Consider the following 55,336-nt stretch of genomic DNA (forward strand, 5'->3'; position numbering starts at 1 on the left):
AATGGCGTGGTGCGCCGCCTCCAGCGGGTACTTCCAGTGCCGGCCGGTCCATTTTTTGGCCGGCACGTCGAATTCGAGCACGCGCAGGTAGGGCTTGCCGTCGAGGTTTTCGTATGCCTGGGCCTGCTCGTCCCACAGCGCGCCTTCGAGCAGCGCGTACAGCTTGCTGCCGTCCTGGCTTGCGGCCATGCCTTCAAAACCCTTGGAGCGCTTGGCCTGGAAGGAGGCCATCTTGGCGTCGGGCGCGCCGGGCGTGGTCAGGGCCGGGTGGTCGGGCGAGCGCACGGGCTTGCCGTCCACCAGGGTGTCGAACACGGCCAGCACCTTGCCGTTCAGGTCGGCCTGGATGAGGAAGGGGCCGAACTCGTCACCGACCCACAGCGAGCCGCCGGCGAACTGAAAGCTCTCGGGGTCGAAGTCGGCGCCCGTCAGGTAGCGCTGCGCGGTGCCTTCGTGGACGATGTGAAACGGTACTTTCTTGTCCGGGTCGTGCAGGAACACGGTCTGCAGGCGCTCGAATTTCCCGCTCTTGAAGTCCACTTGGTAGTGGTTCAGGTAGAGCATGAAATCGGGCGAGTTGGCCTTGGTGCCGGCGCCGTTGTCGGTCAGCACCCAGTAGCTGCCATCGGCCATGTGCTTGATGCCCGAATGGCCCTGCAGCGGCTGGCCGGCCAGCGGCAGGCCGATGCCGGTGGGGCGCCCGCCGGAGAGGCCGGGCACGCTGCCCAGGCGCTCGGCGCGTGCGCCGGTGGTGAACTTGCCGGCGTGGCGCAGATCGGCTGGGGCATCGGCGGGTGCGGCGATGAGGCTGAGCGCTGGCAGCACGGCGTGGCCGGCGAGGGTGGCGCGGTACTCGGTTTGGGCCGCAGCGGGCAGCGCCCAGACGGTGGCGGTGATGGCGAGAAGGGCGAGCACGCGTGGGCCGGCGTGCGAGAGGGAGAGCGGGTGCATGGAAGGTCAGGCAGATGCAGGAAACAAACCACGCAGCTTGCGACCTGGGTGTGACTGCGCCATGACAGCCCAGCCACGTTCTCAGGCCGCCGGCAGTACCAGCACCAGCCGCGCCCCGCCCAGGGGTGCATCCTGCACTTCGATGCTGCCGCCGTAGGCTTGCACCAGGTTGCGCACGATGTCCAGGCCCAGGCCGCTGCCGGGGCGTTCTTCGTCGAGCTGCACGCCGCGCGCGAACATGTGCTGGCGCTGCGCCGGGGCGATGCCGGGGCCGTCGTCGTCGATGGTGAAATGCAGCTGCGCGCCCGTGGGCTGCACGTCGATTTGTACGTCGATCTGCACCTGGCGGCGCGCCCATTTGCCGGCGTTGTCCAGCAGATTGCCCAGCAGCTCGTACAGGTCCTGGCCCTCGCCGCGAAAGCGCCAGTCGCGGGCGCGCTCGGGCAGGCCCTCGGCCAGGGCAAAGTCGATGTGGCTGTGCAGCCGCGCCATGGTGCGCAGCAGCGCCTCGATGGGTTCGAGCACCGGCGTTGCCAGGCCGCTGGCGTGCACGGCGGCGGCGCGCGCGTGCGCCAGGTGCCAATCGACCTGGCGCTGCGCCAGCGCCACTTGTTCGTGCACCAGGGTGGGCAGGGGGCCGCTGTGCTGCGCGGCAGCGTTGGCCAAGATGGTCAGCGGCGTGTGCAGGGCGTGCGCCAGGTTGCCGGCCTGGGTGCGCGCGCGCTGCACCATGGCGGCGTTTTCTTGCAGCACGTGGTTGAGTTCGGCCACCAGCGGTTGCAGCTCTTGCGGGTACTGGCCTTTGAGCTGCTGCGCCTGGCCGCCGCGCAGTGCGGCCAGGCCCTGGCGCAACGGGCGCAGTGGGCGCAGCAAGAGCTGCAGTTGCAGCGCTGCCGCCAGCGCCAGGCTGACGGCGAGCAGCCCCAGGGTAATGAGCAGTTGGTGTGTAAAGCGCTGCAGCGGCTCGGTCAGCAACGCCTCGTCGCCGGCCACCACCAGGCGCAGCGGCGGGGCGCCATCGTCGGGCAATTGCAGGGTGCGCGCCACGGCCAGCAGTGCGTGGCCCTGGGCGTCTTGCAGCTGCAGGCGGCGGTAGCCCTGCGCCGGGTAGGGGCCGGGCAGGGGCGGCAGCGCCAGCGCCTCGTCCCACAGCGAGCGCGAGTGGGCCAGGGCCGTGGCGGGCGCGGTGGCGGTTTGGATTTGCCAGTACAGGCCCGACAGCGGCTCTTCAAAGCGCCCGTCGGTGCTGGTGTGCGCCACCTGCAGTCGGCCATCGGCCCAGTCGAGCGCGCCGCTGAGGTGGTCGAGCTGCACCCGCAGCTGCTCCTCGAGCTGCTGCGAGATATGGTCTCGAAACAGGGTGCGCAGACCCCAGCCGGTCAGTGCCAGCGACAACAGCAGCCACACCAGGGTGCCGCTGAGCAGGCGCAGGCGCAGGGAGGCGGGCGGCTTCATGGGCATTGCGGCTCCATCAGCCGGTAGCCCAGGCCGCGCACGGTGTCGATGCAGCCCTCGGGCAGCTTCTTGCGCAGGCGGGCGATGAAGACTTCGATGGTGTTGGAGTCGCGCTCGCTGTCGTCGGGGTACAGGTGCTCGGCCAGCGCCGTGCGCGAGAGCACCTCGCCCTTGCGCTGCATGAGGTGCGACAGCAGCTTGAATTCGTGGCTGGTGAGCGCCAGCGGCTGGCCGTCGAGCAGCGCCCGCGCCTGGCGCGTGTCGAGCACGATGGGGCCGCAGTGCCACTCGGCGCTGGCGTGCTCGGACAGGCGGCGCAGCAGTGCGCGTAGGCGCGCCAGCAGCTCTTCCATGTGAAACGGTTTGGCCAGGTAGTCGTCGGCGCCGGCGTCCATGCCGGCGACTTTTTCCTGCCAGCTGCTGCGCGCCGTCAGCACCAGCACCGGCATGGTGCGCCCGCCAGCGCGCCAGCGGCGCAGCACGCTCAGGCCGTCGAGCAGGGGCAGGCCCAGGTCGAGCACTACGGCGTCAAAGTCCTGCACTTCGCCCAGGTAGTGGCCCTCGCGGCCCTCACTGGCCTGCTCCACCGTGTGTCCGGCGTCGGCAATCGCCTGCACCAGCTGGGCGCGCAGGGTGGGCTCATCTTCCACCACCAGGATACGCATCGTCCTTCCTTTCTGCCCGGTTGGGCTTGCGCCGGATGTGCAGCACTTTGCCATCGACGGCATCGACCCGGAGTTTGACCAGCTGGCCGTCGTTTTGCAGCAGGCGGATGTCGTAAACAAAACGGTCGTCGTCGCTTTCGAACTCGATCTTGAGCACCTGGCCGCCGTAGTCGCGCTCCACGCCATCGAGCACCTGGCGCAGCGGCAGTACGCGGCCTTGCTGCAGCGCCTGGCGCGCGCGCTCGTGGTCGTGGCGCGCTCCATGGTCGGCCCACGCGGGCAGGGTGAAAACGCTGGCAAGCAGGGCCAGGGCGGTGCGGCGGGGGGGGTGGGGGGCTGTCATGGCAACGATTGCACACCGGGGCAGCTGAACCGGGGCTGAACGGCGCCTTCAGCATACGTTCAGCAAGGCGTGCCGACAATCGTGGCCACGACTTGAGAAGGAAGAGTTCCATGCGGATCAAACTTGCCCTGGCCCTGTGGCTGCTCGCCCTGAGCGCCGCCTGGTGGGCCACCCTGCCCCCGGACATGGCGCTGCTGCCGCTGATCGACGCCCAAGGCGCGGCCAGCGGCCTGTGGCGCCTGCGCGAGCAGGCCATCGTGCTCAGCGGCCTGTACAGCGTCGGGTTGATGAGCCTCATCATGCTGCTGGCGCTGCGCCTGCCCCTCATCGAGCGCCCGCTCGGCGGCATGGACCAGGTCTACCGCCTGCACAAATGGGCCGGCATCGGCGCCGGCCTCACGGCCGTGCTGCACTGGGGGCTCAAGGAAGGTGGCGGCCTCATCAAAACCCTGTGGGGCCGCGCCGGCAAGCCGCCGCATGAGGCCGTATTGCCCTGGCTGAGCGACGCGCGCGGCCTGGCCAAGGACCTGGGCGAATGGGGCTTTTACCTGCTGCTGGTGCTGCTGGCCGTGACCCTCATCCACCGCCTGCTGGCCTACCGCCCCTGGCGCGTGTCGCACCGCGCCATGGCCGTGCTGTACCTGGTGTTCGTGTTCCACACCCTGGCGCTGCTGCCGCTGCACTTCTGGGCCCCGCCCCTGGGCTGGCTCATGGGCGGCCTGCTGGCCCTGGGCAGCCTGGCGGCGCTGGCCTCCCTCGTGGGCGTGATCGGCCTGCGCCGGCGCCATGCGGCGCGCATCCACAGCGTGCAGCGCCTGGGTGCGGATGCGGATGCGGATGCGCCGCTGGAAGTGGTCTGCGCCCTGCCGCCCTCCTGGCCGGGGCACCGCGCCGGACAGTTTGCCTTCGTGCGCTTTGAGCGGGCCGAGGGCGCGCACCCCTTCACCATCGCCAGCGCCCCGGGCGCCCTGGGCTGCGACGCCGACGACGCGCCGCTGCTGCGCCTGGTCATCAAGCCGCTGGGCGACTACACCCAGGTGCTGCACCAGCGCCTGCGCGCTGGCCAGGCGCTGGACATCGAAGGCCCCTACGGCCACTTCGACGGCCAGGGCCAGGCCCAGCGCCAGCAGGTGTGGGTGGCTGCCGGCGTTGGCGTGACGCCCTTCATTGCCCTGCTCGAAGCGCGCCAACCCGGCGCCCCTGCCCCCATCGAGCCCGCGCAACCCGTGCACATGCACTACTGCACGCGCAACGCCGCCCGCGATCCACTGTTGGATCGCCTGCGCACCCTGTGCGCCCAGGCCGAGCCGCCGGTGGCGCTGACGGTGCACGACGACGCCCAGGGCCAGCGCCTGCGGCCCCAGGACCTGGAGCAGCAAGGGCAGGCCATCGACCTGTGGTTCTGCGGCCCGCAGGGCCTGGGCGATGCGCTCGCCGCCCACACCCGCCGCGCGCCCTGGCGCCTGCACCGGGAGTTGTTTGCGATGCGGTGAGGGGGCCAATCGGGGTATGGGACGGTTTTGCGTTATCGCAAAAAATACGTAGAAACGCGCACATACAATCGCAAACGCATTTTTTTACAACCAAGGAATTTTCATGCGTTTGGTTCTGACTCTGGTGGCCTCGGCTGCAGTTTTGGCTGCCTGTGGTGGCGGTGGTGATAGCGGCAACAGCAACAATGCGGGGGTAATTCCTCTAACTCGATCGCGCCAGCCGTGGTTTTGACCAAGGACAACTATGTGGAAGTGGCGCAAGAGGGCCTGACGTCGCAAGCCTTTTTGCTGAAAAATTCTTCCCTGCCTATGGGTGGCGCAAACAATCAAACCGAACGCTTGGCGCAAATTGGGCAAGACTTCCTGCCCTCGGCGCAGACCCGGTTTGGCAAGGCATCGTCGATGGCTGTTAAGTCGGTGCAATCCGAGTCTATGCCTTGTGATGGCGGTGGCTCCATGACGATTACTGCCAATGACCGCAACGGCAACCAGCTGCTCGATAGTGGCGATGCTCTGACTTTTACTGCCAACCAGTGCCGTGAAAACGGCGTACTCCTGAGTGGCAGTTTGGTCATTACTGTCCAGCGCTTGCAAGGGAACCTGGATAGTTACCCGTATGCCTTGGACGCCACTGTGAGCTACCAGCAGCTCACCGCCTCCTCGGGCCAGGAGCAGATCGTTGGCAACGGTGATGTGACGTTGAGCGTGGATGCGCGCAACTACAACATCCAGAACCTGTCCCTGAAGACTTCGCAGTTTTCTGCCGCTTACCGCCGTGGCACGCAGAGCTTTACGCAAACGCTGCAAAACTACGAAGCTTCTTTGAAGGAAACCAGCAGCACGGATACCACGGCGGTTAATGGCACCGTCACCAGCACCGGGTTTGGCACGCAATCGGTGAAGGTGCAGACGCTGACGCCGTTTGTCAGAAGCTCCGGCGCTTATCCCTCTTCTGGTCAGGCGCTGTTTACTGGCGCCAACAAAGCCACTGTGCGTGCTACAGCACTGGATTCGACCCGTGTGAAGATCGAACTCGACGCCGATGGTGACGGCGTGTACGAACTCAACACGACCAAGCTCTGGCGCGAGCTTTGATCCGTTAATCCGCCGCCGCCCCCCACACCTGTGCCTGCAGCGCCTGCGGCAGCTCCTGCGCCAGCGCCTGTTCCTCGCGCGCGTGGTGGTGTTCGAGCACGTGGCGCAGGGCGTGGGCGGCGTCGAGCAGCGTCAGCACCATCTCGCGGCGCGCTGGCTCATCGTGGGGCGGGGACTGTACGGCGGCCTGCAGGCGTGCCTGGTATTCCTCGGCCAGCAGCGTGATGCGCTCGTGTTCGAGCAAATAGACGCGCGCCGCCCAGCGCGCCTGCGCCGGCACGTGGGGCAGCAGGCGGGTGTTCTCGATCTCGATATGGGCGGCAATGCCGGCTTGCCAGGCGGCAAAGTGCTGCTGCGCGGCGGCAAAGTCGCCGCCCACCAGGTCGAGCAGGTGGGTGTGCAGCAGCGCGTCCAGGCGTGCGTGTTGCTGTTCAAAGTAGGGGGTGCAAGAAGACATGGGTGCAGCTTATACCGCCGCCGCCCAGGCGCCGGCGCTGTGGCCGCGTGTGAAGGCTTCCTCGAACACCGAGTAGCCCGACCAGTCGGCGTGCGCAAACGCCAGACGGGCCGTGCGCGGCGTGGCAGCGGGCCGCACGCGCTCTCCATTTAATAGCGCGTAGCGCTTGCTGGATAAGCCCTGCAGCCCGATTTGGCTTAAAACCACCTGCGCCCCCGGCAGCGGGATGGCCATGGCGTGGCCGTAGCGTGTGAGCGCCATGCGCGTGGCGCGGGTGTGGATGTCGGGGTGCGGCCCGGCCAGGCTGGCGAGGATGGTTTTTTGCCAATGCGTCCAGGGCTGCTGCGCCAGCGCCTGGCGCCCCCCGGGCACATCGCCCAGCGCCTGGTAGTAGGTCAGCACCGTGGGGCCGGCCAGCTGCGCGCCCACGTTCAGGCGCTGGTGGCCGGCGTCCACATAGCCCAGGCCGCCGGGGTTGGCGTCCTGGTAGAGCACGTTGTCCCAGGCCGGGGCGGCGCCGGGGCGGTCTTGCAGCGGACGGTCGAGGTAGATGTTGGCCACCAGCCAGGGCGCCCAGTCCAGCTGCTGCGCCGCCTGGCGCACAAACGGGGGCAGCGGCTGCAGCAGCCGCGCCGCCACGAACAGCGGCAGGGCGACGATGGCGCGCGGCGCCTGCCAGCGCTCGACCTGCTGGCGCGCGTGCACGTAGCCGTCCACGACCACGCCGTGGCGTTCTTCGGCAATGCGCAGCACGCTCACGCCGGTGCACAGGCGCGCGCCCAGCGGCGCGGCCAGGCGCTGCGCCAGCCAGCCGTTGCCCTCGGGCCAGGTGAGCACGGCCTCGCGCACGGCGTCGGCGGCCGCTTCGTCCGGGGCGTGAAAGCCGTGGCGGCTGGCAAAGTAGTGGATGCCGGCCCAGGCCGAGACGCGCGCGCTGCCGGCGCCAAAGTCGTCGCGGCAGCAGTAGTCCAGGTACCAGCGCAGGTGGGCGTCGTCCAGCCCCTGCTGCTGTAGCCAATCATCAAAAATGAGAGCATCCAGCGCTTGATGGGCGGGCGCTAGCGGCTTGTTTGCCTGCCATCCGTGCAGCGTCGGCAGGGTGAACGGCGCGGCCTGCGCCAGGGTCTGCACCAGGCGCGCGAACTGGCGGTACTGGGCCCGGGTGCGTGCGCCCACGCCGTCAACGGGCAGCAGGCCCTCGTGCCAGGCGCCCTGCCAGTACAGGCGCTCTTGCGGGCTGTGGCACAGGTGGCGCTCGTCGTACTGCCAGCGCCCGGCCACGCGCTGGCGCAGGCCGAGTTCTTCGAGCAGGTCTTGCACCTCCAGCGCCGCCGCACCGGGCAGCGGCAGGTAATGCGCGCCGCGCGGGCAGGGCAGGCCGGCGAGCTGTGTGCCCCGGCTGTTGCCGCCGGCCTGGTCTTCGAGTTCGAGCAGGGCAAAGTCCTCCACCCCGGCCAGGCGCAGCGCGCGCGCCGCTGCCAGGCCGGCGACGCCGGCGCCGGCAATCAGCACGGCGCAGCGGTGCGTGCTGGCGGGCGCCGGCAGCAGCCCCCCCGCCAGCAGGTCGCGCGCTTGGTGGCCGCGTGCGATGTCGATGCCGGCAAAGCCGCCGGGCAGGGGCGGCGCGGGCGCCGGGCAGCCGCCCAGGGCCAGGGTGCTGGCGGCGGCGGCGCTGGTGTGCAGGAAGTGGCGGCGGTGCATGGCAGGGGCGTTTGTACCAGTGCCGCGCCTGGGGTGGGCGTTTATTCCGTGTAGTCCAGCGCGGGCCGCGCGGCGCTGGTGGTTTGGAGCTGTTCACGCCGCAGTTGCACGGCGTCGGTTTCGGCGTGGGTTTTGTCCTGGCTGGAGAGGCGGAACACCCGGATGTTGTCGCGCGCAGCTGCGGCCTGGGCATCCATGGACTGGGCCGATTGCGCCAGCTCCAGCACCAGGGCGGCGTTTTGCTGCGTGATGCTGTCCATGTGCTGCACGGCCTCGCTCACCTGGCGCACGCCCAGCGCCTGCTCGCGCGCGGCATGGTCGATCTGTTCGAGCACGCTGCCGACCTGCTGCACCGAGGCCATGGCCTCGTCCATGCGCTCGCGTGCTTCGCCGGCACGCGCGCCGCCGACGGCCACGCGCTGCTGCGACTCGGCGATCAGGTCGCGGATTTCCTTGGCCAGGGTGGTGGTGCGCTGCGCCAGGGCGCGCACCTCGGTGGCGACGACGGCAAAGCCGCGCCCCTGCTCGCCCGCGCGTGCCGCCTCCACGGCGGCGTTCAGCGCCAGGATGTTGGTCTGGAAGGCCACGCCCTCGATGTTTTGCGTGATGTCGCCGATGCGCCGCGACGACTCGGCTATCTCCTGCATGGTGCCGGCCATGCTGCGCACCGCCTCCTGGCTGCGCGCGGCGGTGTCTTGCGTGCTGCGCGCCAGCTGCACGCCGTTGGCGGCGAGCTCCGAGGTTTGTTGCACCGTGCCGTTGATCTGGTCCATGGCGGCGGCGGTCTGCTCCAGGCTGCTGGCCTGGGTCTCGGTCCGTGCCGCCATGTCCTGGCTGCTGTCGGCGATGCGGTGCGCCGTGGCCTGCAGGTACTGCAGGTCGTCGCGCACGTCGCCCATCACGGTGCGGATCGACAGGCCGAGCTGCGCGATCGGCAGCAGCAAGGTGCGCTCCATGCCGCGAGCGGGCACGTCGATGAATTGCGACAGGTCGCCGCTGGCCAGCTGGCGCGCCTCTTGGGCCACGGTGTGTACGAGTTGCTGGCGCCGCCGGGCCAGCCAGGCACCGCTGGCCAGGGCGGCGGCGAGTGCCAGTGGTGCCACCTGCCAGGCTGGCTGCCCAGTGACTGCCAGCGCCAGCGGCAGGGCGCTGGCAGCGGCAATGGACAGCCCGTTGCGCAGCCACAGTGGCAAGCGCAGGGCCTGCTGCACGCGCCCCATGAGGTCACGGCGCAGGACGGTGCCGCGCTGCAGGACGTGCACCCGCCGCCCGGCCTCGGCCTCGTTGCGCATACGCTGGTAGAGCTGTTCGGCCTGGCGCACCTCGGCTTCGCTGGGGCGGGTGCGCACCGAGAGGTAGCCGACGATGCGCTCGCCGTTGCGCATCGGTGTGGCGTTGGCGCGCACCCAGTAGTGGTCGCCGTTTTGGCGCCGGTTTTTGATGATGCCGCTCCAGAGCTTGCCGTTTTGCACCGTGTCCCAGAAGTCGCGGAACGCTTCCTCGGGCATGTCAGGGTGGCGCAGCAGGTTGTGCGGCTGGCCCAGAAGTTCGTCCTGGGTGTAGCCCGAGACGTCGATGAAATCGGTGTTGCAGTAGGTGATGCGGCCCTTGGTGTCGGTGATCGAGATCAGCGTCTGGTGGGCGGGAAAGTCGTAGTGACGCTGGGAAACAGGGAGATTGCGGCGCATGGTCAGGGCCTGGGATCCTCGGCCATCCTCCATGGGGAGGGCGGCGCTATGCAAGAAAGCGCCGGAGATTATGCGTTTTGCGATGGACGTGCATTCCCTGCGGGTTTGCGGTTTCAGTGCAACCGCCCCCATTCGCGCTCGTAGGTGTAAACCAGAGTCTGGTTGGACAGGCGGTTGACCTCGGTGGGCACGCGCGCCATGTCGGGCGGAAAGTGCAGCAGCTGCGCCAGCGTGTCCGGGTCGAGAAAGCGCAGCCCCGGCGGCAGCTGTGCCGGCGGTTGCCAGGGGCGGTGGCTGGCGAGCACGAAGCCCCATTCGCCAAAGCTCGGTACGTGGGTGTGGTAGGGCGTGGTGCGCAGGCCCACGGCTTCCAGGGTGCTGACCACGGTCCAGAAGCTGCTGCGCGCGATCAGCGGCGAAGTGCTCTGGATGACGGCGTAGCCGCTGGCGGCCAGGTGCTCGTCGAGCAGGGCGTAGAAGCTGGTGGAGTAGAGCTTGCCGATGGCGAAGTTGGTCGGGTCGGGAAAATCGACCACGATGACGTCGAACACCTCGCGCGTCTCCTGCAGCCACTGGAAGGCGTCGGCGTTGTGGATGTGCAGCTTGGGGCTGCGCAGGGCGTCGGCGTTCAGGCGCCGCAGCGCCGGATCATTGGCAAAGAGCGCGGTCATGGCCGGGTCGAGCTCGACCAGCGTCACCGATTCCACCGATGGGTATTTGAGGATTTCGCGCACCGCCATGCCGTCGCCGCCGCCGAGCACGGCGACTTTTTTCGGCGCTCCGTGCGCTGCCATGGCGGGGTGCACCAGGGCCTCGTGGTAGCGGTATTCGTCGCTTTCGGCAAACTGCAAATTGCCGTTGAGGTACAGCCGCAGCCCCTGGCGGCTCTGGGTGACGACGATGCGCTGGTAGGGCGTGCTGCGGGCGCTGACGATGGGGGTTTGGTAGAAGCGCTCCTCCGCCAGCTGCGTGATGTGGTCGGCCGCGCCCATGCCCGCGCCCAGCAGCAGCAGCACCAGGGCGCTGGCCAGCGCGTGCGCACGCCAGCGGCGCAGCTCATGGCGAAACAGCCACAGCGCCCAGACGGCGACGAGCGCGTTCAAGAGGCCAAACAGCAGCCCGGTGCGAATGAGCCCGAGCTGCGGCACCAGCAGCAGCGGAAACGCCAGCGAGACGGCGAGCGCGCCCAGGTAGTCGAAGGTCAGCACCTGGCTGACCAGGTCTTTGAGCTGGACGTTGCGCTTCAAGATGCGCATGACCAGCGGAATCTCCAGCCCGACGAGCGTGCCCACCAGCAGCACCAGGCCGTAGAGCAGCGGCCTGAAGACGCCCGGGGCGTAGGCGTTTGCTATAAAAAGCGTAGCTGGTAGCGCGCCCCCAATAAGGGCTACAAGCAGTTCTATGCGTAAAAAATGGGCCGCCAGCTGGCGCTCCAGGTAGCGCGAGAGCCACGAGCCTATGCCCATGGCGAACAGGTAGGTGCCGATGACGGTGGAGAACTGCAGGATCGAGTCGCCCAGCAGGTACGAGGCCAGCGCCCCCGCCGCCAGCTCGTACAGCAGGCCGCAGGCGGCGATGACGAAGACGCTCGCGAGCAGCGCCAGGGCGTTGGCGGGGGGGCGGGGCGGGGCGCTCATGGGTGCCGTAGCGCCCTCTTCAATGGATGGCTGCGGCAACGATGATGCTGATGCCCAGGCACATGGCGGCGACGACCAGGGCCAGGGCCTGGTTTTGTTTTTCGACAATTTCGCGCCACAGGTCGTAGGGCGTGATTTTGTCCACGATGATGAAGCACAGCCAGAACATCACTACGCCGATGAGGGCGTAGGCGATGGAGCCGAGGAAGGCGCTGGGTTCGAGCCATTCGAGTTTCATGGTGCTGCCCTTTCGAGTGCTGCAATTATTTGTGGCTGCCGCCGCTGGAGTAACCGCCGAACGAGCCGCCGGAGCTGCGCGTGTAGTTGCTGCCCCCGCCCGAGCAGTCGCTCAGGAGGATGAGCAAGATGAGCAGGACAACGGCGATCAGGATGACGCTGGCGCAGCCCGTGCCTTTGCTGGCGATGAAGGGGCCGACGTCACCCCGGGCGAGCAGTTCTTTTTTCTGCTCCAGGCCAAAGGCGCGCGCCACGGTCTCGGCGCTGAGTTTGTCGCCGCAGGACCAGGTCAGCTCCTGCGGGCTTTGTTCGAGTGAGAGCAGGCCCTTGGCGTTGGCAAAGTCGCGGTTGGCGGTTTGCTGCCCGCGCGCCACGGGCCAGTAGAACTCGCCGAGCACGTAGGTGGTTTCGGCCTGGTAGCTGTATTGGAGTTGGTATTTTTGCCCCAGGTAGGTGGCGCTTTGGCCGTTGCTGGCGAGCTGCGGCGCGCCCGTGGTGGGGCGCACCAGGCTCCAGCCGTCTTCGGCGTCCACCAAGAAGGCAAAGCCGCGCTTTTGGTTGTAGAGCAGGTATTCGGACCAGCCGAAATGCTCGTCGTCGCCAGCGGCCACGCCCATGCGGTGCTGAAAGCCCACCACCTGCCAGTGCACGCCCTGCAGCTGGCCCTTGCTGCCCAGCGCAATGAGTGGCTGCACCGGCTCGTCCTGCACGGCGGCGCGCAGCTCGCCGCCTATGCCCTGGCTGAGGTCGATCAGGCTGTTGCACGACGGGCAGGTGCAGCTTTTGGTGCTCGCCAGCTCCAGCGTGACCGGGGCGCCGCAGTGCGGGCAGTTGAACTGGCGCCCGGCTTCGTCTTTGGCCGATTCGCTTTTCAGGCCCTGCAGCTGCAGGTCTTCAAGGCGCACGGCGCGTCCGCGCTCGACCTGTGGCGGCTGCTGGCCGTAGTCGATGCTGAGCACCTCGCCGCTGCTGCTGCGCAGCTCCACCAGGTCAAAAGGCTGGCCCAGGGGCGGCAGCTTGGGCAGCTCGCCCTGCGCCGCCAGCAGCTGCACCGGGCCGCTGAAGCTGACGCTGTACGGCTGGCCGTTGATGGCGGTGCTGCTGCCGACGCGAAAGCGCGCCGCCTCGGGCAGGGCGCGCCCGGGGTCGGAGGGGCGGGTGAAGACGTAGCTGCCGTTGTCCTCGCCCAGCGTGGCGCGGCTGCCGTCTTCAAGGTAGGCGACCCACTCCGTCCAGCGCCCGGCAGCGCTTTGGAACTGCAGGCGCCCGATCAGCGTGAAGGCCAGCGCCTTGCCGTCGAGCGCCATGCGCCCGCTGGCCATGAGCTGCAGCGGGCTGTGGTCGTCAAACAGCTCGGCCATCTTGCCGATGCGCGCGAGCACCTCGCCCTGGCGCACCACGGTGCTCTGGCAATAGCTGCAAACGGCGTGCGTGGATTGCGCGCTGCAAAACTCCACCGGCGCGCCACAGCCTGGGCAGGGTGCGCGGTAGTGGCGCTGGGGGGCGCTGGGGGACATTTTTTAAGGGTGTTTTTGGCCTCTGGCGCTTATTCAGTAAGCGCTAGCAGCTATCAAAATAATAGCTTACACCAGCTTCTTGAGCAGCTCGGCTTTCTTGGCGTCGAACTCCTCGGCGGTGAGGATGCCCTTGGCCTTGAGCTCGGCGAGCTTCTCCAGCGTGGCCATCACCTCTTCGGGCTTGACGCCCACCGGCGCTGCGGGCGCAGCTGCCTGCGCGGGCGCGGCGCCCGGGGCCACGCCCTGCAGCCCGGCTTGCAGGTTTTGCGCCAGCACCTGGCCCATGGCCAGGCCCGCGCCCAGGCCCATGGCGTCGCCGGCAATGCCGCCGCCGCCCTGGCCTACGCCGGCAGCCATTTGCGGGATGGCCTGCGCCGTCTGGTACTGCATGAATTTGCCCATGTCGCCGCCGACCATGCCCATGCCGATTTTTTGGTCGAGGATTTTTTGCAGCTCCTCGGGCAGCGACAGGTTTTGCAGCGTCAAGGCTTCGAGCTGCAGGCCGATCTTGGCAAAGGCGGGCTGCAGCTCTTTGTTGAGCGCGTCGGCAAACATCTGCTGGTTGGCCGCCAGGTCGAGGAAGGCGACGCCGCTGCCGGCAATGGCGTTGCTGATGTTTTGCAGCACCAGGCCGCGCAGCTGGCCGTCGAGGTCGGACGCGGGGTAGCTCTCGCGCGTGCCCGAGATCTCGGTGTGGAACAGCTTGGGGTCGGCCACGCGGTAGGCGTAGTTGCCAAAGGCGCGCAGGCGCACGGCGCCGAAGTCGGCGTCGCGGATGGTGATGGGCTGGGGCGTGCCCCACTTCTGGTCGATCTGCTGGCGCGTGCTGAAGAAATACACGTCGCTCTTGAAGGGCGACTGGAACAGCTTGTCCCAGTTCTTCAGGTAGGTCAGCACCGGCAGCGTCTGCGTGGTCAGCTTGTAGGTGCCGGGGCCGAAGACGTCGGCCACCTGGCCCTCGTTGACGAACACCGCCATCTGCGAGGCGCGCACCACCAGCTGGCCGCCGTTCTGGATTTCCATGTCCCGCATGGGGTAGCGCCAGGCGAGGGTGCCGTCGCCCTCCTCCGTCCATTCGAGGATGTCGATGAACTGCTTCTTGATGAAATCCATCAGGGCCATGGTCGCGCTCCTAGGAGGGGAGGAAAAGGAAGGTGCCATCATAGCGGCGCCGTTTTGCGCGTCTGGCGTCGCACCTATCGGGGTGGTAGAAACAATGAATGGGTCGAATCAAACAAGAATGATTATCATTTGCTGCATCAACCACGCCCCGGAGACTGCCATGACTGCCCTGCGCACCGCCGCCCGCCAGAACGTGCACACGCTGATGAAAACCGGCAGCTACTACGTCATCCACGTCTGCGTTGCCGCTTTGGTGGCCTACGCCGTCACTGGCAACCTGGTGGCCTCTCTCACACTGAGCCTGCTGGAGCCTACGGTGCAGGCTGTGGCCTTTTTTTTCCATGAGAAGGCCTGGGAGCGTTCAGGCGTGCAAGTCCAGCAAACTGCCGAGCATTGACTGCGTGCTGCGCAGCACCAGCGCATTGGCCTTGAAGGCGTAGCTGGCGGCGATCTGCTCGACCGCCTCGCCTTCGAGCGCCACCCCGGCCTGCGGGGCCTGCGCGATGTGTGCCTGCACGCCCCCGGGTGCAGCAGCGGCCTGTTGCTGCACCTGCTGGCGGTGAAAGCCGGGCGTGTTCAGATTGGCGGTGTTGTGCGCGCTGCTCTCCAGGCGCAGCTGGGCGGCGTGCATTCCAGAGGCGGCGATGGCGAGGACGGAGGACATGCGCCATGGTAGCGCTGGGGTCGTCCGGCTTCAAGCCGGCCAGCCCCATCTGGCGAAGGATGATTTTGTGATGTGAAAACAAATTTCACCGCTTTGCGCCACAATGGCAGGCTCGCGATACTGCCCGATACAGTCTTTTGGCCGCGTGGAGACTTGCACCATGACGAACACCCCTACCCCCCCCGCCCAACCCGACAAGCGCGCCTTGCTGCGCCAGGCCGCGCTCGAATACCACGAGTTTCCCAAGCCCGGAAAGGTCGCCATTGCCGCCACCAAGCAGATGGTGAACCAGCACGACCTGGCGCTGGCCTACTCGCCCGGCGTGGCCGCGCCCTGCGAGGAAATCGTCAAAGACCCGGCAGCGGCCTTCAAGTACACCGCGCGCGGCAACCTGGTGGGCGTCGTCACCAACGGCACGGCGGTGCTCGGCCTGGGCGACATCGGCCCCCTGGCGGGCAAGCCGGTGATGGAGGGCAAGGGCGTGCTGTTCAAGAAGTTCTCCGGCATCGACGTCTTCGACATCGAGATCGACGAGAAAGACCCGGACAAGCTGGTTGAGATCATCGCCAGCCTGGAGCCGACCTTTGGCGGCATCAACCTCGAAGACATCAAGGCGCCGGACTGCTTCTACATCGAACGCAAGCTGCGCGAGCGCATGAAGATTCCGGTCTTCCACGACGACCAGCACGGCACGGCCATCGTCGTCGGCGCGGCCATTTTGAACGGCCTGAAGGTGGCGGGCAAAGATATTCAAACCGTCAAGCTCGTGGCCTCGGGCGCGGGTGCGGCGGCGCTGGCCTGCCTGGGGCTTCTGGTCAAGCTCGGGATGCCGCGCGAGAACATCTGGGTGACCGACATCGCTGGCGTGGTGTATGAAGGCCGCGCCGAGTTGATGGACGCGGACAAGGCATTTTTTGCCCAAACGACTGAATTGCGCACGCTCTCGCAGGTGATTGCCGGCGCCGACGTGTTCCTGGGCCTGTCCGCCGGCGGCGTGCTGAAAAAAGACATGGTGGCGCAGATGGCGCCGCGCCCGCTGATCTTCGCCCTGGCCAACCCCAACCCCGAGATCCAGCCCGAAGACGTGAAAGCGGTGCGCGGCGATGCCATCATCGCCACCGGGCGCACGGACTACCCGAACCAGGTGAACAACGTCCTGTGCTTCCCGTACATCTTCCGGGGCGCGCTCGACTGCGGCGCCACCACCATCACCACCGAGATGGAAATCGCCTCGGTGCACGCCATTGCCGCGCTGGCGCAGGCCGAGCAGAGCGAGGTCGTGGCCAAGGCCTATGTGGGCGAGCAGCTCTCCTTCGGGCCTGAGTACCTGATCCCCAAGCCCTTCGATCCGCGCCTGATGATGAAAATCGCCCCGGCCGTGGCGCAGGCGGCGGCGGACAGCGGCGTGGCGCAGCGCCCGATTGCCGACATGGACGCCTACCGCGACCACCTGCAGACCTTCGTCTACGCCTCGGGCACGACCATGAAGCCCATCTTCATGATGGCCAAAAAGGCGGCGAAAAAGCGCGTCGCCTACGCCGAGGGCGAGGAGGAGCGCGTGCTGCGCGCGGCGCAGATCGTGGTCGATGAAAAAATTGCCCGGCCCACCTTGATTGGCCGCCCGGAGGTGATTTCCCAGCGCTGCGAAAAATTCGGCCTGCGCCTGCAAGAGGGGCGCGACTACGACGTGGTGAACGTGGAGAACGACCACCGCTACCGCGATTTCTGGCAAACCTACCACCGCATGACCGAGCGCAAGGGCATCACCCAGGCCATTGCCAAGATCGAATGCCGCCGCCGCCTGACGCTCATCGGCAGCCTGCTGCTGCACAAGGGCGAGGTCGATGGCCTGATCGTCGGCACCTGGGGCCACACCGCGCACCACCTGCAGTACATCGACCAGGTCATTGGCAAGCGTGCCGGCGTGCAGACCTACGCCTGCATGAACGGCCTGATGCTGCCCGAACGCCAGGTGTTCGTGGTCGATACCCACGTCAACTACGACCCCAGCGCCGAGCAGCTGGCCGAGATCACCCTCATGGCCGCCGAGGAAATGCTGCGCTTTGGCTTCACGCCCAAGGCGGCGCTGCTCTCGCACTCCAATTTCGGCAGCAGCAACCAGCCCAGCGCCGTGAAAATGCGCCAGACGCTGGAGCTCTTGCGCGTGCAGGCGCCCTGGCTGGAGGTCGATGGCGAGATGCACGGCGACATCGCGCTCGACGGCAAGGCGCGCGCCGCCCTCATGCCCCACGGCACCCTGGCGGGCGACGCCAACTTGCTGGTCATGCCCAACATCGACGCCGCCAACATCTCCTACAACCTGCTCAAGACGGCGGCGGGCGGCAACATCGCCATCGGCCCGGTGCTGCTGGGCGCGGCGCAGCCGGTGCACATCCTCACGGCCAGCACCACGGTGCGGCGCATCGTCAACATGACGGCGCTCACCGTGGCCGACGCCAACGCTGCGCGCTGAAACCAACGCCCGCGCCAGCGCGGGAAAGTCGTAGGCCGTGCCTAAAACTTAGGCACGGCCTTGCTTTTTAGGGGTATTTCAGCGACACTAGCGGGCTCAGTTTCGGGGGTAAACCCCTACCGAAAGGTGTCGTTCATGCTCCAGGCTGTAGCCACCCACAAGCTGCGCACCGCTGTTGCCTGTGCCCTGGCTGCGCTGTCCTTGCTGGCACCGTTGCCAGCCCCGGCGCGAGGCCCTGGGCCTGCCGAGGCGCCCGTATCCAGTGTCGCCTTGGCCGACTTGCCATCCCAGGGGCGTGAAACCTACGCGCTGATCCGCGCCGGTGGCCCTTTCCCGTTCGAGAAAGACGGGGTGGTGTTTTTCAACCGCGAACGCCTGCTGCCAAAACAACCCCGGGGCTATTGGCGCGAGTACACCGTCAAAACCCCTGGTGTACGCCATCGGGGCGCGCGGCGCATCGTCTGCGGCGGTGTGCCGCGTACGCCAGACACCTGCTACTACAGCAACGACCATTACGCCAGCTTCAAGGAAATTCAGCCATGACACTGGACAAGAGCACCAACGACCTGCATCCTGCACTCGATTGTTTTCTGGCCCCGCCCATGGGCCGCATCGACCAAGAAAGAACCACGGAGATGCCTTCGCCACTTCGTTCTGCCAGCGAGCACCCCATGCGCGGGGTGCGCAGCAACATCGTGCAGTCCATTCGTGCTTACCGCACCGAGGAACTGATGGCCGCCGCCCACCACCTGGGCCAGCATTTTTTGTACGCCAACCTGGCGCACGCGCTCACCAAACAAGATGTGCTGGAGCTCATTGCCACCCAGTTCTTGTTCCCGGCACATTTCGGCAAAAATTTTGATGCGCTCTACGACTGCCTGACCGACCCGCTGCACCGCGCCGGCCCGCAGCCGGGGTTCATCGTCGTGCTCGACCAGATTCCGGCCACCGTCAAGTTCGACAAGGAAGCGCGCGAGCAGCTGCTCGACATCTTCCGCGACGCGGCCGACTACTGGGCCGAGCGCAAGATCGCGTTTCGCTGCTTCTATTCTTTTCTGTAGCCCGTTCTGCATCCGCTGGCCAAGCGGAGCGGGCTGCCCCGGCTGTGCGTGCCGCCACCGCTGCGGTGGCCGCCCCGTCCGACATTTCTGCTGATATCTCTGCCGTGGCGCTGGGCCTGAGCAGCCCCTTCAACGCCAGTTATTGGCTCTCAGCCGCCTGATGGGGCAGGCGTGCTTGGCGCCGGCCCCAGGGCTTGCGCCAATGCCACGTACTCGGTCACCGGCACTTCTTCGGCGCGCCGCTGCAGGTCAAACGCGCCGCCAAAGCCCTGCGTTTCAAGCCAGCGTCCAAGGCTGTGGCGCAGCAGCTTGCGCCGCTGGCTGAAGGCCACCTGCACCATCTCTTCGAGCCGACGCACGTCCAGCGGCGCCGGCGCTGCGTGCGGCACCATGCGCACCACGGCGCTATCGACGCGCGGCGGCGGGTCAAAGCTCTCTGGCGGCACGAACAGCACGTTCTCCATGGCGTAGCGCCACTGCAGCATCACCGACAGGCGGCCATAGTCGCTCGTGGCGGGCTGCGCCACCATGCGGTCGATGACCTCTTTTTGCAGCATGAAGTGCTGGTCCTGCACCCAGTCCACGTACGGCAGCAGGTGGAACAGGATGGGCGTGGAGATGTTGTACGGCAGGTTTCCAGCTACTCTTATTTTTGTAGCGCCTAGCGCTTGTGCCAGCTGCGCAAAATCGACTTTGAGCACATCGGATTCGACGACGTTGAGCTGGCCGTGCAGGCGCAGACGCAGCGCCAGGTCGCGGTCGAGTTCGATCACCGTCAGGCGCCCCAGGCGCTCGACCAGGGGTTGGGTCAGGGCGGCCAGGCCGGGGCCGATCTCGACCATGGGCTCGCCCGCCTGCGGGGCGATGGCGTGCACGATGGCATCGATGATGCCGCCGTCGCTCAGAAAATGCTGGCCGAAGCGCTTGCGTGGGATGTGCTTCATTGCGGCGGCTCGCGGTATTCGACGTAGGCGCGCGCGCGCTGCTCCTGCGTCCAGGTGCTGTAGGCGTCGTCGAGCTTTTTCTCGCGCACCGCATCGCGGGCGATTTCGCGCTGCTCGCGGGCCGTGAGCGGTACCTCGCGGCGCTCGACCAGCTCGATCAGGTGCACACCAAAGCGCGAGACCACGGGCGCGCTCACCTGCCCCGGCTGCAGTGCGGCCACGGCCTGCTCGAACTCGGGCACGTAGCGCCCGGGCGTGGCCCAGCCCAGGTCACCGCCCTGGGCGGCGCTGCCGTCTTGCGAATGCTCGCGCGCCAGGGCCTCGAAGGTGGCCTGGCCGGCTTCGAGGCGGCGGCGGTAGTCGGCCAGCTGCTTGGCGGCGGCGGCTTCGTTCAGATTGGCGCTGGTGCGCAGCAGGATGTGGCGCACATGGTTTTGCGTCACCATGGCCGGCATCCCGGCGCTGCTGCGCTCTATCACCTTGAGCACGTGAAAGCCCGCGCCCGAGCGCAGCGGGCCGACGATGCCGCCCACCGGCACTTTGCGCAGCGCGTCGATGAACAGCTCGGGGTAGCGGTCGGTGGGGCGCAGGCCCAGGCTGCCGCCGTTTTTACCCTCGGGGGCGTCAGAGAACTCGCGCGCCAGGGCGGCAAAGTCGGCACCGGGCCGGCGGGCTTTTTCCAGCGCCTCTTGCGCCCGCGCCTGCGCGGCATCGACCTGCGCGGCGCTGGGGTTGTCCGGCAGCGCCACCAGGATGTGGCCCAGGTTGATGGCCAGCTGCGCGGGCGCGGCGTCCTGGCCTTGCTGCTCGCGCAGGTATTGCTCGACTTCGACCTCGCTCACGCGCACGCGCGCTTCGAGTTCGCGCTCGCGCAGGCGCTGCACCAGCATCTGGTTGCGCAGCTCGTCGCGAAAGCGCTTGGGGTCCATGCCTTCGGCGCGCATACGCTGGTGCATCTGCGCCACGCTGAGCTGGTTTTGCCGCGCCACGCTTTGCTCGGCCTGATCGACGGCGTAGTCATCGACGCGCACGCCGGTTTCCACGGCCTGTTGCTGCAGGATTTTTTCCAGGATCAGGCGTTCGAGCACCTCACGCACGAGCAGGTCTTGTGCCGGCAGGGGCTGGCCCTGGCTGCTCAAGGTTTGTGCCACGCGGGCGACGCGGGCCTTGACCTCGTTGTTGGTCAGGGGCTCGGAGTTGACGATGGCGACGATGTAGTCGGCCTGGCGGATGCCGGGCACGGCGGCTGCGGCTTCGGCGGCCTGGGTGGCGGCCGGGCTGATGTTTGGCTGGCTGCGCGTGAGCGACGGGCCGGCGCTGGCGCCGCTGGTGTTGCCCAGGCGCATTTTTTGCGCGTGGGCGAGGGGGCTGGCCAGGCCGCCGGCAAGGCCCAGGCAGACAAGGCCCAGGGCAAGGGCTCGTTGGTTCATGGTGTGCATCCTGTGATGGACCTTAGTCGTATTGGCCAAAACGGCTCGGGCTGCTGACCTGCTGGCGCAGGTACTGGTAGCGGGGAATGTTCTGCTGCAGCGTGGACAGGGGGTTGGAGCCCAGACTCACGCGCGTGAAGCCGACGAATTCGAGCTGCAGCAGCAGCCGCGTGTTGGTCTGGGTAAAGCCGCTTTGCAGGCGTTCGACCACGACGCGGCCGATCCAGCAGCAGCTGTCGTATTCCAAACCGACGATGCCGTCCACCAGTTTTTTATCGCGCGTGCTGTAGTTCAGGCGACCGACGCTGTACCAGCGCCCACCGCCCTGGCCCCGGCCCGCGCCCAGGTCTCGGCCCCGGTCGCCCCAGAGGTCGTTGAGCGGCCATTGCCAGCCCACGTCCACCTGCTCGCTGACGTCGCGCTGCAGGCGGTAGGCGGCGCTGATGGTGCGGTAGTTGCTCGGGCTGTAGCGCGCGCCCACGGTCGAGCGGATGGACTGCCCCTCTTTGGGGCTGTACTGCACGGTGCTGTCCAGGCTCCAGCTGCGCGTCCAGTTGATGCCCGCGCCCAGCAGCAGGTCCGACAGGCGCTCGTCGCGCGGCAGCTGGCCCGGCAGGGTCACGCGCTGGTCGGAAAAGCGCACGCGCTGGGCGATGCCCAGGCGCAGCACTTCGGCGCCGTCGGCCTCATCGAGCAGGCGCGAGGTCAGGCCCAGCGTCAGCAGGTTGTTGTCCGCCAGGCGGTCGTGGCCGGTGAAGGAGTTTTCGGTGAAGACGGTGGCAAAGTTGAAGTCGTTGGCCGCCGTGTCGTACAGCGGCAGCATCGACTGGTCGCGGTACGGCGTATAGGTGTAGAAGGCGCGCGGCTCCAGCGTCTGGATGAAGCTGCGCCCGAGGTAGCTGGCGTCGCGCTCAAAAAACAGGCCGCTGTCGAGGCTGAAAGTGGGCAGCACGCGGCTGACGTTGCGCTGCCCGCCCAGGGCCAGGTCCTGGTCGAATTCGTACTGCGCGGCGTGCAGCTGCGCACGCGGCGTGACGTAGCCCCAGGGGGCCAGAAAGGGCCGGCTGACCTGCGCCTGGGCGTAGCTGCGCTGGGCGTTGGGCTGGTGGGTGAGCAGGCGGTCGGCCTGAAAGCGGGTGGTGTCGAGCTCGACGCTGGTGTCCACGCTGCTGCCCAGGCTCCAGGGCTGCCAGCGCCAGGTCAGCTGTGGCAAACGGTCGTAGGGCGGGACGATGGGTGCGGCCACGTCCTGCAGCGTCTGCCAGCGCAGCGAGCGCGCCAGCACCGAGACGTCGCCGCGCGCCCAGCCGAGGGTGACGTCGTTGGGCAGCAGGCGCTGCGTCAGCTGGGTATCGACGGCGCCGAACACGCCCCGGCGCGGGAAGTCGCGCCAGTAGTCGTCGTCACTCACGCGGTTGAGGTTCACGCCCAGGCCGAGGCCGCCAATGGGGCTGTCCAGGAGGGCGTTGTGCTGTGCGGCGTAGCTCCAGCGGTTGCTGCCAGCGAGTTTGTCGCTCGGCAGCACGCTGGCGCTGAGTTTGCCGCTGTAGCTCGGTTCGAGGTAACGGAACTCGCCGCCCAGGTTCAGCCCCCGGCGCGCCATCCACATCGGCGTGATGGTGGCGTCGCGGTTGGGGGCGATGTCCCAGTAGTAAGGCAGCGCCAGGGTTGGGCCGTTGCGGCTGTCCACGGGCACGATGGTGGGTGGCAGCAGACCGGATTTGCGCCGGTCCGACAGCGGAAAGCTCAGGCGCGGGATGGGCGGCAGGCTCAGGCCCATGAACTGCACGCGCGCGTATTCGGCCACGCCGATGTCGGCCTCGGTATCGAGGTGGATGCGCTCGGCGCGGATCTGCCAGTCGGGCGTCCAGTTGGCCTCGTCGCCCTTTTGGCAGGTGGTGTAGGTGCCGTTGTGCACCAGGGTGCGGTCGGGGTCGAGAAAATCGGCGCGCGTCGATTGGCCGTGGCCCTGGGTGGCCAGGAACTGGTAGCTGGCAGCGTCGAACTCGCCGGTGAAAGCCTCGACGCGCAGATCGAGCTGCGTGCCTTCGTAGATGTTGCCGGCGCGGTTGAGGCGCACATGGCCGCGCGCCTTGGCCAGGTCGTCGGCCGACCAGTATTCGAGCCGGTCGGCGCGGATGACGGTATCGCCCCGGCGCAGTTCGGCGTCACCCTCCACGCTGGTTTGCACGTCCACCTGGCCCTCGATGCGCTCGCCGCGCACGAACACTGGCAGCTGTGGGCGCACGGTGGGGGCGATTTTTTCTTGCAGCAGCGGGCTCGGGCGCAGCGCCGGTGCACCCTCGGCCAGCTGCGCCCCGGCGGGCAGCGCCCAGGCCGCAGCCAGCGCCAGCAGCAGGGCGCGGGGCGTGAACCGGGGGCAGGATGGGGGTGGCAGACAGGCGGGCACGGTGGCAAACAGGCGGGGCGGGGTCGGCAACACAGAGGGCGGCTGCCGGTGCAAGCAGCCAGCAGCAGGGGCGATTTGTAGAATCCCGGATTATCCATGAGTACCTTGAGCCCCCAAGCCCCCACCGCCAGCGCCCTGACCTGGCCCACCCCCGAACGCGCCGCCGCCTGCGCCCAGTGGCTCGCCACCCTGGTCCCCGCGCATGGCCTGCGCCCCGAAACCCTGCGCCTGGCCAGCGCCGACGCCAGCTTTCGCCGCTACCTGCGCCTCGATACCCAGGAGGGGCGCACGCTGATCGTCATGGACGCGCCGCCGGCGCAAGAAAACTGCCGCCCCTTCGTGCAGGTGCAGGCGCTGCTGCAGGCCGCCGGCCTGCCGGTGCCCGCCATCCTGGCCTGGGACGAGGCGCAGGGCTTCATGCTGCTGTCCGACCTGGGCGCGCACACGGCCATCAGCGCGCTGCAGCCCGAGCGCCCGCAAGAGGCCGCGCCGCTGTACCGCCAGGCCAGCGACCTGCTGCTGCAGCTGCAGCAGCGCGCCTGCGCCGACAGCCTGCCGGCTTACGACGAGGCCCTGCTGCGGCGCGAGCTGCAGCTGTTTCCCGACTGGTACGTGGCGCAGCACCGCCAGGTGCGCCTGGACGAGGCGCAGCAAGCGAGCCTGGCGCAGGTCTACAGCCAGATCGTGGCGCACAACCTGGCCGTGCCCAGCGTCTTCGTGCACCGCGACTTCATGCTGCGTAACCTCATGCTCGGCACGCCGGATGTGCCCCTGGGCCTGCTCGATTTTCAGGACGCGGTGCGCGGCCCCATCACCTACGACATTGCCAGCTTGCTGCGTGACGCCTTCATCAGCTGGGAAGAAGATTTCATCATCGACATCGCCGTGCGCTACTGGGAAAAAGCGCGCAAGGCCGGCCTGCTGGGTGCGACCAGCAGCAGTGGCTGGGGCGCTGACTTTGGCGAGTTCTACCGCGCCGTCGAATGGATGGGGCTGCAGCGCCACCTGAAAGTGGCCGGCATTTTTGCCCGCCTGACGCTGCGCGACGGCAAGCCCAAATACCTGGCGGATGCGCCGCGCTTCATCGCCTACATCCGCGCCACCTGCGCGCGCTACCGCGAGCTGGCGCCGCTCTTGCGCCTGGTCGATCAGATCGAAGGCAACAGCGCCCCCATGGGCTATGCCTTTGGCCGGATGTGACGAAAAGCGAGCGGTATCTTTAAGCAAAAACAGCCTGTAGCGCTTGCCAGGAAAGCGCAAGCAGCTATCAATACAATAGCAATGCCGCGTTTTTACTGCCCCCTGCCGCTGGCCAGCGGCGCTGAACTGGAGCTGCCCGAGGGCGCCGCGCGCCACGTGCAGGTGCTGCGCCTGCAACCGGGCGCGGCCATCACCTTGTTTGACGGCCAGGGCGACGAATGGCCGGCCCAGGTGCTGCACATGGGCCGCAGCAGCGTGCGCGTGCAGCTCGGCGCGCCCGAGCGCGTGGCGCGCGAGGCGGCGCGCCCCATTCACCTGCTCGCCGGCATTACGGCGGGCGAGCGCATGGAGTGGCTGATCGAAAAAGCCACCGAGCTGGGCGCCGCCAGCCTCACCCCCATCGCCGCCGAGCGCAGCGTGCTCAAGCTCAAGGGCGAGCGTGCCGACAAAAAACAGGCCCACTGGCAGGCCATCGCCATTGCCGCCTGCGAGCAATGCGGGCGCAACCGCGTGCCCACCATCCACCCCGCCGCCACGCTGGCCCAGGCCCTGGCGGCGCTGCCTGCGGTTGAGCCGGCGCAGCCGGGCCAGCGCCTGCTGCTGTCGCTGCAGGCCGATAGCAAGCCGCTGCGCCAGGCGGCGGCGCCGGGCAGCGGCGCGCTGTGGTTCCTCTCCGGCCCCGAAGGCGGCCTGGCGCCGGCCGAAGAAGCCCAGGCCCTGGCCGCTGGCTTTGCCGCCGTCACCCTGGGCCCGCGCGTGTTGCGCGCAGAAACCGCGCCGCTGGCGGCGCTGGCGGGCTTGTTGCTCGACTGATGCAGCGCGGAGTGAGCGCTTGATCAGCGCTTGGCCAGCGCCTGCGGTCCGTAGGCGCACCAGCCCGGGCGCGGGCTCTTGGTTTGCGGGTGCAGGCGGCAGGTGTCGGGGCGCTGCGCGTACACGGTGCAGCGGCGCGTGGCGGCGTCGAGCAGCTGGCAGTCGCCGCTGGCGCGCCGCGCCAGGGTGAAGAGGGCGTGCTTGTGGCTGAAGTGCGCGATCAGCCGCGCTTTTTCCAGCCGCTTGGCAATGCGGCGGATGTCCTCGTGCTCGGCCTCGAAGGCATCGACCCAGCCCAGGCGCACCAGGTCGGGCAGCCGCACCTCCAGCGGCATGGTGCAACAGTTGGCCGCGCAACTGTCGCACAGCCCGGCGCGGTAGCGCGTCCAGGTGTCGGGGCGGTCAACGTCAACGATGGCGATGTGGGTGCGCATGGGGTGGGCGGCGGTGGGCGGGCGCGCATTGTGCCCCGGGGGCAAAAACCAGATGGGCCGCTCAGCTGCCGCCGTGCCAACCGTGCAGTGCCCGCGCCACGGCAGCGGGGGCGATGAATTCCTGCTCCAACCGGCCCGCCGCCAGGCTGCGCAGGTGGGCATCGAGCGCCATCTCTTGCGCCTGCAGCCCCAGGGCAGGATGGGCGCGCACCGGCTCGGCCACGGCCTGGCCCTGGTGGGCGTCGAAGGTGGCCCTGTCCATCAACAGGGCCGTGAGCTGCGGCAGGTGCTGGCGTGCCTGGGCCAGCATCTGCAGGCCCCAGGTGTCGATGTCGCCCCAGTAGGCCACGCGGCGCTCTTGCAGCCAGGGCGCGGCCAGCCAGCCCAGGTTCAGCCCCGCGCCCAGGATGGCGATGCTGCCCGCCAACGGCTGGGGCAGCAGGTGCAGGCAGCGTTCGTTTTCCAGCAGCAGGAGGTGGCTGGCGGGCAGGGGCGTGGCCATCAACTCGCTCGCTGGCACGCGCTGGCGCGCAAAGGGCAGCAGGCCGGGCGCCAGCGGGGCGACGAGCAGCCAGTGCTCGCCCTCGGGCTGCGCGGCCAAAAAAGCGGTCAGCCCCTGGCGACTGGCTTCGCCCTCAAAACGCTCGTCCAGCAGCGCGGTGAGCAGGGCGGCGTGGCGCTCGAAGAATTTGCTGTCGTTGCCCGCCATGGGCAATGCGCGCAGTGGCCGGCCCTGGGCGCAGCCGGGCGTGAGCTGCAGGGCGATGCGGGCGGCGCTGGCGACCTGGCCCAGCGGCGTGCCCTGCCATAGCGCCAGGCGGCGCAACAGCAGGCGGTGAAAGCCCGCATCCACCTGCGCCAGCAGTTCGGCCAGCGCCTGCTGGCTGGCGGCAGCCTGCGCGCCCACGCTGCCGCCGTGCCGGGCCATGGCCGCCGCGCAGTCCGAGGGGCGCGCGAGCAGCCAGTGCGTAGGCACGGCCAGGGGCGTGCTGGCGCTGCGGTAGCGGCGCTCGCTGTAGAGCACGCTGCCGGGGTCTTGTTCGGCCACGGTGCGCCACTGCTGCAAATGCTGGCGCAGCGCGGCGCTGTCGTCATTGAACTGGCCCGCGTCCGGCGTGCCGATGGCCAGGCGCAGCGGCCAGGCAGCGCCATCGCGGGCGTTGAGCAAATACCGCTCGCGCCAGTCGGCCCGCTGCCATTGGCGCGCGAGCTGCTGTGCGAGGTGGGCGGGGGATTTCATGGGGTTTCAAAAAGGGGGATTGTCGGCGCTTGTCTTGCTCCCCCGGCGGTCTCACTCCCTCTCCCCTTGCGGGAGAGGGCTGGGGAGAGGGGGGTGAACAGGCATGGTGCGTCAAGCCAGCATCCCCCTCTCCCCCCACCCCTCCCCCGCGAGGGGGGAGGGGAGTTACAGCTGGCACGCTGATTGGGGGCCAGCGGCGTCGGTGCACATCAAGCGCCAATCATGTGCCAGCCGGCCCCCATCCCGGCCTTCCCCCAGCGGGGGAAGGAGAAAATCCACCCCTTGATGTAGGGTTGGGAATAATCAAAATTGATAGCTACTCGCGCTTGCTGTATCAGCGTTAAGGCAGAATTTTATTGCCATCTTGCAGCGCCTGCGCCTGCTGCGCCAACTCCTCCCACGTCAGCGACGCCAGCACCGCCTGCCGCCCGCGCCGGTGCACCAGCACGGCGCTGCGGGTGTGTTGGCGCAAGAGCCGCATTTCCTTGTTGGGCGTGACGAACAGTGCGTGCAGGCTGAATTCGCGCAGCGCCTGGATGATGCGCGCGGCCACGGCCTGGGAGCTTTTGGAGAAGGCCTCGTCGAGCACGATGGTGGCAAACAGCGGCTGGCTGCGCCCCTGCGGGCACAGCGCGTAGCTGAGCGACGCAGTCAGCACGTAGCTGGCGATGATTTCCTTCTCGCCGCCGCTGCCGCCTTGCGAGCCGGTGCGCCGCTCCAGCACGGCGCCGCTGTCGCGGTCGAGCACGTGCACGGCGAACTGCAGGCGGTAGCGCGCGTCCAGCAGCGCCTGCGCGGCCTTGGTGCGGCGGTTGCTGGCGTGCTCGCGCAGCAGCTCCACCATGGCCTGCAGCGCCTGGTAATGCGACTGGCCGCCGTCGCCCTGCAGGCGCTCGCTGCGCAGGTGCGCCATGGCCTTGTGCAGGGCCTGCAGGCTGGGGTGGATGACGGGCTGCGGCGCCAGTTGCAGGTAGCGCCCGCTTTGAAAGTCCACACGCGCCAGGGTTTCGTTCAGATCGGCAATGCGCTCGGTGATCTCGGTCACCTGCGCCTCGATGCCCGAGAGCAGCGTGCTCACGCCCTGGTCGGAGGCGCTGTTGAGGTAGTCCTGAAAGCGCTGGCGCTTTTCCGGCAGGGCTTCCTCCTCCAGCACGCGCAGGCGCTCCAGGTAGGGGGCGAGGGCCTCCACCTCCTGCGGCTGGTCGGCCAGCGCGCCCCGGTCTTCCTTGTGTGCGCGGCCCATCTGGCGGATCAGCTCCTGGCGCAGGGTGTTGAGCTGGGCGGCTTGCTTGTCCACCTGCGCGCTGGCCTGGGCCTGGGCCTGGCGCTCCTGGGCGTCCAGGCGCTCGCAGCTGGGCGGCTCGGCCAGCAGGGCGGCGATGGCGGCGTGGTGCGCGCTGGCGTCAGTGCCGCCCGCCGACAGGCGCTGGGCGTATTCGGCCTGGCGTGCCTGGGCGTTGTCGCGCCGGGTTTGCGTGGCGGCCTGTGCGGTTTGGTGCTGCAAGAGGGCCGCAGCGGCCGCCTGGGCCTGGGCGTGGGCGGCCTCCCAGCGGGCCTTGGCCTGGGCGGCGTCGGATTGCGGGTTGAGCAAATCGGCCAGCCGCTGCTGCAACTGCTGCAGTTGCGTGTGGACGCTGGCGCTGTCGATGGCGTCCCAGTGCAGCGCCTGCAGTTGCTGCCAGATTTGCTGCTTTTGTGCCGCCAGCGCTTGTGCAGACTGCGCGAGCAGCTTCTGTTTTTGTAGCGCATTCCACTGCTGCTCGGCAGCCGTGAGCTGCTGCGCCAGGTGCGCCAGGCGGTCGCGGTTGTCAAAGCCGGTCATCCAGTCCTGGTCGATGCGGCGCTGGTCCTGCTTGTCGAAATGCTGGGCGCGGCCAGACATCAGCCCCTCGCGCGTCATGGCGTGGGCGGTGGCGCGCAGGGCCTCGGGGCTGTCCACGCAGTGGCGGTCTTGCTCGGCGAGCAATTGGCGCAGCGTGGCCTCGTAAGCGTGGGGCTTGAGGTTGAGCTTGCGCGCGAAACCGTCTTCCATGAAACGAGCGGACGCAGCCTGCGCGCCCACCTCCAGCAGCCGCACATGCAGGCGGTTGTGCCGCTGGTTGACCCAGGCGAGTGCCGCGTCCATGGCCGCCTGCGGCACGAGGATGCGCAGGCGCTGGCTGCCCAAGGCGCGCTCGATGGCGCCGCGCCAGGCTTGCTGGTTTTTTTGCACCTCGACCAGCTCGGCGACAAAAGGCAGGTCGGGCGCATCGAGCTGCAGCTGCGCGGCCAGGTCGGCGCGGAACTGGGTGAAGTCGGGCGGCAGGTTGGAGCCAGGGCGCTGGCGCACGGCCTGCTGCTCCTGGTTCAAGGCTTGCAGTTCGGCGTGGGCGTTGCGCTCGGCGGCCACGGCCTGCTCGGCGGCGGCTTGCAGGTCGCGCTGTTCGCCTTCCAGCGCCTGCAGCGCCGGGGCGGCCTGCTGCTGGTGCGTGGCCAGGGTGTCGGCGCTCAGGGTTTCGGGGCAGGCCAGGCCCAGTTGCTGCGCCAGGCGGCGGTACTGGGCGCTGCTCTGCTGGCGCTGGGCCAGCGTGGCCTGGTGGGTGCGGATGCTGTCTTCAAGCAGCTTTACGTCGCCCCCGCCGCAGCGCAGATAGGTCTCCAGCAGGGTTTGCGCGGCCTGGTCTGCCGTGTGCTGCGCGCTGCGGGCGCTGTCGATCTGGCGCTGGCCGGCTTGCAATGCGGCGTCCAGCTCCGCCAGGCGCTCGGCCCACAGGCGCTGGCCTTGGGCGGCAAACCACTGCGGCAGCGCGGCGTGCAGCCCGCGCAACTCCTGCAGGCGCTGGTGCGCGGCCTCTTCCTGCGCGGCCAGTTCGCGCAGCGGCAGCAGGGCCAGGTACTGGCGGTTGGCCAGCTCCAGCTCGGCGTGGATGGCGGCGAGTTCGTCGAAGCTGGTCGCCACCTGCAGCGCGTCGTCAAACGCGCTGTGGTCGTCGAGCACCAGCTCGCGGAAGATGTCGTCGATGCTGTTGAGCTGTTTCAAGCCCGCCGCGCGGTTGAGCAGGGTGAAGGCGTTGGGGCCGACTTCAAAAAAGCGCTGCACGCGCGCCAGGTAGGCCGATTTGCTGGTGAAAAACTGCAGGCCGTCGCTGGCCAACTTTCCCAGGGCGCGCGCGCCGCCGGCGTGGTGTTCTTCGAGCCACAGATCCAGCCCATGGCCGGGGCCGCGCGCAAAGCACCAGCGCCGGCCCAGGTCGGCCACGCTGGAGCTGCTGCCGTCCAACCACAGGATGGCGCCCAGCCAGACTTCGTCCGCCGCTGCCGCCGCCGCCGATTCACCATCGCGCACCAGCCGTGCGGCAATGCCCGTCACGCAGCGGCCCGTGCGCGCCAGGTGCTCGCCGCTGTCGCTGCCCGGGCCCGCGCCGGGGCCGGTGGCGCCGCGCACGTAGGACACCAGATCGCGGTCGCTCTCGTGCCCGCCGGTCGATGCCAGGTTGTAGCGCGGGTTGGCGCACAGCAGCGTCATCAGCGCATCGACCAGCGTGGTCTTGCCGCTGCCCGTGGGGCCGATGATGGCGGTGTTGGCCGCGTCCACGCTGGCCTGGTGGCGGCCCGCGAACGCGCCCCAGTTGTACAGGTGCAGCTCGTGCAGGCGGTAGCCGCTCATGCGCCGCCCTCGGGGTTGCTGGCGAGTTCGCGCAGGCGCTGCAGCAGCGCCTGCAGGTTCTCGGGGTTGGCCAGGTGCACGATCATGGGGCGGATGGTGATGCGCTCTTGCGCGTCCACGTCCGACACCACGCCGTGCCCGCGCAGGTGCTCCAGCAGGGTCAAAAGGCGCTTGCGCTCCTGCATGTCGCTGCCGGTGTGGCCCAGGTAGATGCCCAGCTGCGGCAGCAGGCTGTCGATGGCCAGTTGCACCGGCACGCCCAGGCCGCCTTCTTGCTCGCGCTGCAAAAACTCGCGCCGCAAAATCGCCAGCAGCAGCGACTGCTCCAGCGTCAGCCGCTGGCGGCGCACCAGCGGGTGCGTCCAGTCGTCCTCGTCCTCGCCGGTGTTCTCGCTCTGGTAGCTGGCGGCCACGGCCACATAGGCCAGGCCCCGGTGGTCGTCCACCAACACCCGCAAATCCAGCGGCTCCAGCAGCGCATTGGCGCGTGCGGTGTCGGTGGCAATCTGGCGGAACAGGTGGGGCTTGGCAGACAGCTCCAGCAGGCCGTTTTTCAGCAGCTCCTGCAGGGCGCGGCGCACGATGGCGGGGGTGGCGGGGCCGTGTTCTGGCGCGGGGCTGGCGGCGGGGGCCTCTTCGCCCGTGGGGCCATCAGGGGCCGTCACTGGGGCCGTGGCGGGGGCGGCGCTGGCCCATTGGTCGAAGAGGTTGGGGGGCATGGTGTTGGGTGTGTTTTTGGATGTTTTTGGCTGCTGGCCCTTACTGGTCAAGCGCGAGCAGCTATGGTTTTTGTAGTTTGAAATGGCGGTTGCATGTCACCAATCCGCATCGACCGCCCCCACCGCCTGCGCCGACAGCAGCACACGCGGCACCGTAAAGCGCCAATCCTGGCCCTGAAAGCGGGTGGTGATCTGCTCCGTCGCCCCGGCCTCGAAGGTGGCGCCGCTTTCCTGCGCCAGCGCCAGCCACAGGGCCAGGGTTTCCAGGTCGTGTTCGCCGGGCGGCAGCACTTCAGCCAGCGCGGCCAGGGTCAGGGGCTGGTCGCTGTGCTGTAGCGCCTGCAGGGTCTGGCGCAGCAGGGCTTCGCGGTCCAGGCCCTCGAAGGCTTGCCAGAACTCGGCGTCCATCTGCGCCAGGTCGGCGTATTGCGTGGCCAGCAGTAATTCGGATTCACCGCCGCCGCCTTGCGACTTGGTGCGCAGGCGCTCGATCAGCGGCAGGTTGGCCAGCGCCACGCCCAGGGGCGGCAGCGGCGCGGCCTGGCGGCGCACGGCCTGGCGCTGCCAATCGACTTCCAGCGCCTGCTGCAGGATGTCGCCCAGCAGCTGGCCGACGCGCTGGTTTTCCACCGCCTGGCCGGTTTTCATGAACTGGCTGACTTCGCGCTCGCTGCGTGCGCGCACGGCCTGCACCACCTTGGCCTCGGCAATGAGCTGCTGCACCAGCAGGCGCAGTTCGCTGCGCTGCAGGTCGTCGAGCGCCTGGCCGCTGGCCGGGTGCGCGACGATGGCGCGGATGCGCACGCGCATCTCGGCCAGCTCGCCCTGGTGGTCGAGCTGCTGCTGAAAGCTCTCGAACACGCGGCCTTCCTGGGTATTGAGCAGCGCGGCGTGGCCGCCCAGGAGCCGCTCCATGACCGCGCCCCGGTGGTGCTGGGCGCTCAAAATCGCCTGGCGCAGCGCGCGGTCGGCCTCGCGCCACGAATCCTCCACGCGGCGAAAGTCGGCGCGCAGGCTGGTGGCCAGGGCATAGACCTCGCGGATGCCCTCCACCGCCTGCGCCTCGGTGAGCAGCGGCAGGCGCCCGGCCTGCACGTCTTCGAGCTGCTGCTGCAGGTCCTTGATGCGCCGCTGCAGGTGCTCGGCGCGGCTGTGCGGGTTGGGGTCGAGCGCGGCGGCCAGGTTGTCGATCTCGCGCTGCACCACCGCCAGACGCGAGGCGGTGGAGGTCATCATGCGCTGGTCGAGCTGCGCCACGAAGCGCATCGCGGTCTTGAGCGCATCCGTCTCGTGCACGCGGCCCTCGCGCTCGGTGACCAGGCCGCGCCTGATCCACTCGCGCAGCTCGCGCCGCGCCTGGGCCAGCAGGTCGGCGGGCTCGATCTCGTACTCGGGCTGGTTGGCGTGCGCGCCCAGCAGATCGGCCAGCGCCTGCACGGCGGTATCAAAGGCCACGCCGCCGGGCTGGTGCTCAAACAGGGCTTCGAGCCCGCTCAACATCAGCGGTGCCCGGCGCGAGGCCAACAGCAGCCAGGCCGGGTGCTGCTGGCGCGCGGCGATGTATTTTTGCGTGCGCTGCTGGGGGAGGGTGGGCATGGGCGGGGAGACCAACCGAGGGGGCAAAAAGTGGCGTCAGGTTTTTTTCTTGCTGCTGATTTTCTTTTGTGCTGTTTTGATGGTCTCTAGATAAACCGTTTCTACCTCAGAGGGTTGGTCGGCCAGCCGGGCACGAAACTTGTCGTATTCGGTTTCTGCGTGCGCCACCGCTTGCTGGTGGCCCACCGTGCCAGCACCTTGCAAGGATTTGCCTCCCATGGCGGCGATCATTTGTTCCAGGTGTGCGAGCCAATCCTTCATGCAGGTGGGTTCGTGGTTCATGGCACGGAATTCGGCAGCGTCGAAATAGGCCGAGACCAGCGTATTCAGGCGCTTGAGTTCATTGGCATCCAGGTAATTTTTGGCGTTGCTCACCTCGGCTTTGGTGGGCTGTGGCCCGCTGAATGAGAGCAGGCCCATGAAGGGTTTCCCGGCATCGGCACGCTGTCTAATGACTTCTGCCGCCGTTTGGCCGTGGGCGGCATAGTGCAATTTGTTCTGCACAGTTTTGAAGAACACGATGCTGGCTTGCGCTTTCGGGTCGTAATCGATGCTGGTCGCGTAGAGGTCAAGAACCTGGCGGTAGAGCACCTTTTCGCTGGAACGAATGTCGCGGATGCGATCGAGCAGCTCTTTCCAGTAGCTGCCTGCGCCCAGGTTTTTCAGGCGGGCATCGTCCATGGTGAAGCCCTTGACCAGGTATTCACGTAGGCGTTCGGTGGCCCAGATGCGAAAGCGGGTAGCGATTTGCGAGCGAACCCGATAACCCAGCGAAATGATCAGATCCAGGTTGTAAAAGGGCAGCGTGCGGCTGACTTGGCGACTGCCCTCGGTGCGAACCTGTCGGAATTCCCGACAGGTTGCCTCCGGGCTTAATTCGGCTTCGGCGTAGATGTTGGCAATGTGTTCTACAACATTCGTACGCGATGTTTGAAACAGATCGGCCAGTTGTTGTTGACTTAGCCAAACGGTGTCGCCATCGAGGCGCACGTCGATAGCGGGAGCATCACCCCGTAGGTACAGGACGATTTCGCCGTCAGGCTGTTCGCTCATGTTGATTGCCTTTCCATCAGAGATGGGCCAACACGTTCAGGTGACAAAGCCAATTTACACGTCAATATTCCCCGCCCGCAGCGCATTCGTCTCAATAAAGTCCCGGCGCGGCTCCACCTCATCGCCCATCAGCATGGTGAACACCCGGTCGGCCTCGATGGCGTCGTCGATCTGCACGCGCAGCAGGCGGCGCACCGCCGGGTCCATGGTGGTTTCCCAGAGCTGCTCGGGGTTCATTTCGCCCAGGCCCTTGTAGCGTTGGCGGGCGGTGGTGCGCTCGGCCTCGCTGATGAGCCAGGCCATGGCGCTGCGGAAGTCGGCCACTTTTTCTTCCTTGGCCTTTTCGCCCTCGCCGCGCTGGGCGCGTGCGCCCTCGCCCAGCAGGCCGTGGAAGGTGGCGGCGGCTTCGGCCAGGGCGGCGTAGTCGTCGCCGGCCACAAAGTCTTGCGTCAGGATGCTGCTCTTGACGTTGCCGTGGTGGCGGCGGCTGATGCGCAAAATGGGCTTGTCGCTGCGCGCGTCAAACTCGCCCGCCACTTCGGGGGGCACGCCGGTGCTGCTGAGTTCGGCCAGCTTGGCCTGCATGGCGCGGGCGCTTTCCTGGGCTTCTTCCACACTGCCCAGGCGCACGGCGACGCCGTCGGCGATGGCGCGCAGGGCTTCCTGGTCCATGTAGGCCGACAGGCGCTCGATGATGTGCTCGGCCGCCTGGTGCTTGCGTGCCAGCTCGGCCAGGGTGTCGCCGCTGAGCTCTTGCGGCTGGGCGCCGCCGGTGTGGATGCGCGCGTCCTTGAGGGCGATGCGCAGCAGGTACTGGTCCAGCGCCGGGCCGTCCTTCAGGTACAGCTCCTCTTTGCCGTTTTTCACCTTGTACAGCGGCGGCTGGGCGATGTAGATGTGGCCGCGCTCGACCAGCTCCGTCATCTGGCGGTAGAAGAAGGTGAGCAGCAGGGTGCGGATGTGCGCGCCGTCCACGTCGGCGTCGGTCATGATGATGATGCGGTGGTAGCGCAGCTTGGCGGCGTCAAAATCGTCGCTGTTGCTCTTGGGCTTGTCGCTGAAGTCGTCGGCGCTGGCCTTGCCGATGCCGGTGCCCAGCGCGGTGATGAGGGTGATGATTTCCTGGCTGGAGAGCAGCTTTTCGTAGCGCGCTTTTTCCACGTTCAAAATCTTGCCGCGCAGCGGCAGGATGGCCTGAAACTTGCGGTCGCGCCCCTGCTTGGCGCTGCCGCCGGCGGAATCACCCTCGACGATGTAGATCTCGCACAGCGCCGGGTCTTTTTCTTGGCAGTCGGCCAGTTTGCCGGGCAGGCCCATGCCGTCGAGTACACCCTTGCGGCGCGTCATCTCGCGGGCTTTGCGTGCGGCCTCGCGCGCACGGGCGGCCTCGACGATCTTGCCGCAGAGGATTTTGGCGTCCTGCGGTTTTTCTTCCAGGAACTCGGCCAGCGCCTTGGCGACGATGTCTTCCACCGGCGCGCGCACCTCGCTGGAGACCAGCTTGTCCTTGGTCTGGCTGCTGAACTTGGGCTCGGGCACTTTCACGCTCAGCACGCAGCACAGGCCCTCGCGCATGTCGTCGCCCGACACTTCGACCTTGGCCTTTTTCGCCAGCTCGTTCTGCTCGATGTATTTGCCAATCACCCGCGTCATGGCGGCGCGCAGGCCGGTGAGGTGGGTGCCGCCGTCACGCTGCGGGATGTTGTTGGTAAAACAGAGGACTTGCTCGTTGTAGCCGTCGTTCCACTGCATGGCCACTTCCACGCCGATTTCGGTGCCGGGGATGCCGCCGTAGCTCTCGGCCGGGCGGGTGCCGGTGGCGTAAAACGCCGTGGGGTGCAACACTTTTTTGTTGGCGTTGACGAACTTGACGAAGCCGAGCACGCCGCCGGCGCCAGAAAAATCGTCTTCCTTGCCCGTGCGCTCGTCGAGCAGGCGGATGCGCACGCCGTTGTTCAAAAAGGACAGCTCGCGCAGGCGCTTGGCCAGGATTTCGTAGTGGAAGTCGTGGTTCTCTTTGAAGATGTCGGTGTCGGGCAGGAAGTGCACCTCGGTGCCGCGCTTGTCGGTGGCGCCCGTGACCTTCATGGGCGAGACTTCAAAGCCGTCCACCGTTTCAATCAGGCGGTTTTGCACAAAGCCGCGCGCAAACTCGATCTGGTGCACCTTGCCGTCGCGGCGCACCGTCAGGCGCAGCCATTTGGAGAGGGCGTTGACGCACGACACGCCCACGCCGTGTAGGCCGCCCGAGACCTTGTAGCTGTTCTGGTTGAACTTGCCGCCGGCGTGCAGCTCGGTCAGCGCGATTTCGGCGGCGCTGCGCTTGGGCTCGTGCTTGTCGTCCATCTTCACGCCCGTGGGGATGCCCCGGCCGTTGTCGGTGACGCTGATGGAGTTGTCGGTGTGGATGGTGACGACGATGTCGTCGCAATGCCCGGCCAGGGCTTCGTCGATGGAGTTGTCCACCACCTCGAACACCAGGTGGTGCAGGCCGGTGCCGTCGGACGTATCGCCGATGTACATGCCGGGGCGCTTGCGCACGGCCTCCAGGCCCTCCAGGATCTGGATGGCGCCTTCGCCGTAGCCGTTGGCATCGTCGGGGGTGGGTACGGGCTGGTTCGCGTCGGTCATGTAAGCGCCTTGGGGAGCCTGCAGCGCCGTTTCTGGGGCTGCAAATTTGAATCAAATACGCTGCTAGCGCTTATGTATCAAGCGCTAGCAGCTATAAAAATAATAGCAAATCGTCAGATCCGCATGGGCATGACGACGTACTTGAAGCTCTGCTGCTCGGGGATGGTGAAGAGCACCGAGCTGTTGCCGTCCTGCAGCGCCAGCTGCACCATGTCCTGGCCCATGTTGGCCAGCACGTCGATGAGGTAGGTGACGTTGAAGCCAATCTCTATGCTCTCGCCGCCGTAGTCGATGTCGAGTTCGTCCTGCGCCTCTTCCTGCTCGGCGTTGGTGCTGGCCACGCGCAGGCTGCCCGGTTCGATGTTCAGGCGCACGCCCTTGAACTTGTCGCTGGTCATGATGGCCGTGCGCTGCAGGCAGGCCAGCAGCGGCGCGCGCCCGAGGGTGATGGTGTTGTGGTGGTTGCGCGGGATGACGCGGTTGTAGTCGGGGAATTTGCCCTCGACCAATTTGGTCACGAACTCCATGCCGCCAAAGCTGAACTTGGCCTGGTTGTTGGCAAACTGCATTTCGATCGCGCCGTCGGCGTCGGAGAGCAGGCGCTGCAGCTCCAGCACCGTCTTGCGCGGCAGGATGACCTCTTGCTTGGGCACTTCGGCATCGAGCTCGGCGCTGGCAAAGGCCAGGCGGTGGCCATCGGTGGCGACCAGGGACAGGGTTTTGCCCTCGGCGACGAACAAAATGCCGTTGAGGTAAAAGCGGATGTCCTGGATCGCCATGGCGAACGAGACTTGGCCCAGCAAGCGCTTGAGCGTCTTTTGCGGCACGCTGAACGCGGGGCCAAAGGCGGGCGACTCTTGCACCAGCGGAAAGTCCTCGGCCGCCAGGGTTTGCAGCGTGAAGCGGCTTTTCCCGCCCTTCAAGATCAGCTTGGACTGGCTGCTCTCCAGGCTCACCGTCTGGTCGCTGGGCATGGTTTTCAGAATGTCGATCAGCTTGCGCGCGCCGACGGTGGTGCTGAAGTCGCCCACATCGCCGCCGAGCTCGGCCGTGGTGCGAATCTGGATCTCCAGGTCGCTGGTGGTGAGCTGCAGCGCGTTGCCGGTCTTCTTGATCAGCACGTTGGCCAGGATCGGCATGGTGTGGCGGCGCTCGACGATGCCGCAGACGGCTTGCAGTACGGCAAGCACCTTGTCTTGGGTGGCCTTCAGGACAATCATGTCAACCTCTTGGATAGGGGGCAGTGGACGGGCGCTTGTATTTTGATAGCAAGGCCGAAATGCTCAGCGTGCCATTGTGCCCGTTTGGTAGGAGATTTTGCCAACCCGGCGGGTCAGCCTTTGAGGGTTTGTTCCAGCACATGCAGCTGCTGGTTCAGTTCGGTGTTGGTCTGGCGCTCGCCGGCCATCTTGCGCACCGCATGCAGCACCGTGGTGTGGTCGCGGCCGCCAAACAGCTCGCCGATCTCGGGCAGGCTTTTTTGCGTCAGCTCCTTGGCCAGGTACATGGCAATCTGGCGCGGGCGCGCAATGCTCGCCGGGCGCTTCTTGCTGTACATGTCGGCGACCTTGATCTTGTAGTAATCGGCCACCGTTTTCTGGATGTTTTCCACGCTGATCTGGCGGTTTTGGATACTGAGCAGGTCGCGCAGCGCCTCGCGCGCCAGCTGGATGGAGACTTCCTTCTGGTTGAAGCGCGAATAGGCCAGGATTTTGCGCAGCGCACCCTCTAACTCGCGCACGTTCGAGCGCACGTTCTTGGCGACGAAAAACGCCACCTCCTCGGGCATCTCGGCCTTTTCGGCGCGCGCCTTGTTGATCAGGATGGCCACGCGCATCTCCAGCTCGGGCGGCTCGATGGCCACCGTCAGCCCCGAGTCAAAGCGCGAGACCAGGCGCTCGTGGATGTTCGTCAGGCCCTTGGGGTAGGTGTCGGACGTCATCACGATGTGGCTCTTTTTGGCCAGCAGGGCCTCGAAGGCGTTGAAGAACTCTTCTTGCGTGCGGTCTTTGTTGGCAAAGAACTGCACATCGTCGATGAGCAGCAGATCGAGCGAGTGGTAGCGCGCCTTGAATTCGTCAAAAGTGCGCCTTTGGTACGACTTGACCACATCCGAGACGAACTGCTCGGCGTGGATGTAGAGAACCTTGGCGTCGGGGCGGTCGGCCAGCAGCTGGTTGCCAATGGCGTTCATCAAGTGCGTCTTGCCCAGGCCGACGCCGCCGTAGATGAACAACGGGTTGTACATATGGCCGGGCGAGCCCGCCACGTGCATCGCAGCCGAGCGTGCCATGCGGTTGGCCGAGCCCTCGACCAGGGTGTCGAAGGTCAGCGCTGTGTTCAGGCGCGGGCGTGGTGTGGTGGGGGCGGCTTCTTCGCTCACCGGGGTGGGGATCGGGTGGCTGGGGCCGTTGTCGTTCTCGCTCGTGGCCGAGGGTGGCTGGGGGCGCACCTGAGTACGCACCACGCTGGCGCGCTGAGCAATCGCTAACTCCACCACCACCGGTTGGCCGTACAGGCCCTCCAGCACGGCGGCGATGCGCTTGGCGTATTGGGTGCGAATCCAGTCGAGCTTGAAACGGTTGGCCACCTGCAGCGTGACGCGGCTGAGGTCGGGCGCCACCTGCGCTGCCAGCGGCTTGATCCAGGTGTTGAACTGCTGCTCGGGCAGCTCTTGCGCCAGCTGCTCGACGCAGGCCAGCCACAGGCCCATGGCGGCGTCGCCATCATCGGGCAGGGGGGCGGGGGAGAGGGGTTCCTCGGTCATGGCAAGGGTGTTTTTATTGTGGATAGGAGGAACAGAAAGGGCTGCGGATTTTAGCTTTTCAAGAGCTTATCCACAAGCGCGCCAGCAGGGCAGCGGGCGGGCGGGGGGCTATTGTCGTATCCTTATTGATCCCTGGGGGTATTGCAATGCACAATTGTCGGTGCGAGAATCGCAGGTTTCCCTGAATGTGTTCAGGGTGATATGACCCGGCTGATCGTTTGCTGCGTGGCAACACGCGGAGCGCAACCACACCGCCAGGGCGGCGCCGGGGCCGGCCAGCAACGACTGAACCCTCAAGGAACGACACCATGAAACGTACTTACCAACCCTCCAAGACGCGCCGCGCCCGTACCCACGGTTTCCTGGTGCGCATGAAGACCAAGGGCGGCCGCGCCGTCATCAACGCACGCCGCGCCAAGGGCCGCAAGCGCCTGGCCGTCTAATGGCCGCGCAGCCCGGTGGCCAGCCACCGGGTGTGCTGCCCGTGCAAGCTGCTGCCATGCACAGGCTGAAAACGCGTGCACAGTTCCAGGCCGCCATGGCCGGGGGTGTGGTTTCCCGCACCGCGCATTTCGCCTTGCACCGCCTGGTATTGCCCGTGACAGAGCCCGGTTCCCTGCCTGATGCGCAGGGGCCGCAGGCTCTGTTTGGCGTTGCAGGTAGTGCCGGTGATCTGGGCGGTGTTTGGATGGGCGCCATGGCGCCCAAGCGCTGGGCGCGCCGCGCCGTCACGCGCAACGCCATCAAGCGCCAGGTCTATGCCCTGGCGGCTGAGCTGGCACCAGGGCAGCCGCCAGCGGCCTTCGTCGTGCGCCTGCGCCTGGCCTTTGACCGCAAGCAATACCCCAGCGCCTGGTCCGAGCCGCTGCGCCTGGCGGTGCGCGCCGAGCTGCAGCAACTGTGGGCGCGGGCCAAGCCATGATGCAGCGCCTGCTCATCACCCTGGTGCGCGGCTATCGGTTGCTGCTCAGCCCCTGGCTGGGCAGTGCCTGCCGCTTTGAGCCCACCTGTTCACAATACGCCCTGCAGGCGCTGGAGCAGCACGGCGCCGGCGCCGGCAGCTACCTGACCGCAGCGCGCCTGGCGCGCTGCCATCCCTGGTGCGCGGGCGGGCTCGATCCCGTGCCGGCCACTGCGCCCCGGCTGTTCTCGCGCCTTGTTGGCCGGGGTCAGGCCGACTCTCAACCACCGTCCGCAAAGAAATCTTCATGAACGATATTCGCCGAACCATCCTGTGGGTGATTTTTGGCTTTTCCATGGTTTTGCTGTGGGACAAATGGCAGGTGCACAACGGCCGCCATGCCACCTTCTTCCCTTCGCAGTCGGCCAGCCAGACCGCAGCGGGTCAGGCGCCAGCGACCACGGCCAATGACCTGCCCAGCGCTGCGTCCGCCCCGGCGGCTGGGCTGCCGACCCAAGCCCCTGCAGCCCCCGAGGCGCCGCGCGAGATCGTCAGCGTCAGCACCGACGTGCTGCGCCTGGGCTTTGACAGCCAGGGCGCCACGCTGGTGCACGCCGAGATGCTCAAGGAGCGCGACATGGCCGACAAGTCGCAGCCCTTCGTGTTGTTTGACGAAAACGGCCAGCACACCTACCTGGCGCAGACCGGCCTGATCGGTGGTGCCTACCCGACGCACAAGACGCCGATGACGCTGCAGCCCGGCGCGCGCGCGCTCGCCGAGGGCGAGAACGAGCTGGCGCTGCGCTTTGAGTCGCCCGATCTGGGCGGCCTCAAGCTGGTGAAGGTGTTCACCCTGACGCGCGGTTCGTACGCCATTGGCGTGCGCCACGAGATCGTCAACACCGGCAGCAGCCCGGTGAGCCCGCAGCTGTACCTGCAGCTGGTGCGTGATGGCAACAAGCCGGAGGGCGAATCCTCGTTCTACTCCACCTTTACCGGGCCGGCGGTCTATACCGAGGCCAAGAAGTACCAGAAGGTCGAGTTCAAGGCGATTGAAGAAGGCAAGGCCGACTTCGAGAAAAGCGCCAGCAACGGCTACGTCGCCATGGTTCAGCATTACTTTGCCAGCGCCTGGCTGCTCGCCGATGGCGTGCAGCGCGAGCTGTTCATGCGCAAGGTTGATCAGAACCTGTACGCCGTCGGCATGATCACCAGCGTGGGCGAAATCGCCCCCGGCCAGAGCAAGAACCTGGACGCGCGCCTGTTCGCCGGCCCGCAGGTGGAGAAAACGCTCGAAGCCCTGACCCCCGGCCTGGAGCTGGTCAAGGACTACGGCATGTTCACCATCCTGGCCAAGCCGCTGTACTGGCTGCTCGACAAAATTCACGGCGTGCTCGGCAACTGGGGCTGGTCCATCATCGGCCTGGTGCTGCTGCTCAAGATCGCCTTCTACTGGCTCAACGCCAAGGCCTACGCCAGCATGGCCAAGATGAAGGCCATCAACCCGCGCATCCAGGAGATGCGCGAGCGCCTCAAGGACAAGCCCCAGCAGATGCAGCAGGAGATGATGCGCATCTACCGCGAGGAAAAGGTCAACCCCATGGGCGGCTGCCTGCCCATCGTGATCCAGATCCCGGTGTTTATCGCCCTGTACTGGGTGCTGCTGTCCTCGGTCGAAATCCGCAACGCCCCCTGGATCGGCTGGGTGCAGGATCTGTCGGTGAAAGACCCGTACTTCATCCTGCCGCTCTTGATGACGCTGTCCTCGCTGCTGCAGACCGCGCTCAACCCCGCGCCGCCCGACCCGATGCAGGCCAAGATGATGTGGATCATGCCGCTGATGTTCAGCGTGATGTTCTTCTTCTTCCCCGCCGGCCTGGTGCTGTACTGGCTGACAAACAACATCCTGTCCATCGCCCAGCAGTGGCTCATCAACACCCGCATGGGCGTGCCGCCGCAGTTCAACCTGCCCAAGTTCCGCTAAAAGCCTGGGGTAGCCCCGCCACAACGGCCACGCAAGTGGCCGTTGTGCTTTGTAAGCAGCAAAAACCATAGCTGCTTGCGCTTGCCAGACAAGGGTTTGAGGTGGTTTTATGCCTCAAACCATTGCTGAGCAAGCGCGAGCAGCTATCAAACTTGAAGACATCGCCGCCATGCTGACGCAGCACCAAGACCCCATCGCCGCCATCGCCACCGCCCCCGGGCGCGGCGCCGTTGGCATCGTGCGCCTGTCCGGGCGCGGCCTGGCGCCGCTGGCGCAGGCGCTGTGCGGGCGGGCGCTGCAGCCGCGCCAGGCGCATTACCTGCCGTTTACCGACGCCCAGGGCCAGGCCATCGACCAGGGGCTGGCGCTGTTCTTTCCGGCGCCGCACAGCTACACCGGCGAAGACGTGCTCGAACTGCAGGCCCACGGCGGCCCGGTCGTGCTGCAGCTCTTGCTCGCGCGCTGCCTGGAGCTGGCGCCGGCGCTGCTGCCGCCGCTGCGCCTGGCGCAGCCGGGCGAATTCACGCAGCGCGCCTTTCTCAACGGCAAGATCGACCTGGCCCAGGCCGAGGCCATTGCCGACCTGATCGACGCCAGCACCAGCGCCGCTGCGCGCAGCGCCGCGCGCTCGCTCGGCGGCGCGTTCTCGCAGGAGATCGAGGGCCTGCGCGCCGCGCTCGTGCACCTGCGCATGTTGGTCGAGGCGACGCTGGACTTTCCCGAGGAGGACATCGACTTCCTGCGCCAGGCCGACGCGCGCGGCCAGCTCGCGCAGCTGCAAAGCCGCCTGGCCCAGGTGCTGCAGCACGCGCGCCAGGGGGCGCTGCTGCGCGAAGGCATCAAGGTGGTGATCGCCGGCCAGCCCAACGCCGGCAAAAGCTCGCTGCTCAACGCCCTGGCCGGCGCCGAGCTGGCCATCGTCACGCCCATTGCCGGCACCACGCGCGACAAGGTGCAGCAAACCATCCAGATCGAAGGCGTGCCGCTGCACGTGATTGACACCGCCGGCCTGCGCGAGAGCAGCGACGCGGTCGAGCAAATCGGCATCGAGCGCGCCTGGGACGCCATTGCCAGCGCCGACGCCGTGCTCTTTCTGCACGACCTCACGCGCACCCAGGCGCCCGACTACGCCGCTGCCGACGCCGCCATCGCCCAGCGCCTGCCCGCTGGCGTGCCCGTGATCGACTGCTGGAACAAAGCCGACGCTGCCGGCGTATCGGCGCTGGTAGCCGGGCTGGCGCTGTCAGCGCGCACCGGCGCCGGGCTCGATGCGCTGCGCCAGGAACTGCTGCGCCTGGCCGGCTGGCAAAACACGGCCGAGGGTTTGTACATCGCGCGCGCGCGCCACCTGCAGGCGCTGCAGGGCGTGGCCGCGCACCTGACACAGGCCGAGGCCGAGCTCGCCAGCAGCAGCCCGGCGCTGGACCTGCTGGCCGAGGAGCTGCGCCTGGCGCACAACCAGCTGTGCAGCATCACCGGTGAATTCAGCAGCGACGACCTGCTGGGCGAGATTTTTTCCAGCTTCTGCATTGGCAAATAGCCGCAGCGCTGCGCAAGGCCGGACTTAGCGCAGGGTGTAGTTAATCTGCGCCATCAACCCGGCATTGCCCAAAATATTGAGCTGCGCGCTCCAGTGGGGCGTGATCTGGTAGCCAATGGCGGGAATCGCCGTCAGTCCCCAGCCGCTTTTGTGATTGAACGGGATTTTCTTGTGGTACGGCTCTTTGTAGCCGTGAATCACGCCCGCCGTCACCTTGGCGTACAGGCCCGGCAGACTGTCCAGAGGCTGAAATTGCCAGCCGTAATAGGCATATTGGGTAAATTGCCCGAACGAATTGCTAAACAGTGCCAGGCCGGCAATATGGCGCGCGTCCAGGCGTTTTTCGGCCTGCACCAGCCAGACGTACGAATGCTTCTCGTCGTCGGGCTCCCATTCGTTCTCTTTTTTGGCGTCCGAATAATGCAGGGTGTAGGGCGATAGGCCAAAAGTCCAGCCAGCCCAGTCCGAGGTGGAATTGTTGTTTTGGGCCGACGCAGCCGTGCCGAGCAGCAGCGCGCCCAAGACCAGGGCGTGGCGTGCAGAAAAAGGGTGGGACATATGAATTTGTCAAACAAAGCAAAGCAAAACGCCGCGCATTGTGCCTGCAATGCGTGACGGAGCAAGGTGTAATGGCTGGTAAGTCAGGCTTGTGTCAGCTGCATAACCCGGGTAGCTTTGGGTCACTATGCTCGCTACCGCCCATTCCGCCCCCCAATACGATTTGCAGGGCCTGATCAAGGCCATTGCCGAGGCCAGCGCTGAAGACAGCCTCAATCCCAATATGCTCGCGCTCGCGCAGTGGGAGTTGCTCGCGCCCTATCTGCAGCCTTGCGTGCTCGCGCCCAGCCAGGTGCTGTTCACCCAGGGCAGCGCCGACCGCACCCTGTACCTGATCGAAAGCGGCAGCCTGAGCGTGCACTACGAGGACGAAAAAGCGCGCCTGCGCCTGGCCCTGGTGGCCGCTGGCTCGGTGGTGGGCGAGGGCGCATTCTTCTCGCACCGCCCGCGCAGCGCCACCGTGCAGGCCACGGCCGCGAGCAAGCTCTGGAGCCTGTCGGCACTGCGCATGGGCGAGCTCTCCAACCGCCAGCCGGCGATTGCCCTGGGCATTGCCATGGCTGCCGGCGCCGTGCTCGCCAAACGCTTGGGCAATCGGCGCCGGCGCATCGCGGCCACCTGAAACGCCGAAGGGGGCCACGGTACACTCGGGCGCAATTCGTTCGCGTTTCCGCTGAAAGCTAGGCATGTCACTGTTCAGTTGGTTTTCCCGCAAGCCCGCGCCGCCCCCCGCGCGCCAGGCACCGCCCCAGCCCGTCCTTGGCGCCGACGCCACCGTCCCCCTGGCCCCAGGGCGCAGCGTGCCCCCGCCCGACCCGGCGGCCAACCGCAAAAATGAACGCATCGAACGCCGCGAACTGCTGTACCTGGTGGTGCGCGACGCCATGGTGCGCGCCAGCGTGCTCTCGAGCAGCTACAAATTCAAGGTGCTCTCACTGGACCAGCAGGGGCGCCAGTTCCTCATCATGATCGACCTGGCGCGCGAATACGGTGGCGACACCGCACGCCTGTCCGAGATCGAGGCCCTGGTGGCGCAAACCGCCAAGGCGCGTTTTGACATCCTCGTCACCGCCGTCTATTGGCGCATCAACGAACATGTGGCCGTGGGCCAGCCGCCGCGCAACGCCGGCGCCGGCAGTGCGCCCGCAGCCACGCCACACCTTATGCCCCGAGCGCAGCGCCCGGTGCGCCCGCCGCCGGCGCCCTTGGTGCCACCGGCACCACCGCCCGAACCCATGCTGCCGGTGCTGGGCGCACAGCCGAGTGCGCCGGCGCCGCTGGAGCCGGCATCGCTGCTGGCGCCGCGCAGCGGCGGGCGCTTTGACCCGATCGAGGCCGATGAGGTGGCCGCCTTCAAGCGCGCACTCTCGGCCAGCACGGCAGCCGCCCCGGCGGTGGCGCCGGCGCCCGGTGTGCCCGTGCGCTCCGGCCCGCGCTTTCCCAGCCCCCCACCGGCGGCAGCCACGGGGTTTGAAGACACCGAGCTGCCCGACGAGCAGCGCCACGACTCCGACCTGGGCCGCACCCAGTACGGCGAGTTGCAGTAATGGCGGGAGCGCCGGGCGCAGCGTTCAGTGCCCGGCGAAATCGACCAAGGTGAACAGCGGCAGGCCGCTGCTGCGCAGGCGCTGGGAGCCGCCGAGCTCGGGCAAATCGACAATCGCCGCGCCCTCGGTCACGCTGGCGCCGAGCTTTTCCAGCAGCTTCTTGCCCGCCATCATGGTGCCGCCGGTGGCGATCAGGTCGTCGATCAGCAGCACGCGGTCGCCGGCCTTGACGGCATCGGTGTGCAGCTCGACGGTGGCGCTGCCGTACTCCAGCTCGTAGGTTTCCTGCACCGTGGTGAACGGCAGCTTGCCCTTCTTGCGGATCGGCACAAACCCCAGGCCCAGCTCATAGGCCACGACCGAGCCGAGGATGAAGCCGCGCGCATCGAGCCCGGCCACCACGTCCGGGCGCAGCGCAGGCGTCATGTAACGGTGTACGAACGCATCGATCAGCACACGAAACACCCTGGGGTCTTGCAGCAGCGGCGTGATGTCGCGGAACTGCACCCCCGGGGCGGGCCAGTCGGGCACGGTGCGGATGTGTTGGCGCAGATAGTCGGAGACGCTCAGGGATAGCATGGTGAGGAAAACAAGGGAGGGCAAAAACGCCGACCAGTGTAATCACCCGTATGCTGCAGGGCGAGTGCTCTGCCCATAATGGTTGCCATGCCTGTTTCTGTTTTGCTCATCGACGCCGACGCGGTGCACGCCCAGGCGCTGGTGCGGGCCTTCGGTCAAGAGCCGCTGGGCTGGCACATCGCGCACGTGGTGGGCCCGGTGCAGGCCCGGGCGCTGCTTGCGGCCACGCCTGCTGCGTGCGATGCCGCGTTGGTGGTGGCGCCAGCGCAGGGCTGGGAGCCCGCCGCCTGGGTGGCTGCCCTGCAGGGCGTGCCGGCCATTGTCTTGTTGCCCGCTGGACAAGAGGTGCAGGCGGCGCAGGCGCTGCGCCAGGGCTTTGGCGACTATGCCCTGTGCGATGCGGACGGCGCCTATCTGCAGCAGCTGCCGGCGCAGATCGAAGATTTGCTGGTGCGCACCGTGGGCGAGCGTGCGCGGCGCGACATCGAGGCCGAGCTCGACCGCACTAGCGCCCTATTGGCGCAAAAAACGCGCGAGCTTGAAATTACCCTGGCCAGCGTCTCGCAGGCCATCATGAAGGTCGATGCCCAGGGCCGCATCTGTGTGTACAACCAGCGCCTGCTGCAGCTGCTGGATTTGCCCGAGGCATTGCTGCAGGGCCAGCCCCTGCTCTCTGACGTCATCTCTTTCCAACAGACGCGTGGCGACTTCGGCCCCAATCTGAGCCTGGTCGATCCCGTGGGGCAGGTGTATATCGCTGGGCAATCGGTGACCCAGAATCTGTCGGTCGCACCTGAACGCTACTTGCGCCGCACCCCTGCAGGGCGCCACCTCGAAGTGCGCACCCACCTGCTGGCCGAGGGCGGCCATGTGCGCACCTTCACCGACGTGACCGACTACTTGGCGATGCAGGAGGCGCTGCGCGCCAGCGAGGTGCGCTGGCGCAGTCTGACGGCGCTGTCCTCGGACTGGTACTGGGAGCAGGATGCGCAGTTTCGCTTTGTGCGCTTTGATGGCACGCCTGACCATCGTCACGGCGGCGACGATACCGCCTTGCTCGGCAAATGCCGCTGGGAACTGCCCTGCGAGGGTGTGACGCCAGAGCAATGGGCGGCGCACCGCGCCCAGCTCGAAGCGCACGAGGTGTTTTTGGACTTTGAGCTGCAGCGCACCTTGGTCGATGGCACGCGGCTATGGGCCTCGGTCAGTGGCGAACCGGTGTTTGACGGCACCGGTATTTTTACGGGTTACCGTGGCGTGGCGCGTGACATTACGGAGCGCAAGCGTGCCCAGGCCGAGATCGCCCGCCTGGCCTTCTACGACGAACTCACCGGCCTGCCCAACCGGCGCCTGCTGCAAGACCGGCTGGAGCAGGCGCTGCACCAGAGTGGACGTGATGGTCGCCAGGGGGCGCTGTTGTTTCTGGACATGGACAACTTCAAAACCGTGAACGACAGCATGGGCCACGAGGTGGGCGATGCGCTGCTGCAGCAGGTGGCGCAGCGTCTGTCGGGCTGTGTGCGCGCCAGTGACACCGTGGCGCGCCTGGGGGGTGATGAATTCATCATCGTGCTGCCCAGCCTGCACGGCGAGGTGGTACGCGCCGCCGCCATGGCCGAGGTCGTGGCGTTGAAAATTCTGGGCGCCCTGGGCCAGCCCTATCCCATCGGCAGCGGCTTGCAGCACAGCACGCCCAGCATCGGCATTGCCTTGTTCCAGGGCCAGGCGCAGGCCGTCAGTGCGCTGCTGCAGCAGGCCGATCTGGCCATGTACCAGGCCAAGTCCAGCGGGCGCAATACCTTTTGCTTTTTTGACACCGCCATGCAGGCCCAGGCCAGCGCCCGTGCGGCGCTGGAAGCTGATCTGCGCCTGGGGCTTGAGCGTGGCGAGTTTTTGTTGCATTACCAACGCGTCGTCAATGCCCAGGGCCAGGTGCTTGGCGCCGAGGCCCTGGTGCGCTGGCAACACCCGCAGCGTGGCCTGGTGTTGCCGGGCGAGTTCATCACTCTGGCCGAGCAGACCGGGTTGATTTTGCCGCTGGGTCAGCAGGTGCTGCGCCAGGCGTGCGAGCAGCTGGCGCGCTGGCAGCAGCAACCCGCCAGCTGCGACTGGGTGCTGGCGGTGAACGTGAGTGCGCAGGAATTTCGCCACCCAGGCTTCGTTCCGCAGGTGCAGACCACGTTGGCGCAGACGGGGGTGGATGCGACGCGCCTGAAGCTCGAACTCACCGAAAGCCTGCTGCTGCATGACGTTGAGGGCAGCATCGCCAAGATGCAGGCCCTGCGCGCCTGCGGCCTGCGCTTTGCGCTCGATGATTTTGGTACGGGCTACTCTTCGCTGGCGTACTTGAAGCGCCTGCCGCTCGATCAGCTCAAGATCGACCAGAGCTTTGTGCGCGATCTGCTCACCGACGCCAACGACGCCGCCATCGCCTGCACCGTCCTCGGCCTGGGACGCAGCCTGGGGCTGGAGGTTTTGGCCGAGGGGGTGGAAACCCCGAGTCAGCGCAAATTCCTGCTGCGCCACGGCTGCCAGCGTTTTCAGGGCTACCTGTTTGGCCGCCCCGGGCCGGCGGCGGCGCTGCTGGACTGATCAGGCGCCGCGCAATAGTTTGTCTTCCGCCAGGGCCAGCGCTGTGGGATGGCCCGAGAGCACCAGGGTGTCCCCCGCTGCCAGCAGGCGGCTCTCGTCCACGGCGCCGCTGTGGCCACCGTGCTGGCGCAGGTTGACCACGCGCACGCCGATGGCGTGCAGCGCCAGCGCCGCCAGAGGCTGGCCCAGGCAGCCGGCCTCGGGCGGCAGCGTGATGCTCGACAGGCGTGCCTGCTCGCGCCCGCTGGCGACGTCGTCGTCGGCACCGTGGAAATAGCCGCGCAGCAGGCCGTAGCGTGCCTCGCGCTGGTCCTGCACGGTGCGAATCACGCGCCGCATGGGCACGCCCACCAGTGCCAGCAGGTGGCCGGCGAGCATCAGCGAGCCCTCGATGGCCTCGGGCACGACCTCGGTGGCGCCGGCGGCCTGCAGGCGGTCGAGGTGCAGGTCGTCTTGCGTGCGCACCACCACCGGCACCTGCGGCGCGTGCGCGCGTGCGTTCGCCAGCACCTTCAGGCTCGACGCCACATCCAGGTAGGTGATGGCGACCGCGCTGGCGCGCACCAGGCCGGCGGCCATCAGCGCCTGCAGGCGCGAGGCGTCGCCAAAGACCACCGAGTCGCCAGCAGCTGCGGCCTGGCGCACGCGATCAGGGTCCAGGTCCAGCGCCATGTAGGCAATGCCCTCGCGCTCCAACATGCGCGCCAGGTTCTGGCCGCAGCGCCCATAGCCGCAGATGATGACGTGGCCGCTGGTGTTGATGGCTTTGCGTGCAATCTGCGTCATCTGCAGCGACTGCTGCAGCCAGTCGCTGGCGACGAGCTTCATGACGATGGCGTTGCTGTACTGGATCAGGAACGGCGTCGCCAGCATCGACAGCACCATGGCCGCCAGGATGGGGTTCATCAGCGCCGGCTGCAGCAGGCCGTGCGCCTGGGTCAGCGTCAGCAGCACGAAGCCGAATTCGCCCGCCTGCGCCAGATACAGCCCGGTGCGCAGCGCCACCCCGGTGCTGGCGCCGGTGGCGCGCGCCAGCAGCAGGATGACGCCGACTTTGAGCAGCATCGGCAGCAGCAGCAAAAGCAGCACCAGGGCCCAGCGCTCGAGCAGGATGTGCCAGTCGAGCATCATGCCGACGGTGATGAAGAACAGCCCCAGCAGCACGTCGTGAAAGGGCCGGATGTCGGTGCCCACCTGGTGGCGGTATTCGGTCTCGGACACCAGCACGCCGGCGATGAAGGCGCCCAGCGCCAGGCTCAGGCCGGCGAGCTCGGTCAGCCAGGCCAGGCCCAGGGTGATGAGCAGCAGGTTGAGCATGAACAGCTCGTCGCTTTTCTTGCGCGCCACCAGGGTCAGCCACCAGCGCATGAATTTTTGCCCGCCCCACAGCAGCAGCGCCACCACCACCATGGCCTTGAGCAGGGCCAGGCCAAGGGCGACAAAAAGCTGCTCGGGCGCGCTGCCCAGGGCCGGGATCAGAATCAGCAGCGGCACCACCGCCAGATCCTGGAACAGCAAAATGCCGAGCACGCGCCGGCCATGCTCGCTTTCGAGTTCGGCGCGCTCGGCCATCAGCTTGACGACGATGGCCGTGCTGCTCATGGCCATGGTGCCGCCCAGGGCCAGCGCCGTCTGCCAGCCCATGTCCCAGGCGCCGCCGAGCCAGCGCGCCAGCAGCAGCGCCCCGCCCAGGCCCAGAGCCATGCTCAGCAGCACCTGCAGCAGCCCCAGGCCAAACACCAGGCGGCGCATGGCGCGCAGCTTGCCCAGGCTGAATTCGAGGCCGATGGCAAACATCAAAAACACCACGCCGAACTCGCCCAGGTGGCGCACGCCCTCGGAGTTTTGCGCCAGTGCCAGGGCGTGCGGGCCAATCAAAATGCCGGCGCTGAGGTAGCCCAGCATGGGCGGCAGTTTCAGACTGCGGCAGGCAACCACGCCGAGGACGGCGGCCAGGAGGTAAAGCAGCGTAAGGGCGAGCGAAGACATCCGCCCTATCCTATCCCCGGCCATGGGGCGCGCCGATAAAATCGCCCCATGCTTTCTGCTTTGCGCCCCTTCGACGCCGACCAGGCCCTGCGCCTGGCCCGCGAAACTTGTGACATCGAGGCCGCCGCCCTGCAGGCGCTGGGCCAGCGCCTGGATGTGCGCTTCACCCAGGCCGTGCAGCGCGTGCTGGCCATTCGCGGGCGCGTGGTGGTCATGGGCATAGGCAAAAGCGGCCACGTCGGGCGCAAGATTGCCGCCACCCTGGCCTCCACCGGCACGCCGGCGTTCTTCGTGCACCCGGCCGAGGCCAGCCACGGCGACCTGGGCATGGTCACGGCCGAGGACCTGGTGCTGGCCATCTCCAACAGCGGCGAGAGCAGCGAGCTCACCGCCATTCTGCCCATGCTGCGCCGCCTGGGCGTGCCCCTGGTGGCCATGACCGGCGGCCTGCAATCGAGCCTGGCGCGCCACGCCGACGAGTTGCTCGACAGCAGCGTCGCGCGCGAAGCCTGCCCATTGAATCTGGCGCCCACCACCAGCACCACGGTGCAGCTGGCGCTGGGTGATGCGCTGGCGGTGGCGCTGCTCGACGCGCGCGGCTTTCGCGCCGAGGATTTCGCGCGCTCGCACCCTGGCGGCGCGCTTGGGCGCAAGCTGCTCACGCACGTGGCCGACGTTATGCGCCAGGGCGACGAGCTGCCCGTGGTCGCGCCCGAGGCGCCGTTTGGCGCCCTCATGCGCGCCATGAGCGCCAAGGGCCTGGGCTGCGCGGCCATCGCCGATGCCCAGGGCCGGCTGCTGGGCATCTTCACCGACGGCGACCTGCGCCGGCGCATTGAAACCGGCGCCGACCTGCGCAGCGCCTGCGCCGCTGCCGTCATGCACGCCAACCCGCGCACCATTGCCGCCAGCGCCCTGGCGGCCGACGCTGCGGCCATGATGGAGCAGCACGGCATCACCAGCGTGCTGGTGACCGATGGCGCCGGTCAGCTCCAGGGCCTGGTACATATCCGCGACCTGATGCGCGCCAAGGTGATCTGATGAGCCTCTCCCCCCTGCCCCCCGCCCTGCACATTGGGCCCGAACTGCTGCTGCGCGCCCAGGCCGTGCGCGTGGTGTTTTTTGACGTGGACGGCGTTTTGACTGACGGCGGCCTGTATTTTTCCGACGCCGGCGAGAGCCTCAAGCGCTTTCACACCCTGGACGGCCACGGCATCAAGCTGCTGCAGCAGGCCGGCATCACCCCGGCAGTGGTCACCGGGCGCGACGCACCGGCGCTGCGCCTGCGCCTGGCGGCCCTGGGCGTGCGCCACGCCCGCTTTGGCACCGAGGACAAGCGCCCGGCGGCCGAGGCCATCCTGGCCGAGCTGGGGCTCGACTGGGCCCAGGCCGCAGCCATGGGCGACGACTGGCCCGACCTGCCGATGCTGCGCCGCGCTGCCCTGGCCTGCGCCCCGGCCAACGCCCATATCGAAGCCCGCGCCGTCGCCCATGTGCTCACCCAGGCGCGCGGCGGTGATGGCGCCGTGCGCGAGCTGTGCGACCTGCTGCTGGTGGCCAGCGGCCTCTATGCCAGCTTGCTGGCGCAGGCGGCGGCATGAGCAGCGCCCTGCGCCGCAGCTGGGACAGGCTCTCGCTGTACCTGCCGGTACTGCTCATGGGGCTGCTGGCCATGGGCACCTGGTGGCTGGTGCGCAGCGCGCCGCGCCCCCCCCGGCCTGACGTGGCAACCGTGCTGCGCCACGAGCCCGACTATTCCCTGCGCGATTTTTCCGTCAAAACCTTTGGCGCCAACGGCCAGTTGCAAAGCGAGCTCCAAGGCCAGATTGGCCACCATTACCCCGACACCGATACGCTGGAGATCGAGCAGGTGCAGATGCGCTCGATCTCGCCCGAAGGCCGCGTCACCACGGCGCACGCCCGGCGCGGCCTGAGCAATGCCGACGGCAGCGAGGTACAGCTCTTCGGCGACGCCGTCGTCACCCGCGCCGCGCAGCAGCTGCCCGATGGCCGCGTGCTGCCGCGCCTGCAGTTCGAGGGCGAATTCCTGCACGCCTGGACACAGGACGAGCGCGTGCGTTCGCACCTGCCGGTGACGCTGCAGCGCGGCACCGACCGCTTCACCGCCGATCGCATGGATTACGACAACATGGCGCAGCAAATGCAGCTGCAAGGGCGCGTGCACGGCGTGCTGCAGCCCACCTCCCCGGCCCGGCCATGAGCGCGGCGCCGCCCCTGGTTTTCATCACCGGCGCCTCCAGCGGCATCGGCCAGGCGCTGGCGGCGCAGTACCACCAGGCCGGCTGGCGCCTGGCCCTAGTGGCGCGCCGCACCGATGTGATAAAAAATTGGGCTGAAGCCCGTGGGTACAGCGCGAGCAGCTATGAAATTTATAGCGCAGACGTATCCCAACCCGACAGCATCATGGCCGCTGGCCGCGCCTGCATCGCGCGCCAGGGGCTGCCCGAGGTGGTGATTGCCAACGCCGGCATCAGCATCGGCATGGACAGCCGCGAGCCGGACGACATCGCCGTCATGGCGCAGGTTTACGCCACCAACAACGTCGGCCTGGCGGCCTCCTTCCAGCCCTTCATCGCCCCCATGGTGGCGCGCGGCAGCGGCCGTTTGGTGGGCATAGGCAGCGTGGCCGGCATCCGGGGCCTGCCCGGCCACGGCGCTTACTGCAGCAGCAAGGCCGCCGTCATCAGCTACTGCGAGAGCCTGCGCGGCGAGCTGCGCGCCAGCGGCGTGCGCGTCATCACCGTCAACCCCGGCTACATCGACACGCCGCTGACGCAGCGCAACCGCTACCGGATGCCGTTCCTGCTCGCACCCGAAGAATTTGCGCGCCGCGCCCAGCGCGCCATTGCCGCCGGTGGCAGCTATTGCGTCATTCCCTGGCAAATGGCCATTGCCACCCGCCTCATGCGCCTACTGCCCGATGCCTTGTTCGACCGCCTGGCCGCCGGGCGCCCGCGCAAACGCCGCCAGGGCGAGTAGCGAACAAACCCAAAGCGCATGAAAAAAGGCCCCGCAGGGCCTTTGTGTTGTGTGCTGGGTGCAGCGAGGGCTCAATAGCCGCCGTCACGGCCACCGCCGTAGCCACCACCACCGTAGCCGCCACGGCCACCGCCGTTGCCGCCACCGTTACCGCGCGGGCCAGTGCCGTAGGGGCTGCGGAAACCGCCTTCGCGGCTACCGCCGCCGCCGCCACCACCGTAGCCGCCTTCACGGCCACCGCCGTAGCCGCCACCACCACCGCCGAAACCACCGCCACGCGGGCCGCCGAAGCCGCCGCCACCGCTGCGCGGGGGGCGCGGCTCCATGGGGCGCGCCTCGTTGACGACAATGCCGCGTCCGCCCAGGGGCTGGCCGTTCATGCCGTTGATGGCAGCCTGCGCCTCAGCGTCGCTGCCCATTTCCACAAAGCCAAAGCCCTTGGAACGCCCTGTGTCGCGTTCCATCATGACCTTGGCACTGGTGACTGCGCCAAAAGCACTGAAAGCTTGTTCCAGATCGTTGTCGCGCACCGAGTAAGGCAGGTTGCCGACGTACAGTTTGTTGCCCATCAAGGGACTCCTAAAAAACCAAAAAAGCGAAAAGTGACGGAGTCCCGAAAACGCCGCCAGCGGATCTTGCGGACATGCTTTGTGCGAAAGGGTCGGACCACCGCGAACTTGCGGAAAAATCCGCGAAAGCATTATCCTGCACAAAAGCAAAATAAAAGCAAGGGGACGTATCGTCTGTGGCGCAATTGCTGCAGCACATGAAAAAAGGCCCCTGGATAGGAGCCTTTCATCATCTTGTCAGGGCTTAGTAAGCGCCACGGCCACCGCCGTAACCGCCTTCACGGCCACCGCCGTAGCCGCCGCCGAAGCCGCCGGAGCGCGGCGGGCGCGGCTCCATCGGGCGGGCGACGTTGACCACCAAGTCGCGGCCACCGAAGTTCTTGCCGTGCACGCCCTGGATGGCGGCCTGGGCTTCGGCATCGCTGCCCATTTCAACGAAGCCAAAGCCCTTGGAGCGGCCGGTGTCGCGCTCCATCATGACCTTGGCGCTTTGCACGGCGCCGAATTCGCTGAAGGTTTGTTCGAGATCGCCGTCGCGGAAGGAATAGGGCAGGTTGCCCACGTACAGTTTGTTGCCCATGAGGGACTCCGGAAAAAAGAAAAAAACGCGATGGAGTCCGACGCCAGAGACACTG

General features: G+C 67.4%; 49 protein-coding genes (1 of these 49 only partly in view). 20 read left to right on the plus strand and 29 right to left on the minus strand.

What is annotated here, in order from left to right; translation table 11 throughout:
• The 4 genes from G7045_RS14360 to G7045_RS14375 form a co-directional block, all read right to left on the minus strand.
• Nucleotides 1-951 carry the 5' portion of an esterase-like activity of phytase family protein gene (locus tag G7045_RS14360; RefSeq protein WP_166160256.1) on the minus strand. Its footprint begins 426 nt before the window's first position, so only the first 951 of its 1,377 coding nucleotides appear in the window; it begins with the start codon at nt 949-951; its stop codon lies off the left edge, out of view.
• A gap of 81 nt (nt 952-1,032) precedes the next feature.
• Nucleotides 1,033-2,406 carry a sensor histidine kinase gene (locus G7045_RS14365; RefSeq protein ID WP_166160257.1) on the minus strand — a complete coding sequence of 458 codons (1,374 nt, stop codon included), beginning with the start codon at nt 2,404-2,406 and terminating at the stop codon, nt 1,033-1,035.
• Nucleotides 2,403-3,071, minus strand: a complete 669-nt coding sequence (locus G7045_RS14370; protein WP_166160258.1) for a response regulator transcription factor — start codon at nt 3,069-3,071, stop codon at nt 2,403-2,405. Before G7045_RS14370 ends, G7045_RS14365 begins: the two co-directional genes overlap by 4 nt.
• Nucleotides 3,046-3,414 carry a PepSY domain-containing protein gene (locus G7045_RS14375; RefSeq protein ID WP_166160259.1) on the minus strand — a complete coding sequence of 123 codons (369 nt, stop codon included), beginning with the start codon at nt 3,412-3,414 and terminating at the stop codon, nt 3,046-3,048. The genes G7045_RS14370 and G7045_RS14375 overlap by 26 nt, the downstream gene beginning before the upstream one ends.
• 110 nt (nt 3,415-3,524) lie before the next feature.
• Here G7045_RS14375 and G7045_RS14380 point away from each other — a divergent pair, with 110 nt between their 5' ends.
• Both G7045_RS14380 and G7045_RS14385 read left to right on the plus strand, forming a co-directional pair.
• Entirely contained in the window at nt 3,525-4,907 is a 1,383-nt protein-coding gene (locus G7045_RS14380) for a ferric reductase-like transmembrane domain-containing protein (protein WP_166160260.1), read from the plus strand.
• A gap of 228 nt (nt 4,908-5,135) precedes the next feature.
• On the plus strand, nt 5,136-6,002 hold the full coding sequence (locus G7045_RS14385; protein ID WP_166160261.1) for a hypothetical protein: 867 nt from the start codon (nt 5,136-5,138) through the stop codon (nt 6,000-6,002).
• A 4-nt stretch (nt 6,003-6,006) separates the two neighbouring features.
• On the opposite strand, the gene G7045_RS14390 is transcribed toward G7045_RS14385, so the two are convergent.
• From G7045_RS14390 to G7045_RS14420, 7 genes are all read right to left on the minus strand, one after another.
• Nucleotides 6,007-6,459 carry a hypothetical protein gene (locus G7045_RS14390; protein WP_166160262.1) on the minus strand — a complete coding sequence of 151 codons (453 nt, stop codon included), beginning with the start codon at nt 6,457-6,459 and terminating at the stop codon, nt 6,007-6,009.
• 9 nt (nt 6,460-6,468) lie between these two features.
• Nucleotides 6,469-8,160, minus strand: a complete 1,692-nt coding sequence (locus tag G7045_RS14395) for an FAD-dependent oxidoreductase (RefSeq protein WP_166160263.1) — start codon at nt 8,158-8,160, stop codon at nt 6,469-6,471.
• A gap of 41 nt (nt 8,161-8,201) precedes the next feature.
• Nucleotides 8,202-9,848, minus strand: coding sequence for a PAS domain-containing methyl-accepting chemotaxis protein (locus G7045_RS14400; RefSeq protein WP_166160264.1), 1,647 nt, complete (start codon nt 9,846-9,848; stop codon nt 8,202-8,204).
• Nucleotides 9,849-9,961: 113 nt separating this feature from the next.
• A complete protein-coding gene (locus tag G7045_RS14405; protein WP_166160265.1) occupies nt 9,962-11,485 on the minus strand; it encodes a polyamine aminopropyltransferase in 1,524 nt (507 codons plus the stop codon).
• Nucleotides 11,486-11,504: 19 nt separating this feature from the next.
• Nucleotides 11,505-11,723 (minus strand): DUF350 domain-containing protein, encoded by a 219-nt coding sequence (locus G7045_RS14410; protein WP_166160266.1) that lies wholly within the window; start codon nt 11,721-11,723, stop codon nt 11,505-11,507.
• 25 nt (nt 11,724-11,748) lie between these two features.
• Entirely contained in the window at nt 11,749-13,239 is a 1,491-nt protein-coding gene (locus tag G7045_RS14415) for a DUF4178 domain-containing protein (protein ID WP_166160267.1), read from the minus strand.
• Between the two features lie 66 nt (nt 13,240-13,305).
• The gene (locus G7045_RS14420) at nt 13,306-14,361 is read right to left on the minus strand and encodes an SPFH domain-containing protein (RefSeq protein ID WP_166160268.1); all 1,056 of its coding nucleotides are present in this window, start codon (nt 14,359-14,361) and stop codon (nt 13,306-13,308) included.
• A gap of 160 nt (nt 14,362-14,521) precedes the next feature.
• Here G7045_RS14420 and G7045_RS14425 point away from each other — a divergent pair, with 160 nt between their 5' ends.
• Nucleotides 14,522-14,758 carry a DUF2061 domain-containing protein gene (locus tag G7045_RS14425; protein ID WP_166160269.1) on the plus strand — a complete coding sequence of 79 codons (237 nt, stop codon included), beginning with the start codon at nt 14,522-14,524 and terminating at the stop codon, nt 14,756-14,758.
• On the opposite strand, the gene G7045_RS14430 is transcribed toward G7045_RS14425, so the two are convergent.
• The gene (locus G7045_RS14430) at nt 14,723-15,025 is read right to left on the minus strand and encodes a flagellar basal body protein (protein WP_166160270.1); all 303 of its coding nucleotides are present in this window, start codon (nt 15,023-15,025) and stop codon (nt 14,723-14,725) included. The genes G7045_RS14425 and G7045_RS14430 overlap by 36 nt on opposite strands.
• A 160-nt stretch (nt 15,026-15,185) precedes the next feature.
• Between G7045_RS14430 and G7045_RS14435 the strand changes: the two genes are divergently transcribed.
• The 3 genes from G7045_RS14435 (at nt 15,186) to G7045_RS14445 (ending at nt 18,559) form a co-directional block, all read left to right on the plus strand.
• Nucleotides 15,186-17,498, plus strand: coding sequence for an NADP-dependent malic enzyme (locus tag G7045_RS14435; protein ID WP_166160271.1), 2,313 nt, complete (start codon nt 15,186-15,188; stop codon nt 17,496-17,498).
• Between the two features lie 135 nt (nt 17,499-17,633).
• A complete protein-coding gene (locus G7045_RS14440; protein WP_166160272.1) occupies nt 17,634-18,041 on the plus strand; it encodes a ribonuclease domain-containing protein in 408 nt (135 codons plus the stop codon).
• Nucleotides 18,042-18,133: 92 nt separating this feature from the next.
• Complete coding sequence (locus G7045_RS14445; protein ID WP_166160482.1) at nt 18,134-18,559, plus strand: barstar family protein; 426 nt, start codon at nt 18,134-18,136, stop codon at nt 18,557-18,559.
• 149 nt (nt 18,560-18,708) lie between these two features.
• Here the strand turns inward: G7045_RS14445 and rsmA are convergent, their stop codons facing one another.
• From rsmA to G7045_RS14460, 3 genes are read right to left on the minus strand one after another with little or no spacing between them, the layout of a single operon-like run.
• Nucleotides 18,709-19,503 carry a 16S rRNA (adenine(1518)-N(6)/adenine(1519)-N(6))-dimethyltransferase RsmA gene (rsmA, locus tag G7045_RS14450; RefSeq protein WP_166160273.1) on the minus strand — a complete coding sequence of 265 codons (795 nt, stop codon included), beginning with the start codon at nt 19,501-19,503 and terminating at the stop codon, nt 18,709-18,711.
• The gene (locus tag G7045_RS14455) at nt 19,500-20,933 is read right to left on the minus strand and encodes a peptidylprolyl isomerase (protein ID WP_166160274.1); all 1,434 of its coding nucleotides are present in this window, start codon (nt 20,931-20,933) and stop codon (nt 19,500-19,502) included. Before G7045_RS14455 ends, rsmA begins: the two co-directional genes overlap by 4 nt.
• Nucleotides 20,934-20,955: 22 nt before the next feature.
• Nucleotides 20,956-23,376 carry an LPS-assembly protein LptD gene (locus G7045_RS14460; protein WP_166160275.1) on the minus strand — a complete coding sequence of 807 codons (2,421 nt, stop codon included), beginning with the start codon at nt 23,374-23,376 and terminating at the stop codon, nt 20,956-20,958.
• A 63-nt stretch (nt 23,377-23,439) separates the two neighbouring features.
• Here G7045_RS14460 and G7045_RS14465 point away from each other — a divergent pair, with 63 nt between their 5' ends.
• Both G7045_RS14465 and G7045_RS14470 read left to right on the plus strand, forming a co-directional pair.
• Nucleotides 23,440-24,543, plus strand: coding sequence for an aminoglycoside phosphotransferase family protein (locus G7045_RS14465; protein ID WP_166160276.1), 1,104 nt, complete (start codon nt 23,440-23,442; stop codon nt 24,541-24,543).
• 81 nt (nt 24,544-24,624) lie between these two features.
• Nucleotides 24,625-25,356: a 16S rRNA (uracil(1498)-N(3))-methyltransferase gene (locus G7045_RS14470; RefSeq protein ID WP_166160277.1), complete on the plus strand. Its 732-nt coding sequence runs from the start codon at nt 24,625-24,627 to the stop codon at nt 25,354-25,356.
• A 23-nt stretch (nt 25,357-25,379) separates the two neighbouring features.
• On the opposite strand, the gene G7045_RS14475 is transcribed toward G7045_RS14470, so the two are convergent.
• The 9 genes from G7045_RS14475 to dnaA all read right to left on the minus strand — a co-directional run bounded on the left by G7045_RS14475 (nt 25,380) and on the right by dnaA (nt 39,442).
• The gene (locus G7045_RS14475; protein ID WP_166160278.1) at nt 25,380-25,790 is read right to left on the minus strand and encodes a YkgJ family cysteine cluster protein; all 411 of its coding nucleotides are present in this window, start codon (nt 25,788-25,790) and stop codon (nt 25,380-25,382) included.
• A gap of 61 nt (nt 25,791-25,851) precedes the next feature.
• The gene (locus tag G7045_RS14480; protein WP_166160279.1) at nt 25,852-27,030 is read right to left on the minus strand and encodes a Wadjet anti-phage system protein JetD domain-containing protein; all 1,179 of its coding nucleotides are present in this window, start codon (nt 27,028-27,030) and stop codon (nt 25,852-25,854) included.
• A 340-nt stretch (nt 27,031-27,370) separates the two neighbouring features.
• Nucleotides 27,371-30,676 carry an ATP-binding protein gene (locus tag G7045_RS14485; RefSeq protein WP_166160280.1) on the minus strand — a complete coding sequence of 1,102 codons (3,306 nt, stop codon included), beginning with the start codon at nt 30,674-30,676 and terminating at the stop codon, nt 27,371-27,373.
• The gene (locus G7045_RS14490; RefSeq protein WP_166160281.1) at nt 30,673-31,395 is read right to left on the minus strand and encodes a DUF4194 domain-containing protein; all 723 of its coding nucleotides are present in this window, start codon (nt 31,393-31,395) and stop codon (nt 30,673-30,675) included. Before G7045_RS14490 ends, G7045_RS14485 begins: the two co-directional genes overlap by 4 nt.
• Nucleotides 31,396-31,491: 96 nt before the next feature.
• The gene (locus G7045_RS14495; protein ID WP_166160282.1) at nt 31,492-32,991 is read right to left on the minus strand and encodes a DUF3375 domain-containing protein; all 1,500 of its coding nucleotides are present in this window, start codon (nt 32,989-32,991) and stop codon (nt 31,492-31,494) included.
• A 36-nt stretch (nt 32,992-33,027) separates the two neighbouring features.
• Nucleotides 33,028-34,044, minus strand: coding sequence for a virulence RhuM family protein (locus tag G7045_RS14500; RefSeq protein WP_166160283.1), 1,017 nt, complete (start codon nt 34,042-34,044; stop codon nt 33,028-33,030).
• A gap of 54 nt (nt 34,045-34,098) precedes the next feature.
• Complete coding sequence (gene gyrB, locus G7045_RS14505; RefSeq protein WP_166160284.1) at nt 34,099-36,675, minus strand: DNA topoisomerase (ATP-hydrolyzing) subunit B; 2,577 nt, start codon at nt 36,673-36,675, stop codon at nt 34,099-34,101.
• A 113-nt stretch (nt 36,676-36,788) separates the two neighbouring features.
• Nucleotides 36,789-37,895, minus strand: a complete 1,107-nt coding sequence (gene dnaN / locus G7045_RS14510; protein WP_166160285.1) for a DNA polymerase III subunit beta — start codon at nt 37,893-37,895, stop codon at nt 36,789-36,791.
• 113 nt (nt 37,896-38,008) lie between these two features.
• Nucleotides 38,009-39,442: a chromosomal replication initiator protein DnaA gene (dnaA, locus tag G7045_RS14515; RefSeq protein ID WP_166160286.1), complete on the minus strand. Its 1,434-nt coding sequence runs from the start codon at nt 39,440-39,442 to the stop codon at nt 38,009-38,011.
• Nucleotides 39,443-39,750: 308 nt separating this feature from the next.
• Here dnaA and rpmH point away from each other — a divergent pair, with 308 nt between their 5' ends.
• The 5 genes from rpmH (at nt 39,751) to mnmE (ending at nt 43,867) form a co-directional block, all read left to right on the plus strand.
• On the plus strand, nt 39,751-39,885 hold the full coding sequence (gene rpmH, locus G7045_RS14520) for a 50S ribosomal protein L34 (protein WP_012207856.1): 135 nt from the start codon (nt 39,751-39,753) through the stop codon (nt 39,883-39,885).
• Nucleotides 39,886-39,941: 56 nt separating this feature from the next.
• A complete protein-coding gene (locus tag G7045_RS14525) occupies nt 39,942-40,364 on the plus strand; it encodes a ribonuclease P protein component (RefSeq protein WP_166160483.1) in 423 nt (140 codons plus the stop codon).
• Nucleotides 40,361-40,654: a membrane protein insertion efficiency factor YidD gene (gene yidD / locus G7045_RS14530; RefSeq protein ID WP_166160287.1), complete on the plus strand. Its 294-nt coding sequence runs from the start codon at nt 40,361-40,363 to the stop codon at nt 40,652-40,654. The genes G7045_RS14525 and yidD overlap by 4 nt, the downstream gene beginning before the upstream one ends.
• Entirely contained in the window at nt 40,651-42,327 is a 1,677-nt protein-coding gene (gene yidC, locus G7045_RS14535; protein ID WP_166160288.1) for a membrane protein insertase YidC, read from the plus strand. The genes yidD and yidC overlap by 4 nt, the downstream gene beginning before the upstream one ends.
• Before the next feature lie 169 nt (nt 42,328-42,496).
• Nucleotides 42,497-43,867 (plus strand): tRNA uridine-5-carboxymethylaminomethyl(34) synthesis GTPase MnmE, encoded by a 1,371-nt coding sequence (gene mnmE / locus G7045_RS14540; protein WP_166160484.1) that lies wholly within the window; start codon nt 42,497-42,499, stop codon nt 43,865-43,867.
• Between the two features lie 24 nt (nt 43,868-43,891).
• Here mnmE and G7045_RS14545 read toward each other — a convergent pair whose 3' ends face one another.
• Nucleotides 43,892-44,425 (minus strand): hypothetical protein, encoded by a 534-nt coding sequence (locus G7045_RS14545; RefSeq protein WP_166160289.1) that lies wholly within the window; start codon nt 44,423-44,425, stop codon nt 43,892-43,894.
• Between the two features lie 127 nt (nt 44,426-44,552).
• On the opposite strand from G7045_RS14545, the gene G7045_RS14550 reads away from it, so the two are divergent.
• Together G7045_RS14550 and G7045_RS14555 are read left to right on the plus strand one after the other, a co-directional pair.
• The gene (locus G7045_RS14550) at nt 44,553-45,047 is read left to right on the plus strand and encodes a Crp/Fnr family transcriptional regulator (protein ID WP_166160290.1); all 495 of its coding nucleotides are present in this window, start codon (nt 44,553-44,555) and stop codon (nt 45,045-45,047) included.
• A gap of 64 nt (nt 45,048-45,111) precedes the next feature.
• Entirely contained in the window at nt 45,112-45,972 is an 861-nt protein-coding gene (locus G7045_RS14555) for a hypothetical protein (protein ID WP_166160291.1), read from the plus strand.
• 24 nt (nt 45,973-45,996) lie between these two features.
• Here G7045_RS14555 and G7045_RS14560 read toward each other — a convergent pair whose 3' ends face one another.
• Entirely contained in the window at nt 45,997-46,551 is a 555-nt protein-coding gene (locus G7045_RS14560) for an adenine phosphoribosyltransferase (RefSeq protein WP_166160292.1), read from the minus strand.
• 87 nt (nt 46,552-46,638) lie between these two features.
• On the opposite strand from G7045_RS14560, the gene G7045_RS14565 reads away from it, so the two are divergent.
• Nucleotides 46,639-49,143 (plus strand): EAL domain-containing protein, encoded by a 2,505-nt coding sequence (locus G7045_RS14565; protein WP_166160293.1) that lies wholly within the window; start codon nt 46,639-46,641, stop codon nt 49,141-49,143.
• Here the strand turns inward: G7045_RS14565 and G7045_RS14570 are convergent, their stop codons facing one another.
• Nucleotides 49,144-51,132, minus strand: a complete 1,989-nt coding sequence (locus G7045_RS14570; protein WP_166160294.1) for a monovalent cation:proton antiporter-2 (CPA2) family protein — start codon at nt 51,130-51,132, stop codon at nt 49,144-49,146.
• A 48-nt stretch (nt 51,133-51,180) separates the two neighbouring features.
• On the opposite strand from G7045_RS14570, the gene G7045_RS14575 reads away from it, so the two are divergent.
• From G7045_RS14575 to G7045_RS14590, 4 genes are read left to right on the plus strand one after another with little or no spacing between them, the layout of a single operon-like run.
• A complete protein-coding gene (locus tag G7045_RS14575; protein ID WP_166160295.1) occupies nt 51,181-52,173 on the plus strand; it encodes an SIS domain-containing protein in 993 nt (330 codons plus the stop codon).
• Nucleotides 52,173-52,733, plus strand: coding sequence for an HAD family hydrolase (locus G7045_RS14580; RefSeq protein WP_166160296.1), 561 nt, complete (start codon nt 52,173-52,175; stop codon nt 52,731-52,733). Before G7045_RS14575 ends, G7045_RS14580 begins: the two co-directional genes overlap by 1 nt.
• Nucleotides 52,730-53,353 carry an LPS export ABC transporter periplasmic protein LptC gene (gene lptC, locus G7045_RS14585; protein WP_166160297.1) on the plus strand — a complete coding sequence of 208 codons (624 nt, stop codon included), beginning with the start codon at nt 52,730-52,732 and terminating at the stop codon, nt 53,351-53,353. The genes G7045_RS14580 and lptC overlap by 4 nt, the downstream gene beginning before the upstream one ends.
• Nucleotides 53,350-54,132 carry an SDR family oxidoreductase gene (locus tag G7045_RS14590; protein ID WP_166160298.1) on the plus strand — a complete coding sequence of 261 codons (783 nt, stop codon included), beginning with the start codon at nt 53,350-53,352 and terminating at the stop codon, nt 54,130-54,132. Before lptC ends, G7045_RS14590 begins: the two co-directional genes overlap by 4 nt.
• A gap of 71 nt (nt 54,133-54,203) precedes the next feature.
• Here the strand turns inward: G7045_RS14590 and G7045_RS14595 are convergent, their stop codons facing one another.
• On the minus strand, nt 54,204-54,701 hold the full coding sequence (locus G7045_RS14595) for an RNA-binding protein (protein WP_166160299.1): 498 nt from the start codon (nt 54,699-54,701) through the stop codon (nt 54,204-54,206).
• 244 nt (nt 54,702-54,945) lie between these two features.
• Nucleotides 54,946-55,281 (minus strand): RNA-binding protein, encoded by a 336-nt coding sequence (locus G7045_RS14600; RefSeq protein ID WP_166160300.1) that lies wholly within the window; start codon nt 55,279-55,281, stop codon nt 54,946-54,948.
• Nucleotides 55,282-55,336: the final 55 nt, after the last annotated feature.

The organism is Acidovorax sp. HDW3, from assembly GCF_011303755.1.
Lineage (GTDB): Bacteria > Pseudomonadota > Gammaproteobacteria > Burkholderiales > Burkholderiaceae_C > Paenacidovorax.

Excerpts from the sequence above, each read along its gene's own strand:
- G7045_RS14365 (WP_166160257.1), bottom strand. The coding sequence starts at position 2,406 with ATGAAGCCGCCCGCCTCCCTGCGCCTGCGCCTGCTCAGCGGCACCCTG.
- G7045_RS14370 (WP_166160258.1), bottom strand. The coding sequence starts at position 3,071 with ATGCGTATCCTGGTGGTGGAAGATGAGCCCACCCTGCGCGCCCAGCTG.
- G7045_RS14375 (WP_166160259.1), bottom strand. The coding sequence starts at position 3,414 with ATGACAGCCCCCCACCCCCCCCGCCGCACCGCCCTGGCCCTGCTTGCC.
- G7045_RS14380 (WP_166160260.1), top strand. The coding sequence starts at position 3,525 with ATGCGGATCAAACTTGCCCTGGCCCTGTGGCTGCTCGCCCTGAGCGCC.
- G7045_RS14390 (WP_166160262.1), bottom strand. The coding sequence starts at position 6,459 with ATGTCTTCTTGCACCCCCTACTTTGAACAGCAACACGCACGCCTGGAC.
- G7045_RS14395 (WP_166160263.1), bottom strand. The coding sequence starts at position 8,160 with ATGCACCGCCGCCACTTCCTGCACACCAGCGCCGCCGCCGCCAGCACC.
- G7045_RS14400 (WP_166160264.1), bottom strand. The coding sequence starts at position 9,848 with ATGCGCCGCAATCTCCCTGTTTCCCAGCGTCACTACGACTTTCCCGCC.
- G7045_RS14405 (WP_166160265.1), bottom strand. The coding sequence starts at position 11,485 with ATGAGCGCCCCGCCCCGCCCCCCCGCCAACGCCCTGGCGCTGCTCGCG.
- G7045_RS14410 (WP_166160266.1), bottom strand. The coding sequence starts at position 11,723 with ATGAAACTCGAATGGCTCGAACCCAGCGCCTTCCTCGGCTCCATCGCC.
- G7045_RS14415 (WP_166160267.1), bottom strand. The coding sequence starts at position 13,239 with ATGTCCCCCAGCGCCCCCCAGCGCCACTACCGCGCACCCTGCCCAGGC.
- G7045_RS14420 (WP_166160268.1), bottom strand. The coding sequence starts at position 14,361 with ATGGCCCTGATGGATTTCATCAAGAAGCAGTTCATCGACATCCTCGAA.
- G7045_RS14425 (WP_166160269.1), top strand. The coding sequence starts at position 14,522 with ATGACTGCCCTGCGCACCGCCGCCCGCCAGAACGTGCACACGCTGATG.
- G7045_RS14430 (WP_166160270.1), bottom strand. The coding sequence starts at position 15,025 with ATGTCCTCCGTCCTCGCCATCGCCGCCTCTGGAATGCACGCCGCCCAG.
- G7045_RS14435 (WP_166160271.1), top strand. The coding sequence starts at position 15,186 with ATGACGAACACCCCTACCCCCCCCGCCCAACCCGACAAGCGCGCCTTG.
- G7045_RS14440 (WP_166160272.1), top strand. The coding sequence starts at position 17,634 with ATGCTCCAGGCTGTAGCCACCCACAAGCTGCGCACCGCTGTTGCCTGT.
- G7045_RS14445 (WP_166160482.1), top strand. The coding sequence starts at position 18,134 with ATGCCTTCGCCACTTCGTTCTGCCAGCGAGCACCCCATGCGCGGGGTG.
- rsmA (WP_166160273.1), bottom strand. The coding sequence starts at position 19,503 with ATGAAGCACATCCCACGCAAGCGCTTCGGCCAGCATTTTCTGAGCGAC.
- G7045_RS14455 (WP_166160274.1), bottom strand. The coding sequence starts at position 20,933 with ATGAACCAACGAGCCCTTGCCCTGGGCCTTGTCTGCCTGGGCCTTGCC.
- G7045_RS14465 (WP_166160276.1), top strand. The coding sequence starts at position 23,440 with ATGAGTACCTTGAGCCCCCAAGCCCCCACCGCCAGCGCCCTGACCTGG.
- G7045_RS14470 (WP_166160277.1), top strand. The coding sequence starts at position 24,625 with ATGCCGCGTTTTTACTGCCCCCTGCCGCTGGCCAGCGGCGCTGAACTG.
- G7045_RS14475 (WP_166160278.1), bottom strand. The coding sequence starts at position 25,790 with ATGCGCACCCACATCGCCATCGTTGACGTTGACCGCCCCGACACCTGG.
- G7045_RS14480 (WP_166160279.1), bottom strand. The coding sequence starts at position 27,030 with ATGAAATCCCCCGCCCACCTCGCACAGCAGCTCGCGCGCCAATGGCAG.
- G7045_RS14485 (WP_166160280.1), bottom strand. The coding sequence starts at position 30,676 with ATGAGCGGCTACCGCCTGCACGAGCTGCACCTGTACAACTGGGGCGCG.
- G7045_RS14490 (WP_166160281.1), bottom strand. The coding sequence starts at position 31,395 with ATGCCCCCCAACCTCTTCGACCAATGGGCCAGCGCCGCCCCCGCCACG.
- G7045_RS14495 (WP_166160282.1), bottom strand. The coding sequence starts at position 32,991 with ATGCCCACCCTCCCCCAGCAGCGCACGCAAAAATACATCGCCGCGCGC.
- G7045_RS14500 (WP_166160283.1), bottom strand. The coding sequence starts at position 34,044 with ATGAGCGAACAGCCTGACGGCGAAATCGTCCTGTACCTACGGGGTGAT.
- gyrB (WP_166160284.1), bottom strand. The coding sequence starts at position 36,675 with ATGACCGACGCGAACCAGCCCGTACCCACCCCCGACGATGCCAACGGC.
- dnaN (WP_166160285.1), bottom strand. The coding sequence starts at position 37,895 with ATGATTGTCCTGAAGGCCACCCAAGACAAGGTGCTTGCCGTACTGCAA.
- dnaA (WP_166160286.1), bottom strand. The coding sequence starts at position 39,442 with ATGACCGAGGAACCCCTCTCCCCCGCCCCCCTGCCCGATGATGGCGAC.
- rpmH (WP_012207856.1), top strand. The coding sequence starts at position 39,751 with ATGAAACGTACTTACCAACCCTCCAAGACGCGCCGCGCCCGTACCCAC.
- G7045_RS14525 (WP_166160483.1), top strand. The coding sequence starts at position 39,942 with ATGCACAGGCTGAAAACGCGTGCACAGTTCCAGGCCGCCATGGCCGGG.
- yidD (WP_166160287.1), top strand. The coding sequence starts at position 40,361 with ATGATGCAGCGCCTGCTCATCACCCTGGTGCGCGGCTATCGGTTGCTG.
- yidC (WP_166160288.1), top strand. The coding sequence starts at position 40,651 with ATGAACGATATTCGCCGAACCATCCTGTGGGTGATTTTTGGCTTTTCC.
- mnmE (WP_166160484.1), top strand. The coding sequence starts at position 42,497 with ATGCTGACGCAGCACCAAGACCCCATCGCCGCCATCGCCACCGCCCCC.
- G7045_RS14545 (WP_166160289.1), bottom strand. The coding sequence starts at position 44,425 with ATGTCCCACCCTTTTTCTGCACGCCACGCCCTGGTCTTGGGCGCGCTG.
- G7045_RS14550 (WP_166160290.1), top strand. The coding sequence starts at position 44,553 with ATGCTCGCTACCGCCCATTCCGCCCCCCAATACGATTTGCAGGGCCTG.
- G7045_RS14555 (WP_166160291.1), top strand. The coding sequence starts at position 45,112 with ATGTCACTGTTCAGTTGGTTTTCCCGCAAGCCCGCGCCGCCCCCCGCG.
- G7045_RS14560 (WP_166160292.1), bottom strand. The coding sequence starts at position 46,551 with ATGCTATCCCTGAGCGTCTCCGACTATCTGCGCCAACACATCCGCACC.
- G7045_RS14565 (WP_166160293.1), top strand. The coding sequence starts at position 46,639 with ATGCCTGTTTCTGTTTTGCTCATCGACGCCGACGCGGTGCACGCCCAG.
- G7045_RS14570 (WP_166160294.1), bottom strand. The coding sequence starts at position 51,132 with ATGTCTTCGCTCGCCCTTACGCTGCTTTACCTCCTGGCCGCCGTCCTC.
- G7045_RS14575 (WP_166160295.1), top strand. The coding sequence starts at position 51,181 with ATGCTTTCTGCTTTGCGCCCCTTCGACGCCGACCAGGCCCTGCGCCTG.
- G7045_RS14580 (WP_166160296.1), top strand. The coding sequence starts at position 52,173 with ATGAGCCTCTCCCCCCTGCCCCCCGCCCTGCACATTGGGCCCGAACTG.
- lptC (WP_166160297.1), top strand. The coding sequence starts at position 52,730 with ATGAGCAGCGCCCTGCGCCGCAGCTGGGACAGGCTCTCGCTGTACCTG.
- G7045_RS14590 (WP_166160298.1), top strand. The coding sequence starts at position 53,350 with ATGAGCGCGGCGCCGCCCCTGGTTTTCATCACCGGCGCCTCCAGCGGC.
- G7045_RS14595 (WP_166160299.1), bottom strand. The coding sequence starts at position 54,701 with ATGGGCAACAAACTGTACGTCGGCAACCTGCCTTACTCGGTGCGCGAC.
- G7045_RS14600 (WP_166160300.1), bottom strand. The coding sequence starts at position 55,281 with ATGGGCAACAAACTGTACGTGGGCAACCTGCCCTATTCCTTCCGCGAC.